Below are 53,260 nucleotides of genomic sequence, written 5' to 3'. Positions count from 1 at the left end.
GAAGGCGTGACATCTGTCCTTCGCTCAGCCAGTAAAGATTGCTCATCGTTCAGTCTCCTCAAGCGAAACTGAATCAGCTCTTCATTCTCAAATCAATGGGTCCTGAGCCTAGGCACAGCACTAGGTGCAGATCTTGGCAGTGCGTTTGATGGCGCCGGCGAACATCATACAATTATTGCGCGGTTGAGTTCCGAAACAGTTGGACAGGCCTGTGTGGAGCAAATTGCTGGCGGTAAGGTGCTACATATAGGTGGTGTTTATCTCAGTCATACAGCGGAAGAACATATCACCACTGCGGGCAAAATCCTGACGATGCTAAGCGGTGAAGCCACCAATATTGAATCCAAGAAAGTTGAAATCTTTGCTGATGCGGCGATCCGTCTTTCAACACCAGGCGGTTATATTGAACTGAGTAAGAGCGGAATAATCCTGCATGGTCTAAAAATTGATATTCAGGGCAATAAGGTCGATTTTCAGCAGGGTGGAGGCGGTGAAGGTACCAGGAAGCCTTTGCCAGAGAGTTAGTTAGTAATATTACTAAACGCTATCAGAAGGGGAGAAATTGTGGCCGGAATGCCCATTGCTCTATTGGGGCATAATCATATCTGCCCCCGTGTCGAAATCGTTGGTGGTGTATCAGTCCCCCATATAGGCGGACCAATCATCAGTACACAGCAGGTTTTCGTTACTGTTTACGGTGTGCCGGTTACCACCATTTCAGATAAAACTATTTGTACAGGAATGGGACAGCCAGATGAAATTAGGACCGGATCATCAATTGCTAGTATTCAAGGAAAAAAAATAGCCCGTATTGGCGATCAGTGCAAGCATGGCGGTATTATCGTGCAAGGTATTCCGTGGATTATAGTTTCATAAATTCAATATTTATTGCCAAACCGGATCTTCAACTCAGCTTTGTTGCAAAATTTCACGTCTGCTTGGTTATTATCGTTCTGTTGGCTCAATTGAGCATAGGTGAATGGGCATGACAATCAATTTTAAAGCGGCTCAACGTCCTAGAAGTATTATCTTCTATGCTGTTTTCTTTTACGTTCGCTATCCCCGTTCCTATCGTGATCTGCAGGAAATTACGGCTGAACATGGGGTAGACGTTGGCCATGCAACATTGAACCGGTCGGTTGCTCGTTATGCGGCACAGATCGCCGCGCACGAAAAGAAGCGTCAGCGCCCAATGCTTGGCTCATGGCGGTTTGACGAGACCTATATCCAGATCAAAGGCAAATGGTCTTATCTATACCGGGCTGTTGATCGTGATGGTCAAACGTTAGATGTCATGCTCACTGAATGCCGCGATCTTGGCGCTGCTCGGCGTTTTTTTAAGAAAGCGATAACAAGCAATGGCATTCCGCACAAGATTGTCATTGATAAAAGCGGAGGCAATCTGGCCGGAGCGCAAGCTTTAAATGCGATCTTGATAATCGCGGGTCACATCACGATGATTGAGATCCTGCAGGTCAAATATCACAACAATCGTCCTGAACAGGGCCATCATCTTATCAAGTGGATTACAAAAAACACTTTAGCTTTCAAAGCACTTCACAGTACATCTGCAACAATTGCGGGCATCGAAGTGGCTCATATGATCCGCAAGAAGCACTTCGCAAATAACAATCGCTCGCCATTAGAACTCTTTACGGCGCTCGCTGCATAATACCGTTCCAGCATAAGGGCGCGTTTAATAGATTCTAAAAAATTTATTATAATATATTCGTAGATGGAAATCAATTAAATATATAGGTTTTAATATGTTAAATTTAAAATCAACGTATAGCGCTATGCAATCCTTGGCTACATGTAATAATTATGAAAAATGCTTCATAGCAGATACTATAAGTTTGGTAAATTTATTAGATAGGCAATCGCTACGTGTTATACAAAATTTGAGAGTTAATGAAAGGGACGTGCTTTCCAAGATAGAAGATATATTCAAAAAAACAAAAAATAAAGATTTCGGATTTAAAGATTTAGATTATTACAATAAAAAGCATGTAGCTCGACTTAATAAAATTAACGAAGACTACACATATTATAATACTTCTTATGGTGATATATTATTTAAAAATCTTGATACTAGACAGCGGTATGCGAGCAATACATTTTCATTTAGCAATGCATTTAGTTTAAGTTTCGGATTCATAGCTACGTTAGTTGGTATTTTATTTCCTGATATCGATGGAATTAGCGAGAGGACAAAAAATGGAGTTAAGATTTGCATTTGTTTATTAGCATTTTGCTTTTCTGCACTCGGTTATTTCTATGGTTGGTATGCGAATTCTAGTAGATTATCATACAACGATCTCGCAAGACATATAAAAATATTAATCGATATTGTTGATAAAAGAGTTAAACTAATTGATGATATATGTTGTATTCAAGCTGCTCTGAATGATAACGAAACAATGATTAATTATGTGGAATCAAAAGCGGTAAAACATTCAGATTATCAGAAAGTGGCTGTTTTTTTCAAAGAAATCAAACACCTCATAAATTACGAAAGAATAAAACTCCCAGAACAGTTGAATTCTAAATTTTGCGACAGGTGCCGCACTCTTTATTCAGACCTTCAAATACCTTGGTATACAGCGAAGGAAATTGATTCAGTGTATGAATTATACACGAATAAACAATTGCGCAGATACGAGACCTTGCGTACCCCTCGGGAGGATTTGTCGCAAGATCTTCGCGTCTGGAGAGGTATTTCACGTCGGCGGTATAATTGAGTGAGATGAATGGCAATGGCGACTGGGTTGAAAGCTATTGCCATCTCTTGCTACCTCAAGCCATGGTCCGTAATGACAGGCATGTAAGATAAAAATGTAAAAGTTTGCGACAGAGCCAGCAACTTCGTATCCATCGTCGAAATCACAGCTGTTTCAGCTTAATCAAACCCGCCCGCACGGCCTAAATGTGAATTAACCCCGTATATCGAAAATAACTATTTTCTATTGTTCTATAGTTTTTGGGTTTCTGAAATGGTTTGTGCCGCATTTTGAATCAGAGGCCCAAAATTATCGCTGAAACTTTCTGCAGTCCATTCCTGCAAACTGCCGGCAACGTGAATCGCGCCAATCGGCATGGATGAAGAGTCCAGTATCGGTGCACCTATGGCGACTTCGTGACTCAATAATTGCCCGCACAAGACCGAATGACCGCGCTCGCGTGTGGCACGAACCTCGTGCATGACACCGTCCAGATTACAAATAGTATGGGGCGTGAAAGGCGTCAGATCAGAGCGCGCGACAATGTCTGCAATCGCCGCATCCGGCAGACGGGCCAGGATGGCGATACCGCCTGCCGTACAATAGGTCGGGACCGCATGTCCGACGATCGTGGCACTGAAAATCTCATGCTTCGACGGCATCCGAAGCGCATAGACAACGCGCACATCATCGAAAAGAGAAAGATCGACACGCTCGCTGACACGGCGTCGCAATTCCAGCATGACGGGATTCGCGCGCTGAAGCATTGGGTTCAGTCGCAGCAGATCATGCGTCATATCCAGAACGCGTAATCCCGGCAGATAGCCACGATCTTCAGGGGCGCGTGCCAGCATATCAAGTTTTAAAAGCGAATGAATGATGCGTTGCGCAGCACTTCTGTCTATTCCTGCAGCAGTTGCAACTTGGCTAAGCGACAAGGGATGGCGCGCCGTTTGAAACGCCGACATGACTGCAACGGTTCTTGCTACAGATCGCAAGAATAGGGGATCATCCTTGAAAGCCTCCGCTTCGTCGGGATCAAAGGTAGATATACCGCGCAGGTCTCGAAATGTGTTCATAAGAAAAAGCTATAATCCTGATTCAGTGATTGACAAGCGTCAAAGTTGGTCCCTATCATAAAAATCAATATAGATGTATCGCTGATAGATACACGTCATAGCCCGAGGGGGCAATCAATAAAATGGGAGTACGCTCGTGTCAAAACGCGTGGCTGTAGCTGGCTTTCTGCATGAAACGAACACTTTTGCTGCCACTCCAGCAACATTGGCAGCGTTCGTTCAAGGTGGCGGATATATCCCGCTTTCGCGCGGTGATGCGATTTTCAACAATGCGCAGAACGTCAATCTTGGTATCGCCGGGGCGCTGAAATTTGCGCAGGAAGCGGGCTGGGAAATTGTCCCGATCCTGTGGGCCGGTGCTATCCCTTCAGCGCCTGTCACCAAAGACGCTTATGAAACAATCGTCTCCGAGATTGTCGAAGGCTTAAAGGATTGCGGTCCGCTTGATGGTATCTTTATCGACCTGCATGGTGCCATGGTTGCCGAGCACATCAATGATGGGGAAGGTGAACTTCTGGAGCGGGTGCGTGCGGTGGGGCGCAAAGAGCCGCTATCAGTCGCGCTCGATTTGCATGGCAATATCACAAAGCGCATGTTCGACCATGCAGATGTCATGGTTGGATTTCGCACCTATCCGCATATCGATATGGCTGAAACCGGTTATCGCGCGGCAGAAGCGTTGCAGGCACTAATGGACAAGCCTGATGGCTGGCATAAGGCAATGCGACAGGGTGAATATCTCATCCCGATTGCGTGGCAGTGCACAGATGAACAGCCCGCCAAGGACCTTTACGGCATGACCATTGAGCTACCGGACAACGTGCTGACGGCGTCGCTTTTCATGGGATTTCCGGCGGCTGATTTTGCAGAATGCGGTCCATCCGTTTTTGCTTATGGCTGGGACCATAAGGCGATGGAAGCCTGTGCAGATAATATACTTGCGGCACTTTCCGCGGCCGAGCCAGCCTTTGCAGGTACAGCCTATCAGCCTGAAGAAGGCGTTGCGAAAGCGATCGAGCTTTCCCACGATGCAAGTCGTCCGATCATTATTGCTGATACGCAGGATAATCCCGGCGCTGGCGGCAGTTCCGACACCACCGGAATGCTGCGTGCGCTTGTCGCCAGCGGTGCGCAGCGCGCTGCGATTGGCTGTATTCATGATCCTGAAGCAGCAAAAATTGCCCATCAGGCAGGCGAGGGGGCGGAAGTTGAAATTGCCCTTGGTGGCAAATCCGGCATTGCAGGCGATGAGCCATATAAAGCGACATTCACTGTTGAAAAACTGTCGGATGGTAAGGCGCATGCGACAGGCCCTTACTATGGTGGCACGTGGCTTGATATGGGACCATCCGCCTGTTTGCGGCTCGGCGGAACCCGTGTCGTGGTAACAACCAATCTCGCTCAGATGGCAGATCGCGCGCTTTATCGCATGGTCGGCATTGAGCCGGAGCAGGAAGCTATTCTTGTCAATAAAAGTTCGGTGCATTTCAGAGCCGACTTTGCGCCCATCGCTGAAAAGCTTCTTGTCTGCACCGCTCCCGGCGCAATGCCGCTCAGCCCAGCACAATTGACATGGAAGAACTTGCGTTCAGGCATTCGGCTTGAGCCGCTGGGAGACACATTCAAATAAAACAATAAAAACAACCTTCAGAGGAACCAAGTATATGACGTTTTTCAAACCACCACAGACTGGGCCTATCCTCCGCAAACTCAAATATGGCATTGCCGCTTCGCTGATCGCGCTCAGTGCTGGCCATGCCGCAGCAGAAACAACACTGACTGCCGTTATGCACTCGGATCTGCGCATGCTCGATCCGGTCATCACGACAGCGCATATCACCCGCGATCATGCCTATATGATCTATGATGTGCTGATTGCCGTTGATGAAAATTTCAAGCCGCAGCCGCAGATGGCGGAATGGACTGTTTCCGATGATGGCAAAACCTATACATTCACGTTGCGCGATGGTCTGAAATTCCATGATGGCGCGCCGGTAACGGCTACTGATGTTGTCGCTTCGCTTGAACGCTGGGCCAAGCGCGACACTGGTGGGCAGCTGATCATGGATATTACGGATTCGCTGAAAGCAAACGACGACAAAACGATTGTCTGGACACTCAAGGAGCCTTTTGCGCCGTTCCTCGATACGATTGCCAAACAGTCGGCTCTTCCGCCATTCATCATGCCCGCACGCATAGCTGCCACGCCTGCCGACACGGCTATTACCGAACATATAGGGTCAGGTCCCTTCAAGTTTGTACCCGCCGAATTTCAGCCCGGTGTCGGCGTGACCTACATCAAGAATGAAGATTATGTGCCACGCAGTGAACCTGCGAGCTGGATGGCAGGCGGCAAGGTCGTTAATGTGGACAAGGTTCGCTGGGTCACAATGACGGATGCGCAGACCGCTGCCAATGCCCTGACAAGCGGAGAAATCGACTACATTGAACAGGTTCCAGTCGATCTGGTACCGCTGTTCGAGGGTGACGACACGGTTGTTTTGGAGCAGCGCGATCCGCTAGGCTACCAAACCATGGGTCGGTTTAACTTTAAACATCCGCCATTCAACAATCCGGATATTCGCCGTGCGGCGTTCCTGGCCATGTCGCAGGAGCCGGTATTGGCAGCTTTGATGGCTGATCCGAATTACTATAAAGTATGTGGCGCAATTTTTGGTTGTGGCACTCCAAATGCCACCGATGTCGGCTCCGAAACTATTGTTGCACAGGGCAATATCGAAGAAGCAAAGGCTTTGCTGAAAAAGGCCGGTTATGACGGAACGCCTGTTGTATTGATGCAGCCAACCGATGTTTCCAGCCTTTCGCCACAGCCCGTTGTTGCAGCCCAGCAGCTGCGTGCGGCTGGGTTCACCGTCGATATGCAGCCGATGGACTGGCAGACACTGGTTGGTCGGCGCGCATCGAAAGATGAGCCTGCGAAGGGGGGCTGGAATATGTTCTTCACCAACTGGCAGATTCCGGAAATATCAACGCCATTGAATTCCGTCATGCTGAACGGCCGTGGTGAAAAGGGATGGTTTGGCTGGCCGGAAGATGAGAAGATTGAAGCGCTGAAAAAGGAATATATCGCAGCCAAAACACCTGAAGAGCAGAAAGCTGCCGTTGAGAAGATTCAGGCCCAGACGCTTGAAAATGTACTCTACATTCCCCTTGGTGAATATAACCCGCCACAGGCCCGCAGAAGCAATGTGGTTGATATGCTTGGCTCACCCGTTCCAGTCTTCTGGAACGTGAAAAAGACCGAGGAATAATCCGCCCGCAGCTATCGCTTTAACGCGATGGCTCCCAGTTCAACGTGGGACCGGCGCTCTGTCGGTTCCACCTCAAGCGGGACGCGCATATGGCTGTCTATCTGTTAAAACGTATCTTCGCACTCGTACCGGTATTGTTGCTGGTATCAGTGTTTGTATTCCTCCTCCTGAGACTGACACCGGGTGATCCAGCTGCAATTCTGGCCGGCGATGCCGCCACCACTGAACAGCTTGAACGCATCCGCGAAGCGATGGGCCTTAATGAACCGATCCTCACGCAGTATTTCACCTGGATGGGAAACATTCTGCAGGGCGATTTCGGCGTGTCACTGATTTCCGGTGTTCCGGTTATCGATATGGTCTCCCAACGTATCGGACCAACCATCTCCATCGCAATTCTGACCATCATCATCGCGGTGCTTGTTGCGATACCGATGGGTGTGATCGCTGCATGGCGGCATCGTTCATGGGCGGACTATCTTGTCATGAGTTTCTCGGTGCTCGGCTTTTCCGTTCCGGTGTTTCTGGTTGGCTATGTGCTTTTGCTGATTTTCTCGGTCAATCTGGGTTGGCTTCCGGTGCAGGGCTTCAAGCCGATTTCATCAGGCCTTGGTGGATTTCTTGAGCGCGCAATCTTGCCTGCTCTGACGCTCGCTTCGATCTACATCGCGCTGATTGCCCGCATGACCCGTGCGGCAATGCTGGATGTGCTTGGCGAAGATTATATTCGTACCGCACGCGCCAAAGGCGTGAGTGATCGTCGCCTTCTCTTCGTTCATGCGCTGAAAAATGCGGCTGTGCCGGTCGTGACAATCGTTGGTACCGGCTTTGCACTGCTGATTTCGGGCGTAGTTGTGACAGAAAGCATTTTCAACATTCCGGGCATCGGGCGTCTGACGGTCGATGCCGTACTCGCGCGTGATTACCCTGTCATTCAGGCAATGATCCTGCTCACAAGTGCGCTCTATGTCTTCGTCAATCTTCTGATCGACCTTTCCTATACACTGTTCGACCCAAGGATCCGCTATTGATGCGCTCAGAACCGACATCGGCAGGTATGCACTGGATGCTACGCCTGTTCTCGCTGCCGCGCGTTACACGCGTTGGTATCGGGCCACTGATTGCCGCCATTCTTCTCGCTGCAATCATTCTTCTTACCCTTATTTCCCCATGGATCGCACCACACGATCCACTCACCATGAACCCGATGATGCGGCTTAAGCCACCATCGGATGACTATTTGCTTGGCACCGATAATTATGGTCGTGACCTCTTTTCGCGCATGATCCTCGGTGGGCGTATTTCGTTGTTGATCGGACTTCTGGCAGCTGCAGCTTCTATTGGTGTGGGTGTCATGATCGGTCTGATTGCAGGCTTTTTCCGCACTGCGGATGCTATCATCATGCGCATGATGGATGCGCTGATGGCAATGCCATCAATCCTGATTGCAATCGCACTTGTAGCACTCAATGGCCCCTCTATCGGTTCGGTCATTCTGGCAATTACCATTCCGGAAATTCCCCGCGTTGTGCGTCTGGTCCGCTCGGTCATTCTGACCGCGCGTGAAGAACCTTATGTTGAAGCAGCGCTGGCACTTGGCTCAAGCACGCCCAAGATTTTATTCCGGCATCTGCTGCCCAACACGATGGCACCGCTGATTGTGCAGGGCACTTATATTATTGCCTCCGCAATCCTCACCGAAGCAATCCTCTCGTTTCTCGGTGCCGGTATCAGCACGGAAATCCCGACCTGGGGCAATATCATGGCAGAAGGTCGCCAATTCTTCCGTATCAAGCCATCAATCGTGCTTTGGCCGGGCCTGTTGCTAACACTCTGCGTTTTGTCGATCAATCTATTGGGTGACGCAGCACGCGACACACTCGACCCACGACTGAAAAAGCGGGAGGGCTGATATGGAACTGCGCAATCGTGATTTCACAAATAAACCTGTCGTTCTCAACGTCGAAAATCTTGTTGTGGCGCTTCCGGGCGGCACACCCGTTCTGCGGGGCGTAAGCTTTGATATTCGCAAGGGTGAGACCGTCTGTCTTGTGGGCGAATCCGGGTCTGGCAAATCAGTGACGTCGCTCACCGCCATGGGCCTTTTGCCGAAAGATGCGCTTCTGGTCAAAGAAGGAGCAATCAGGCTTGATGGTACTGATCTGCTTAAGCTTTCGGCTGCGGACATGAAAAAGATGCGTGCAACACGTATCTCCATGATTTTTCAGGAACCGATGACTGCACTCAACCCTGTTATGCGGGTGGGTGAACAGATCACGGAAGTTCTGGATGTTCATACCAGTCTTTCGTCAGAGGCCAAGCGTGCCAAAGTCATCAACATCATGGAGCAGGTGCATCTGCCGGATGTGGAGCGGATTTATCAGAGCTATCCGCACCAGCTTTCAGGCGGCCAGCGTCAGCGCATCATGATTGCCATGGCGCTCATTCTGGAGCCCGTGGTTCTGATTGCTGACGAGCCAACGACGGCACTCGATGTGACCACGCAGAAGCAAATCCTGTCGCTGATTGCAGAATTGCAAGAAAAGCATGGCACGGCTGTTCTGTTTATCACCCATGATATGGGTGTGGTCGCCGAAATTGCTGATCGTGTTTGCGTTATGCGCAGTGGCGAAATCGTCGAGCGTGGCACAATCCGTGATGTTCTGACATCACCACAGCAGCAATATACCAAAGACCTGCTTGGCTCAGTGCCAAGCCTTACCCCTAGATTGGCGCGCGAACCACAGGGACGGGAAGCTGTCATCCGTGTTCACGACCTTGGTATGACCTATAAAAGCGGCGGGTTGTTCAGCACCAAACCGGGCGTTAAAGCCTCCTATGATGTGAATTTTGAACTCAAACCCGGAAGAACACTCGGCATCGTGGGTGAATCCGGTTCCGGTAAAACCACTGTTGCCCGCTCTATCATGCGTCTGATCGAGCCGACGGAAGGCGAAATCGTCGTGGACGGGCGCGATATTGCCCATCTGGGAAAACGTGAAATGAAGCCGTTCCGCAAGAAGCTTCAGGTCGTGTTTCAGGACCCGTTCCGCTCATTGAACCCGCGTTGGACAATTGAGCAAAGCCTGACGGAAGGGCCGGTCAATTATGGTGTTCCCTATGAAGAGGCGGTCGCTGAAGCAAAGCGTCTTTTGAAGATCGTTTCGCTGCCGGAAGATTCACTCAAGCGCTACCCGCATCAGTTTTCCGGTGGCCAGCGACAGCGTATTGCCATTGCGCGTGCGGTAGCTCTTCGCCCGGATATTCTGGTGGCCGACGAGGCTGTGTCTGCCCTCGACGTTTCGGTACAGGCTCAGGTTCTTGAACTTCTGGCCGAATTGCAGCGCGATACCGGCATTGCGATCATTTTCATCACCCACGATCTGCGCGTGGCAGCGCAGATTTGCGACGAGGTGCTGGTGATGAAGCGTGGACAGGTGGTCGAGCAGGGCAATGCTTCCGATGTGCTTGGCAAACCTTCGCATGAATATACGCGATCATTGATTGAAGCGGCTCCCGGTCGCTTCTGGGATTTTGCGGCGGGACGCCCCGCCGCCTGATTATCTTCAGTGTTTCAGACAGGAATGAAATTATGCCCATCATACCGTTTATTGAGGAGAAAGCCGGCGAGATGCGCGCGGTTTTCGAAGATTTGCATCGTCACCCGGAAATTGGTTTTGAGGAACAGCACGCTTCCGGCGTTGTAGCAGGACTTTTGGAAAAATGGGGCTTTGACGAGGTTCATACCGGCATCGCCAAAACCGGTGTTGTCGGCATCCTGAAAGGCCGCAATGCAGGCAATCGCCGCGTAGGCCTGCGTGCAGATATGGATGCGCTGCCGATTGATGAAATTTCTGGCGTGTCTTACACATCGCAAAATCCAGGCCGAATGCATGCCTGTGGGCATGACGGACACACAACCATGCTGCTTGGTGCAGCCCAATATCTTGCAGAAACGCGCAACTTCGAAGGCACAGCCGTTTTTGTGTTTCAACCTGCTGAAGAAGGGCTTGGTGGCGCGCGCGGCATGATTGCCGAAGGCCTATTTGACCGCTTTCCCTGCGATGAAATCTACGGAATGCACAATCAGCCGATGGGCACACTCGGCAAAGCGGTTATCCGCAAGGGTGCGGCCATGGCAGGTGCAAGCTTCTTCGATATTAAGCTGACCGGCAAGGGAAGCCATGCAGCGCAGCCACACAATGCCCGCGATGTGCTGGTGATTGGTGCGGATCTGGTCGGACAGTTGCAGACCATTGTATCGCGCAACATTCCGGCAACCGATGCCTGCGTGGTTTCCTGCACGCAGTTTCATACTGGCAGTGCTTATAATATTGTGCCTGAAGTGGCGACAATCACCGGCACCATCCGCTATTTCGAGCCGCGGGTCTGCGATCTCGCAGAAAGCCGTATCCGTGAAATCTGTGCCGGTGTGGCAGCGGGTTATGGCATCACGGTCGATGTTGATCTTCGCAACGTCTTTGATGTGCTGCGCAACGACCATGAGCTGTCGGATGCCTATATGGCGGCAGCACGCGATGTGCTGGGTGAAGACAATGTGAGTGACGATTGTCCGGCCTTTATGGGCAGCGAGGATTTTGCCGACATGCTCGCGCGTGTTCCGGGTGCCTACATCAATGTCATGCATGGCGGCAAGGCTGCGCTGCATAATCCTGCTTTTGTGCTTGAGCCTGAAACGCTGCCGATTGGCGCGTCGATCTATGCCCGGATTGTTGAAACCCGCCTGCCAGTAAACAAGGACTTAGCAGCATGAGCACGCATGAATTTCCATTTAACCTCGACGATATGATCGCACGGCTGCGCCCTTGGATTGAAACGGAAAGCCCGACTTTTGATGCGAGCGCCGTCAACCGCATGGTCGAGGTTGCAGCCTATGATTTCGCAGCGGCAGGGGCCACAATTGAATTCATTCCGGGCCGCATGGGTTTCGGCGGATCTCTGCGCGCCCGTTTCCCGCATAAGGATCAGGGCAAGCCGGGCATTCTGGTTTCAGGCCATCTTGATACGGTGCATCCGCTCGGTGTGATCAACGTCAATCCCTATCGCCGCGAGGATGGTAAACTTTACGGCCCCGGCATTCAGGATATGAAGGGCGGCAACTTCGTAGCCCTTGAAGCCATGCGTGAGATCGCACGGAGTGGGCTTGCAACAAAGCTGCCCGTTACGTTCCTGCTGACACCGGATGAAGAAGTCGGCACGCCTTCGACGCGCGATTTGATTGAGCAGGAAGCGCTCAAAAACAAATATGTGCTGGTGCCGGAACCAGCACTGCGTGATGGTGGCGCGGTCGTTGGCCGTTATGCAATCGCGCGTTTCAATCTTGAGACTGTCGGCAAGCCAAGCCATGCAGGCTGGGCTCTCAAAGAAGGCCGGTCGGCAATCCGTCGTATGGCAGAAAAAATTATTGAGATCGAAGCGCTGACGACGGATGATTGCACCTTCTCGGTTGGTGTTATTCAGGCGGGCCAGTGGGTCAATTGCGTCTCATCAAGCTGCAATGCGGAAGCACTGAGCATGGCCAAAACGCAAAAAGATCTGGAAGACGGCGTTGCGCGCATCATGGCGCTTGGCGGAGAAAAAGACGGGGTTGAATTGATCGTCACCCGTGGCGTCACGCGTCCGGTTTGGGAGCCGGGGCAGGCGCAGGATATGAAGCTTTTCAATTTTGCCAATGATATTGCAAAAGAAATCGGTTTCACCATGACCGCTCAGAGTTCTGGTGGCGGCTCGGATGGTAATTTTACTGGCGCGCTCGGTGTTCCAACGATCGACTCCATCGGTGTGCGCGGCGAGGGTCTGCATACGCTGGGCGAGCATATTTTCGAAGACAGTCTGATTGAACGTGCCCGCCTTCATGCGGGTCTGTTTCTTGGGCTTTCATAAATAGAACAGGTGCGGCCATGGCCGAAGATACAGGATTAACAGCAGCCCACGTTGCGGGCCTGCTCAATGATGTCACGATCAATGTCGACCAATGGGGTGTCGCTCATATCAGGGCGGAAAACCTGCATGATCTGTTTTTCGCGCAGGGCTTCAATGCCGCGCGTGATCGGCTGTGGCAGATCGATATTGCGCGCAAGCGCGGGCTTGGTCTGCTGGCGCGTGATTTTGGTCCCGGTTATCTTGAACAGGACAGGGCCGCACGTCTGCTGCTTTATCGCGGCGATATGGCACCGGAATGGAAGGCTTACGGGCCGGATTCGGAGCAAATATGTTCGGCCTTTGCCGAAGGAGTCAACGCTTATATCGATGCCTGCGAAGCGGACGAACAAATGCTTCCGCCAGAATTTACTCTGCTCGGGCATAAGCCTGATCATTGGCGTGCTGAAGATGTGGTTCGCGTGCGCACCCATTCACTGACACGCAATGCATCATCGGAGCTTTTGCGCTCGAAAGTCATGGCCAAGGCGGGCATTGAACTGGGCGCAAAGCTTGATCAGTTACGCAAGGAGTTGTCGCATGGCGTGGTGCCAAAGCCGGTTGAAGGCTTTGACCCCAACATCATGACAGACAGAGTTTTGCGTGATTTCCAGCTTGCTGTCAGCCCTGCCACCTTCTCCAAAGAACGATTGGCTGCAACCCTTGATGAAGCCAGCCTCTGGACGATTGTTTCGGCGTCCGGCGACATCGCGCGCGCCTCTTTTGAAGAGGGTTCCAATAATTGGGCAATCGCAGCTGAAAAGACCACGACCGGGCGACCGATACTGGCACTCGATCCCCACCGAACCCATGGTTTGCCATCGATCCGCTACGTCGTTCATCTCACTATGCCGGGCCTTGATGTGATCGGCGCAGGCGAGCCAATGGTTCCCGGAATTTCCATGGGTCATAACGGCACCGCTGCCTTTGGCCTCACCATCTTTGGAGCCGATCAGGAAGATATCTACGTTTATCAGACAGATGAAAACGACCCTGACCAATATGTCTATCAGGGTGGTTGGGAAAAGGTCACGACTATCACCGAAAACATCCCCGTCAAAGGCTATCCTGACCAGATCGTGGAACTCAAATTCACGCGGCATGGTCCTGTGCTTTATGAGGATAAAGCCAACAACCGTGCCTTTGGCCTGCGCACCGTCTGGATGGATGCGGGCATGGCGCCTTACATGGCCAGCCTGTCGGTCATGCGTGCTAAAACCTATGCCGAATATGCCAGCGCGCTCGATGGCTGGGGATGCCCATCGGTCAATCACATCTATGCAGATACAACCAACGCAATCGCATGGAAGCCTTCAGGCGCCACACCTGTTCGTGAGAACTGGGACGGGCTTTTACCTGTTCCCGGGGATGGACGCTATGAGTGGAAGGGCTATCTGGCGCCGCAGTCTGGCCCGGTTGAAGTTAACCCGCAACGCGGCTTTATCGCGACCGCCAATGCCATGAATGTGCCTGATGTGTGGACCGCCAACAATCCGGCCATTGGTTTTGAATGGCTGGATAGCAGCCGCCATGACACCTTGCATTGGGAGCTATCCCGCGATGCACCAATATCGCTGGAAGACTGCGCGCGCCTGCAAGCGTCAACCTTTTCGCCCATTGCCGCGCGGGTCTTGAAACGTCTCAAGGCGCTCTTCCAGAACAACGATGATCAAACGTGGCTGCTTCTTCGTGATTGGGATGCGAACCTGTCGGTAATATCTGCACCCGCGGCACTTTTTGAGGTGTGGTTTAGTAAATACCTTGGTCCACTTATCGCAAAAGCTGAGGGGGCTGCTCCGGAAGTTATACCGTTGCTCATGCCTTTTGACGCGCCGAGCATCGTCGCTTGGCTGGAAAATGCTAATCCAACGAATGAACACATGATCATCATACAACAAAGTCTCGCAGATGCTTGGGCTGAATGCGTTTCTTTGATGGGAGCAGATGCTACGCAATGGGCATGGGGCGACATTCACAAGCTTGAACTGCGCCATCCTTTACAAACATTGACCGACAAAGACTGGTCACTGAAGCCGATTCCGCTGGGAGGGAGCAGTTCAACGCTCAATTATGCTACTTACCGCTTACACGACTTCTCGGTTGTCGCTGGCCCATCCGTCCGGATGATCATTGATGTGGGTGAATGGGATAACAGTTTGTTTGTGAACAATCCCGGACAGTCGGGAACGCCTGGATCGCGACAGTATCAAGACCTAGTGGAAAACTGGCGTTTAGGACTGATGGTGCCGTTGTTGTATTCGAAAGAAGCAGTCGATAAGGTAACCACCGAACAGATAATTTTATTGTCTTATCAAGAATAACCTTTTGTTAAGTCTGGTCATGAGGCCGAGAGGTATTGCCAAGTGGTTTGACCTTGGGGTTTCCGGTATCGAAGGGACATGCAAGTACCGAGTTCTTTTCCCCCGGTTGAAGGGTTTTTAATTTCTGCGTGAAATTCTTGCTGATGCAGTGTGGGCCTATCACCGGTTTGCGTTGAACACAGCCGATATGGAAGACCTACTTGCCGATCGCGGTGTGATTGCCGGCCGGGAAACAGTCCGTCTTAGGATCAATCTCTTTGGCCGCCATCGTGCAAATTGTCTTCGCAAAGACCGGCCAAGGCCGCATGGCAAGTGGCATCTGAATGAGGTCGTCATGACGATACGCCGCCAGAAGTTCTGGTTCAAACATGCAGCAATATGAAAGCCGCTAAGTGCTTCTTCTCAAGGCTGGTCAGGCAATTTGGTCAGCCCGCGTTCTTGTGACAGATAAGCTTGGCAGCGCTATGTTAAGCCGATGCAGGTTATCGCTCCCGACGCTCATTATCGCGCTCATAAGGGCTTGAACAACAGAATTGAATACTCATACCGTCCTCGCCGACACGATCTCACTGCCACCTCATATCGCCATGCAAGGGGCAGATGCTTTCTGCTTATGGACACATTGCATAGCAGAAATGACGGCTTGAAAACCCACTGCGAAAATCACTCAAAGCGTTACGTAGATAACTTGGCAATGCCATCAGCACATCACTCTGCCTATGCGCCTGCTATTAAAGCGCCTGCAACGCAATCTTTATAAATGTTAGTGCTGGTTGACTTATATAAAGAATCACGCAAAAAGTATCTAAATAGAGTGTGAGGGCGTAGCGGGAGTTCGGGATGTTAAGACTTCGGGAGGAGGCTCTTCGCAGGCTAGCGGTGAAACCGGAGTTTGATGTTCTCATTATTGGTGGAGGCGTAAACGGTGTGGCTGTTCAGCGCGAACTCGCACTCAATGGCGTTTCTGCTTTGCTTGTCGATCAGGGTGATTTTTGTAAAGGCGCAACAGGCGCCTCGTCGCGCATGGCGCATGGCGGTTTGCGTTATCTTGAAAATAGAGAGTTTAAGCTCGTTGCAGAGTCTGCGCGCGAACGTAATTTGCTTTTGAAGTATGCACCACACTTCACAAAGCCACTGGAAATAGTCGTTCCTCTTTCCGGATATATTCGTGGTTTGGCGGGTTCGATCCTGCGTTTTCTTGGCTTCAAAGCGGCAAATGGTCCTCTTAGTGCAGCAAGCTTGAAAGGCGCGCTTTTTCTTTACGAGTTCCTTGGTCGTATTGAAAAAGTGCTGCCGGATCATCGTGTGAGTTTGTCGCGTCGTGGTTTTCCGAAATCAATAGCCGCTCGTTACAAAGTGATCATCAGTTATTTCGATGCCCGAATCCGTAATCCGGAGGCACTTGTTCTGGAGATGATCGCCGATGCTATGCAGGCGCATGCGAACACGGTTTGCCTTAACCATGTCGATTGGCACTATGACATTGATGGTAGCGTGGTTTTAAGCGATCCGATTACCGGACAAACTGCATCAATCAAACCACGCATAATTGTCAATGCGACTGGTGCCTGGGTCGATGTGGTCAATGATCTGCTGCATTTGAAAACGCAATATATTAGACCCGTTAAGGGAGCCCATGTTCTGCTCCGTCATGATGAACTTCATCAGCGTATGGCGGGACGTGCATTCTATTTTGATGATGGAACAGGGCGGATGGTTATTTGCTACCCGCTCGATAAGACCATTCTTCTGGGTACAACTGAAATTCAGATCAAGAGTCCAGATGATAGTTCTGTTGCACCATCAGAAGTCAGCTACCTTCTTCAGGCTTTGTCTGATCTTTTTGACGATATTGACATCACAAACGACCATGTTGTCGCTTTGACGAGCGGAATTCGGCCGTTGCAAGCTGGAGGTTCTGGCAGTGCCAATCAGGCAAATCGCGATCACCGTATTGCCTGTGATGAGTTGAACGCCGGCACGCTGCTTTTATCGCTGATCGGTGGGAAATGGACAACATTCCGTGCGTTTGGGGAGCAGGCTGCAAATCTCATTCTGGAACGTCTTCGTGTCAGCCGAACCGTTGCAACACGGGATCGGGTATATCTCGGTGCTGTCGGATTAACCGGGGATGAAACCGCAACAAACAAGCTTGCGGCATGTATCGCGGATAAGTTTGGGTTGCCCGAAAAACGCGCCGCAGATCTGGTTTCCCGATACGGGGCGATCGCAAGTTCTGTTGCCGATTTTTGCAGCGAGGACGTGGATGAAAAACTGGCCGGTGTTCCCGATTATAGCAAGCGTGAGCTCCGTTGGCTGGTCGAGTTTAGAGCGGCATTGTTTCTCGACGATATTCTGCTTCGACGCACGCAACTCGTTCTTGAGGGGCGTTGCAATCGAAATGTGGTGCGGGAAATCGGGCACGCGCTCGCGCATATAAGAGGTTTGGATCAGCAATGGGCGGAGGAGGAAATAGCCCGCTGCCTGGCAATGCCGACAATTATTCCGCGTTAGTCGCGCGAACCAATAAAGGGAGGTGTGACGATGGGAGACCTGTTTCTCGCTATCGATGCTGGAGGAACAGCTGTAAAGGCAGCCGTTTTCGATGCAAGAGGCAAGCTTGTCGCTCTTCGTGAAGTCATTGTCACGACCGTATATCGTGACAATGGCTGGGTAGAACGTGAACCTACGCGTTTTTGGGAAAATACCGCGCAGGCAATCCGTGAGCTGACATCAACGGTTGTTTCACCTGAGCGGATTGCCGCGATAACCTGCACTGGCTTTGGGAACGGCATCTTCCTTGTCGATGAAAATGGTCGTGGAACGCGGAACGGGATTGTTTCCGTTGATCATCGTGCTCAGCCGATTGTCGATGCATTTCTAGAAGACGGCACCGCAGCCTTCATGGAAACCGCTACCGGGCATCGTATATGGGGTGGACAAACAATCATGCAACTGGTCTGGCTCGCTCGCAATGAGCCTGATGTCGTTAAAACGACGCGTTGGGCGCTGGCGTGTAAAGATTATGTCCGCATGCAGCTGACAGGTATTGCCGCATCTGACCCGACCGATGCCAGCGGCGGGGGGCTGCTTGATCTCGCACGAAATGATTATAACGAAGAGTATTTCAGTACGCTTGGGATTTCGGCATTTTTCGGTCGTATGCCACCGCTCGTGGATAATTCGGGTATTGCCGGACATGTAACGACACAAGCTGCGGCGCAAACCGGACTGCTTCCTGGAACACCAGTTGTCGCAGGTATGATGGATGTCAGTTCATGCGTTATCGGGTCGGGTGTTATCGGCAGCGATGTTTTGACTATGATTGCTGGAACATGGTCTATCAATGCTGTTGAAACGCAAGGTTTGATCAATAACGTGCCGCCCATTCTCAATATGTTGCACAGAGACCGGACTTGTCGCTTGATTGCGGAAGGCAGCCCAACATCTGCTGGTAATTTGAATTGGTATCTCTCACGGGCTGCGGGCGGCCAAATAACGATCGATACTGCGAATGCACTGGTCGCTGCGAGCACAGTGGTCGGGCGCCGCTGCCATTTTATGCCTTTCCTGAATGGACCGGCACCGCGCCAGGGCGCCTATATTGGCCTTGGTAGCTCTGATGATCAGGGGTCAATGCTGCGTGCCTTGTTTGAAGGGGTCGCATTCCAACATCGCCGTCATGGCGAGAGCATTTTGCGATATGTTGCCCCCCAGAAGCCTGCTGCAATCCGGTTAGCTGGGGGGGCTTCCAAAAGCGAAATCTGGGCACAGATTTTTGCAGATATTTGCGGCTTGGATGTTGAAGTTTCCGAAGGGGAAGAGATTGGGGCATTAGGGGCAGCCGTTTGTGCTGCCGTTGCGACCGGCTTTTATTCAGACATTGCAGAAGCCACAAAATCCATGTGCCGCATCACGCGAACAGCGTCACCAAACCCTGCACTGCGTGAATTTTACGAGAACCGCTATGGCCAGTTTCTGACGCTGGATCAAAAACTTGCGGGTCTCTTTGCCTGATTTTTGACGTCACTAAGAGTTCTTTGGAGGAGGAATGAGAATGAAACTGAAAATGATTTTGCTGAGTTCCGTCTACCTGCTGTCCGGTGCGGGGCTGGCAAATGCCAATGACGATGCCTGCGTCGGAAAGGTGCCCACGCTTAATGTGATTGGTCAGGGTATGCCATCTGTCACTGAACTCGACAAATATGTTGGCGAGTTCAACGATAAATGGAAGACGACGGTTAAAATCAACCTGCTGGGCGAAAATGAGCGACGCGCCAAGGCGCGTCTGGATGCCTCAACTGGCGCAGGTGCATATCAGGTACTTTATGTGGACGAGGCCAATACGCCTGAATATGCCAGTGCAGGCTGGCTATACCCACTCGCAGAGGTCTTGCCTGAAGAATATGACATTGCGGATTTCCGCGTGGATCTCGCCAATGTCGCAAGCTATGAGGGCAAACAATATTTCGCCCCGCTTGTCGGTGGCGGCGACATTCTGATCTATCGCAAGGATGTGCTGGAAAAGGCGGGATTGTCCGTACCCAAGACGCTCGACGAACTCGTTGCGGGTGTGAAGGCGGTCAACGATCCCGCAAATAAACTTTATGGATGGGCGGCTCGCGGGCAGCGAGGATCAGGCATGAATGTCTGGCGCTGGACGCCGTTTTTCCGCGGACTTGGCGGCCAGTGGCTTGATGGCGATCAGCCTGCGTTTAACTCTGAAATCGGCGTTAAGGCAACCGAACTTTATATGGACCTTCTGAAGTCCGCCCCTCCGGGGGTTGGCACATTCAGCTGGTCTGATGCTGTTGAAGCCTTCCGTGGCGGTCAGGTTGTATATTTGATCGAATCCGATGTCTTCGGTCCGTGGATGGAAGTTCCTGATAAATCTGTCGTTGCCGGTAAGGTGGGTTATGCTCCTCCGCCAGAGCCTTTGGGATCGGCTGGCTGGGCACATGGCTTCGCCGTTTCCGCAGTTGGTGCGAAAGATGAATGCACCAGAAAGGTCGCGGCAGATTTTGTCGGCTGGGCGACCTCGAAAGATATGGAAGCCCGCCGACTATCCGACGGCATTGCTTCTGACTTAGGTCGGCAATCGAGCCTGAAAAGCGAAGCTTTCAGCAAAGCAGTTCCCAAGGAGTATATCGATGCTCTCTTTGCGACGGGCTCGCGTACACAATTGCTCATCATGGCAAGTCCGGCTTGGCCAGAGATCGGCGATAATCTGGGTCTTGCGCTTGAGGAGCTGTTTACTGGCACCAAAACAGATGTGCAGGCGACACTGGATGAAGCAGCCTTCACCGCCGAAGACGCACTTCGCCGCGTTAAATAAACAGAGGTCAGACCGGGTGTCTTAAATGGCACCCGGATACGCTTTCAAATTCATGAGCAACGGAATGCATAAACAAAGATTCGTATTCTGGACGCTTGCGCCTGCGTTCAGCATTCTGGGAATTCTAGCCTTCGTTTCGATCGCGGGAGCCATCTATTTTTCGGTGATGGATCGATCATTGCGTTATGCCGATTACGACTTCGTTGGGCTTTATAATTACCAACGTCTTCTTGCCGATCGACGATTCCTAAACGCGCTTAAGATCTCGGCCATATGGGAAGTGGTGACTGTTACAGGTACGCTGATAATAGCGATGTTGCTATCTGTGTTGATCTTCGAAAATGTAAAGTCATTGCGAACCCGCAATCTGATTTGCATCGCATTTCTTGCACCGGTCTTGTTGCCAAGAGTCGCCGCAGCATTCATCTGGCGGTTTCTCTATTCTCCGTCACTTGGCCTGATTAATTATTTTGCGGATACTCTGGGGCTGGGCCCGATAGAGTTTCTCGCCAATCCGTCGTTGGCACTAATTTCTGTGGCTGTTGTCGATATTTGGCAATGGGGGTTGTTCTTCACAGTCATTATGCTGAAGCTTCTCGAAACCTTGCCAAAGGACCCGATTGAAGCGGCGCAGCTTGATAATGCCAAGACGTGGGAAATTCATGCTTATGTGACGCTACCGATGCTGAAAGCGCCAATCATAAGCCTCGCTTTGGTAAAGGCAGTTGAATCACTGCGTTCCTTTGATCTCATTTACGTCATGACCGGCGGTGGGCCGGGTACAGCGACTGAGACTCTCGACCTTTACGCGTATCAAGCGGGTATTAATCTTGGTGGACGTGTTTCCTATGCCTCTGCAATGTCTATTCTTTTGCTGGTGATCACAACGGTTGTCTTTACACTTATCTGGAGAGGTATCCGCAAATGGTCGGTTTGATCCAGCGCGTCGTTGCGCGTACCGTTTTGGCGCTCATCATCCTGATCGCTCTCATACCCATTTTATGGACAGTTCTTGGTTCCTTTAAGCAGCTTAAAGATATTGTCACACCTGTACCGAAGCTGTTTTTCAGTCCGACTCTAGAAAACTTTGGAGTTATCCTTCAAAACCCTTCTATCCGAGACGGGCTTCTTAATTCGGTTGTAGTGGTTGGCGCCTCGGTCATCCTCGGTGCGCTCTTTGGCGTACCTGCGGCTTATACGCTGGCGCGTCATGTGAGACGCAAGAAAGACGACCTGCAATTCTTTGTCTTGTCACTGCGTTTCATGCCGCCTGTCGCAATAGCGATACCTTTCATCGTGCTGTATCTGGATTCTGGTCTTTATGACACGCTGACAGGGTTGATCCTCGTCTACCTTATATCGACGATTTCGACAGTCATCTGGCTGTCGGTACCAGCATTTGAGCGTGTACCAAAAGAGATTGAAGAAGCTGCTGCCATGGAAGGTTGCTCGCAAACTGAAATCTTTTTGAAGTTTGCTTTGCCGGTAGCCGCACCATCGCTTTTTGGCGGGCTGGTCTTCACATTTGTTCTCATCTGGAATGAGTTTCTTCTCGCACTGACGCTTGCGGCGGAGAACTCAACACTGCCGGTCGTTGCCGCTTCGATTACGTCGCTCGGTAAGGAAGTTCCATGGGGTGTGATCAACGCCTCGACCGTTATTCTCGTGTTGCCACCGTTGATTTTCATCGGGCTGTTGATGGGCTTCATCAATCGTATGGTTTCTACGGGTCGCAAATAGGATACCCATTATGGCAAATATCAAATGCACCCAAATTCGTAAGTCTTACGGAAACACCACCGTGATTTCTGATCTCAATCTTGACGTTGACGATCATGAGTTCGTTGTCTTTCTGGGGCCTTCCGGCTGTGGTAAATCGACAATGCTGCGTATGATCGCCGGGCTTGAGGAAATTTCCGACGGAACTGTGACCATTGGCGGGAGGGATGTGACGCATTTGCCTCCGGGCGAGCGCGGTGTTGCGATGGTGTTCCAATCCTATGCACTTTATCCGCATATGTCCGTTTTCGAAAACATTGCTTTCGGCCTAAGACGGCAGAAAGTGCCCAATGATGAGATCCAACGCCGTGTAAAGCAGGTCTCTGATGTGCTTGGGCTGGCGCAGTTGCTGGATCGAAAGCCTAAAAACCTTTCGGGTGGCCAACAACAACGTGTTGCAATGGCGCGCGCCATGATTAAAACGCCAAAGCTGTTCCTTTTTGATGAGCCGCTTTCAAACCTTGATGCAAAACTGCGTGAAAAGCTGCGGACGGAAATTCGTCGTATGCATCTTGAATTGAAAACAACAACAATTTTCGTCACGCACGATCAGCTCGAAGCCATGACCATTGCTGATCGTATCGTGCTGATGCGCGCTGGTGCTATCGAACAGCAAGGAACGCCTTCTGAAATTTTTGATAGCCCTGCCACACGTTTTGTTGCTGATTTTATCGGCTCACCAGCGATGAATTTCCGAGATTGCTCAGTGCATATAACGGGCGGGACAGCGGAACTTGTTTCAGGATCAATTCGCCTGAAAGTGCCGGTCAATTCATATAGCGGTCTTGTGAATGGGCTTCAGGTCGAAGTTGGATTGCGTCCATCGAAAATGGACATCGCAGCTTCCGGAGACACGAATGTCATGACTGGCAGCGTTGTGCTGGTTGAAAATATGGGGAGTGAGGGACAGGTGATCGTAGACATGGATGGGCAGGAAATGTCGTTCCTTACGAAATCTTTCCGATCACTTGAAAGTGGGCAGACGGTCCATTTCTCAATTGACGCGCAGAGCATCCATCTTTTCTCCAAAGATGATGGACGTTCTCTTCTGCGTAAAGCTAGCTAATATTTCTGTACACGAATGGGTAATAGACAATGACTACAACACGTTATGACCAGAAGATCGAACGTATTCGGGCGGGCCACTATACCAAGGGCGATTTTCTGATCGCTGACGCGAAGGATGCTGATCTGTCAGGCGGAATTCTCACTGCCGGGGTGAAACGTGATGAGACGGGCAGAGCGATAGGAAATCGGTCCCGTGCTGAATTTCTGGCTGAGATTGAAGCATTGATCGAACAGGATGTTGTAGACATTATGCTCGCATCGACATCCAACATTGAGTATCTCCAGAATAAGAATGCGTTCAAAGGCACAGGTGTCGTCCCAGCCTTCAGAGCAAACGATACCACGGATGTATGGGGTGTCATACGCGGCGGTGCTTATCGATCTGCGCTATCTAAACCCTATAGCGGAACAGATCTTTCTAAAGCGCAGGCTGATCTTTGCCTTTACTCGATGACATTCAACAATGATGCAGACGCGGATATGGCAACGCTTGAAGCCTATCGCGATTTTAGGCCGCGCGCGCGTGCCGCTGGCAAACGGCATTTTCTGGAAGTGTTCAACCCAAACATCGCGACCGGGTTCACGGCTGCTGAAACCGGCATGTTTGTGAATGATTGTATCGTTCGTGCACTTGCGAGCCTTACAATTGATGAGCGCCCTGAGTTTCTCAAAGTAGCGTATAATGGTGCAGCCGCTCTGGAAGAGCTGGCTGGTCACGATTCATCGGTCGTTGTTGGGGTTCTCGGTGGCGGGGCTGGAACGCATCGTGATACATTTGAGCTTGTCTGGCAGGCCGAAAAGTATGGTGCACGTCTGGCCTTGTTTGGTCGTAAGATCAACCTGGCAGAACACCAGCCAACCTTCATTCGATGGATGCGATGCGTTGCTGACGGCAATGCGAAGCCGGAAGAAGCAATTCGTGGCTATCATGCGGATATCGCGAAGCTTGGACTTGTGACGGATCGCTCACTTGACGATGATATTCAGATGACGGAAGAGGTTCTTTTTCACGCGGCCGAAAAATAAAGTCAGAAAAATCAATGTATAAATCGCAACATCCGTCCAGCAAAATTATCGCCGAAGTTGCATGGATGTATTATGTGAAAAACCTCAATCAGAGAGAAATTGCTGATATTCTCTCCCTGTCGAGGCCGACGGTGATTAGCTATCTCAAGATAGCAAAAGAACGCAATATCGTTTGTATCCAGGTGGCGCCGGAACATTATCAGTTAAACGACACTGCGGATAAGCTATCGCGGCAATACGATCTAAAAAGCGTGCATGTCGTGCCGGATGAAGGCCTCGAGGGGGAGATGCTGTCCCGCCGCGTCTGTGAAGTAGCGGCGCAGTATCTGCCATTTTTCCTGAAAAAAGGAGACAGTCTTGGTGTGTCTTGGGGGCAGACGATTTCGTTTGTCTCGGAGTATGTACCGCATTGGCCGATTGAAAATCTGACCGTGCGCCAGTTGATTGGATCGATTGCCAATCCGCTTTTGAACACTTCCGAAAGCTGCACCACCGAAATAGCGCGCCGGCTTGAAGCCTATTGTGTCAATTTGAATGCACCAGCAGTCTGTTCCAGTGCATCATTGGCTGCTGCTTTGAAAGCGGAACCTATCATCAAGGAGCAGCTTGATGCTCTGCAAAGCTGTAATAAATCCATTTTCTCGCTTAGCCCCTGTACGCCAGATACGCATGTCGTACAGTTTAAGATTGCCAGTGTCGAGGACATCGAAATCTATCGCGGGAAGGGGGCTATTGGTATCATTGCCGGCCGTTTTATCGATGCTGAAGGGCAACCTATCCTTGGTGATCTGGATGAGCGGATTATTGGCGCTGATCATGCGCTGTTGAAGAAGATGGAAGGCCTATTGGTCGTAAGCGGAGGCTTTAAGCTTGATGCAACATTGGCTGCTCTTCGAGGTGGCTTCGCAGACCATTTGGTCATTGATCAGAAAACTGCGCGTGAGCTTTGTATATAAATATAAATTTCTTACAGAGGCCTTGAGGTAAGCCGTTTGCACGACTAATTAGCCATGGTTTCGGTTCCGCGTATTTGACAAAATCTTACAGTCATTTGTTCGTGACTGACATTCAATGTGTTTGAGTCGGGCCCAAACGCCGAGATAAACGCACCTATTCTTTCCGCTGATATTGTGCGCGGGATGTTTTCTTCACGCGCACAGTGCTTACTCAATATTTCTTCTATTGATAATTCGGCGTAAGATGATTTGAAATAGCCGGGACTTGGTGTTCATGCCTGGCTTAATGAAAGCCAGTTTGCGATAGGGTCTGACGGTCTCTTCCGAGATTCCAAGCTTGACCATAATTTGGCGCGCATCACTGCCATTCAAATCAAGTAAAAGAACTTCCTGTTCGCGGTTTGAGAGCGCACCACCTTACAAGCCATGAAGTGCGCTTTGTAATATATTATCGTCACTGGTGTGGCTGAGCTGATGATGTTGCCAAAAGCGGTTATAGAGCGCACTGAATGATTGGTTCAGTCCTTTAAGGGTTGAGAGCGCGTGCGCCTGTAAAGCATTATAACCAGAACGGTAAAGGGCGAACTGCATTGTTTGCAGCGGCAACAATTTTACAGCAATTGCAAGTTCTGAACTGTGTTTCGGAAAACCGCGTCATAACAGCATCATAGACTGAATTACGTTCGGCCACAGGTGAAGGTTATGCTGCCAGAGTTTGCATCACAGCCAATGAATAGTGGTTCGTTTGGCGATGTTATGATGGCGCAATTTATATTTAGCAATTTATTAGAGTTGTTGTTTTGAATAATTAATTCAAACTAAAACACAGAATACTGATTCTATTAAGTAAATTTTCGGCGGTGATATTATGAATATATTATATTCATAAATATTGCTTCGATTAGATTGGAAAATTTGAAATACAGTTTCTAATCATAATTCGTATTCATAAGTTTGGCGTTGCTCAGCGTTATTTCAGAGTATCTGTAAAATCCAATAATTATTCGCAGAAAAACTTAAGTTAAGCGGATTTCGTTCGCTTATTCTTTATTGGCAGCGCGTTTTTAAAGCACGCTGACATGCAGATTGCTGCGCAAATAAATCTTGGCTGAAAGACGTGTGACCGCCTCACGGTCCCGCAAGGGAGAACTACTACGTCAAAGTATTAAAATACAATTGAAAGGATATAATATGTCTACCAAGTTAATCGCCATCGGACTCTCGTCAATTATAGCAACGGCGGCTTTCATGCCATCAGCCAATGCTGGCTCAGTATCTGGAAAATTATCAGTTAGAGCCAACATTACATCAAGTTGCGTACTGTCAAATGGCAGCAATCCTGTAATGGATTTTGGAAATCTGAGTGATCTTAACCCCACCGACACAAAGCAGGCAGTACCAGCAGATAAAGGGATCAAGCTTACCTGCAACAAAGATCTACCTTACTCAATTGGCCTTAATGGTGGGCAACACAGTGCAGTCCCCATCGGCGGTTTGCCGAGGATGGCGAATGGCGACAATTATATAAGTTATTTTCTCTTTCAGGATGATAAATACAAACTATTGTGGGGCAACGACCACGATAAAAGACTATTCGCAACAGGCAACGGTCAAGAACAAAAATATCCTATATATGGAATAATACCTAAGCAAAAAACACCTAAATATGGTTTATATACAGATGAACAAGTAATTGATGTAGAATTCTAAAATTCATCCCGGAGATATACTATGACTAGAAAATCTTTAATTCTGGCTGCTGTCTCCGGGTTGGTTTGCGTGAGCAGCGTTCAGGCGGCATCTTTACAAGTGTCGCCTGTTGGCCTCGACATCACCGCACCAACTCGTAATGCATCCGTCACCCTCAGCAACAAGAGCAGTGAGCCAGCCGATGTTCAGATACGCGTTTTTAAATGGACACAAATTGGGGGCGAAGATCATCTGACACCGGCAACCGACGTCATCGTCAGCCCACCGGCTGCAAAGGTTCAGCCAAACACAGCCTATACTATTCGTGTTGCACAACTTAAAGCACCAAGTAAAGACCGCGAGGAAAGCTATCGACTGTGGATTGATGAACTACCCCACATTAACGTGCGCCGTCGCGGTGGGTCTATTACTTTTACAAGCCGTTATTCCATACCCGTTTTCTTTTCTGATCCGTCCGCAAGCACAGATTTGCAATGGAAAGTAAAACGCCAAGGCAAGAAACTGGTTGTTGAAGCTACCAATAAAGGCACACGTCATGCCAAAATAGCCAATTTGACTGCGGCAACAACAGGCGCACGCGTCAGTTTTGGTACAGGCTTGAACGGTTATGTCCTGCCGGGCAGCACGGTGCACTGGACCGCCAATGCAGGCTCTATTCAGGCCGGCAGCAATGTCAAAATTACGGCAACAGGAGATGATTATGCTGTCGATCAAGCAGCCACGGTCTCCGGGCGTTAAGATAACCCTTGTAGTTTGGTGCCTGCTTATGGCAGGCACCGGACTAACGGTAAGTGCACAAGAAATCAAACCTCCAGACAACCAGGCACAAACACTCATGCTGGGTGTTGTCATCAACGATCAGCCAACGGATGCATTTGCTACCTTTCGGCGCCTTCCAAATGGTCGGTTTGCTGCCACGTCCGGCGACTTGCAGTCGGCGGGCCTCAAATCAGAAGCTGTCAAACCCGGGCCCGATGGCTTAATTAATCTGGATACACTACCCGGTGTTACATGGCGCTATGATGAGTCAAAGCAGCTCATTATCTTTACTGCACCTGATAGCGCTCGCATTCCCAACAAGATTGAATTGGAATCGCCCGGAAAGCCGATTGATTTTTCCAAAATTCAATCCAATCTGGGTTTTGTCCTTAATTATACGCTCTATGGCTCGGCCGATTGGGGGAACGGCTCCCGGAAAGCTTTCAGTGGTAGTTTTGACGCGCGGATTTTAACACCCTTTGGAGTTACATCGACTTCTGCTCTCGGCAAGTTTGATCCATTGGTTGATAAAACGCTGGATTTCCGTAGCGGCTTCACCCGTCTCGAAAGTTCTTGGCGTTATACCGACCCCAAAAGAGCATTGGTCTATCAGGTCGGAGACTCCGTTTCCGGCAGCCTTCCCTGGACGTCATCCTGGCGCTTTGGCGGCATCCAGTTTAAACGTAATTTTGCCATCCGCCCCGACCTGATCACATCTCCAGTACCCAACCTATCTGGGTCTGCCTCCCTGCCTTCGACGCTTGATCTCTACCTTAACAATAATAAGGTTTATTCGGGCGATGTGCCTGCAGGCCCTTTTGACTTTAGCGGAATGCCGTTCCTGACAGGCGGCGGGAATATCAATCTCGTCATGCGTGATGCATTGGGGCGCGAAGTCCGTACTGAACACGCTTATTATTATGGCCCAAACATGTTGGGCAAAGGCGTCTTTGACTTTTCAACCGAACTCGGGTTTCCACGCTTTGGTTTTGGTGAAAAATCGTTTGAATATGATCAAAACATAGCGGGTTCAGCGAGTGTGGCCTACGGTCTGACGAATTGGCTAACCGTGAATGCACACTTTGAAGCTACAAAAGGACTCATCAATGGGGGGAGTGGCTTTGTAACCAGTCTGGGGGCCTTCGGATCGCTCAGCGCGTCATATGCAGCCAGTCGTTTAAATGATGCTCATCAAACTGAAATCGGAAGCAGAGCCTCAGTTAACTATCAGGTCGGATATAAAGGCATTTCTTTTTATATAGGAACCAGTCACAGCTTTGGTCAATACGCTGATATTGGTCTTGTAGCGGATCGTCGCCATGGTAATATAACGCCGGTTTCAGCGCGTGCACGAAGTATTGACACTATCGGTGTTTCGCTTCCGCTCGTTTTTGATCCCTCTTTTATTAATATCAATTTTTCGCGCGTGCGCGGCGCAGGCAAAGAAGACGATGCCAGCCTTTTAGACCTATCCTGGTCACGTAATTTCTTCAAGAAAATCTCGTTTTTTGCCACAGGCTATACTGATTTATATAAGAAAACTAACTATGGAATCTTTGCCGGGTTGAGCGTCTCCCTTGGCGACAATATGGCTGCTTCTATCAACGCAGACAATGATGGGATCTCTACCAGCTTAACAAAATCCGCCCGTTTTGGCGAGGACCCGGTCTCATGGTCACTGCGAGATCGCGAGAGGTTCAGGGGAGAGAGCAGTCGTTCAGCAACCGTCAACTACCACGCTCCGGTAGGCCAATTTTCTGGATCGGTTGACCAGTCTGGCGGTATAGGGCGTGTGACCGCTACAGTTGATGGGGCATTGGTGATTGCCGGACAAAGCGTGTTCTTTGTTAATCAGACAAATGATGCTTTCGCAATCGTCAAAGGTGGAGGGCCTGACACAAAGGTTTCGCTCAATGGTCGTTATGTTGCCAACACCAATTCTCGCGGACGAGCCTTCGTGCCCGATTTGCAATCCTATCAAGACAACACCGTCACACTCGATCCAACCAACTTACCTGCCGATCTTCAGCCGGATAACACAACCGTAAACATTGTGCCTGCGGATCGCTCTGGCGTTGTCGTGGATTTTGGAACCAAAAGGTTGAACGCTGCAACGGTCGTTCTCATAAATGCAGAAGGAAAGCCTTTACCTGCGGGAGCCGAAGTTCTGCGTGAAGGCTCTGATCAGCCGTTCATCATGGGGTATGATGGACGTGTATGGCTAACCGATCTGGCTGATCACAATAATCTCACTGTCACGCTGCCAGAAGGGCTCGGTGCCTGTCACGCAAGCTTTAATTACAAACCTGTGAATGGCACCATTGCTGAGATCAATGGGGTCGTATGTCAATCGAACGGAGTATAATCATGCCCAGATCAATATCACGGCTTCGCGTCCGATGTTTAGCTATTTCCAGGCCCGGCCAGATTGCATCATCGGCGCATCTGGTAGCCAAATTCATTCTGGTATTACTCCTGCTGCACCCCTCCTGGGCTGTAGCAAGCGGAGGAACTTGCAGTCTTAAAAATCTAAGCTCCTTCGGCAACACCGTGATTGATATTGTTGCCAACAACGCAACCTATACGACCAGCCAGGTAGAATATACGTGCAACTCGCCTCTTAAATTCAATAATATAAAATTTTGCACTTACATAAGACCTGTCGACAATAACTCAGATAATAATACAAGTAACATATTTTATCAGAGGCTTGGCCAAAAAAACCAACTTGCTTGGCAGTTGAAACTGGCGAATGATCAAAACATACCACTCTCCAAATATGGTGGAGTGGGCGTGACAGCAGGTTGGAACCACTCAGTCAACCGGTTGTTAGCCAACCAAAGTACTATTGCTTCACAAAAACTTATACTGTCCTACCTTGGCCGACAACAACAGGGTCGTGTCGGTTCAGGTACCTATATCGGAACATACCAGTTGGTGACGCAATATAAATTCAATCATGGAATTTCATCCACATGTGGCTCCGCTATAGCCGATCCTGACGGAACAATCATAACTAATTTCAATGTAAGCACTACAGTGGAGAAGAAATGCCAGTTGGAGAATTTCCAAGATGTAGATTTTGGTAATCTGCGCGGCACGGACCTGGCATATAATGGCAACCACGTTGCAGCAGCCTACGGCAATATCGGTATTCGCTGCACATATCAAACACCTTACAAAATCAGTTTGAATGCCGGTAACAACTCAGAAAACGGTACCCCGCGCATGAAAAATGATAAAAATTTTCTTCCGTATAGATTGCTTCAAGAGGGCTGTAAAACTGCTTGGGATGATAAAAATTTTCTGGCCGGCAATGGCAATACAGTCAACGCTATCAATAATCACCAAGTCTGTACACAAATAGTTACATCACTCACAACCGCTCCAGCCATTGGAAATTATACCGATACAGTCATCGTAACCGCTACTTTTTGAAGAACTGTATGAATATTCAGGCTCAGCAATTGTTCGATTGTAACCAATGAGAATTAATCGGCTGACGAGGTTACAATGAGGAATTTATATATAGCAATTTATTAGAGTTGATATTTTGAATAAATAATACAAACTAAAAATAGTACACTGATTCTAATATATAAATACGAAGCGACTTTATAATAAATATATACAATTATTAATTTATTATCGCTGAGATTAGAAAATATAAACTACAATTTCTAATCATACCTCGTATTTGTAAGTTTGGCGTTGTTCGCGTTAATTCAGAGTAGTTATTACTTCCAGCGTGTTTTCGCAGAAATTCTTAAATTTTAGCGAATTTGATTCGCCTATTCTTTATTGGCGGCGCGTTCTTAAAGCGCGCTGACATGCAGATTGCTGCGTAAATAAATCTCGGCTGAAAAACGTGTGATCGCCTCACGGTCCCGCAAGGGAGAACTGCCAAGTCTAAATATTAAAATACAACTGAAAGGATATGATATGTCTACCAAGTTAATGGCCTTCGGCCTTTCGTCAATTATAGCAACGGCGGCTTTCATGCCATCAGCCAATGCTGGGTCAGTATCTGGAAAATTATCAGTTAGAGCCAACATTACATCAAGTTGCGTACTGTCAAATGGCAACAATCCTGTAATGGATTTTGGAAATCTGAGTGATCTTAACGCCGCCGACACAAAGCAGGTAGTGCCAGCAGATAAAGGGATCAAGCTTACATGCAATAAAGATCTACCTTACACAATTGGCCTTAATGGAGGTAAGTACAGTCGAGGTTCATCCCTAGATATACCGAGGATGACAAATGGCGACAATTATATAACTTACCAAGTTTATAAAGATGCCGGATATACAAAACCTTGGCGACTAGACACGGAAGGTGTTGTGTCAGCTGTAGGAACCGGTAAAGAACAAGAATATGCCCTATTTGGGAAAATATTTAAGCAAACCACACCTAAATATGGCTTATATACCGATGAGCAGGTAATTCAAGTAGTGTTTTAATATTTCCGGAGATATGCTTCGACGGTATATTATTTAAAAGTTGTGGCTGTCTCCAGTTTGGTTTGCGCGAGTAGCGTTCAGGCGGCATCTTTACAGGTGTCGCCTGTTGGTCTTTGCCCTCACCGCATCAGGCTTTGTCACAAACTTTGGTTAGATAAAATGCGGCCAGATATTCGGGGGCTATTATGCTGATAGCGCCGCAAGGAGTTGGAACGGCGAACAATTGTCATTTGTGAATTCATTCTTGCGGATCGAATACGCCACTTCAATGCCAGCGATTGTCGCTGAAGCGGAATGAAACGCTTTGAAGTCCAACATGTGTTTGGCAATCGGCTTGATGAAACGATGGTCCTTCTCAAGACTATTGTTGAGATATTTGCCCTGCAGGATTTTCATCATTTTGCCTGTGTCCCGTGATTTTCAGGATCATATTTATAGCTTTCGCCAGCCAGATTGGCTCCGCTTTTATCAATGACAAACTTCTCAGGAACCCATCGCTTGCGATGGCTTTCTTAAAGAAACGCCGTTCGCATTGATTGCATGCCAGAGAAAGAACCTCTGGCCGCGTATTGTGATGACGACCTCATCCAGATACCACTTTTCATGCGGCCTTGGCCGGTTCTTGCGAATGCAATTGGCAAAATGGCGGTCGTCTTTAATCGTAATAGCGACTTCATCCAGATGCCAACTATCATCAAGACACGGTGTGCAGCGACGGATTTTACAGGCATAATCTCGCCCGAACTTCTCTGCCCATTTGCGCACCGTTTTGTGGGCAATCATGATCCAGCGATAGGCCAGCATGTCTTCAACCATGCGAAAGCTTGGTACAAAACGGAAATGCGGCCCCAGCGATGAATCTCGGCTGGAAAATGGTGGGGGTAGACTCTGGGCCATTTGCAGCGAAAGTGCGAGGTGGCTTTGCGTGGGATCATGCGTAAAAACAAAAAGATAGAACATTTAATAATTCAACTTAATTCAGTAATGCTCTAAGTTGAATTTCTGTGCAAAGCATTGCTGTGCGGTGTGGAGAAGCGAGCGCAATCGCGTTCATATTGTCAGATCGCCGCTTTAACGCTTTGCATCTGCGCGTTCCTTGACGACTTCCAACATCCTTCGCCCTTGGCGCTCTTGCGGGTTCATATCATGCGCATCTTCACCGCCTCCCTTGCAACTGAAACCAACACATTTTCTCCCGTTCCAACGGATATGGATGCCTTCAAAGCGGCATTTTATGCAGGGCCTGGTGAGCACCCGGATACGCCCACGTTGTGTTCTTCGGTTGTGCCGGTTTTGCGCCGACGCGCTGCGGCGCATGGGCTTAGCGTGATTGAAGGAACATCCTGCTGGGCTGAGCCTGCCGGTCTTATCCAGCGCAAAACCTATGAGACGTTACGGGATACAATTCTAAAAGAGCTGAGAGCGGCATTACCGGTGAATGCCGTGGTTCTGGGGTTGCATGGAGCAATGGTTGCGCAGGGTTACGATGACCCGGAAGGCGATTTTCTTGCGCATATCCGCGCGATTGTGGGGCCAGATGTTCTTGTTACAGCCGAGTTTGATCCACACAGCCATTTGTCTGCCAAGCGTGTTGCCAATCTTGATCTGATGGCGGCCTTTCTTGAGTTCCCCCATACGGATTTTGAGGAGCGCGGTGAGCATGTGGTTGATTTGACGCTTCGCGCTTTGCGTGGCGAGATAAAGCCTGTTATTTCGACCTTTGATTGCCGCATGATTACGCTTTATCCGACAAACCGCGAGCCGATGCGCTCTTTTGTGGACCGGATAAACCGCATGCAGGGCAAAGACGATATTTTGTCGATCTCCGTTATTCACGGCTTCATGGCGGGCGATGTGCCGGATATGGGAACCCGCATTGTTGTCGTAAGCGATAATGAAAAAGCGAAAGGCGATGCGCTGGCGCAAAGGCTTGGCCATGAGCTTTATCGTATGCGTAAATTGACGGCGATGCCGATGTTTGACACCGATGCCGGGCTTGATCATGTGGCAGCAGTGCGCAAATCCAATGCGTCTTTGCCTGTTGTCATTTCTGATATATGGGACAACCCCGGTGGTGGTGTTGCCGGTGATGCCACTTTCATCCTGCGTCATATGCTGCAACGCGGAATGGATAATTTTGCCGTGGCAACGATCTGGGACCCGGTCGCAGTGTCGTTTTGTCATGCGGCAGGCGAGGGCGCTGAACTTGAGCTTCGTATTGGCGGAAAATCGTCATGGCATGGCGGAGAGCCGCTTGATCTGCGCGTCACAATTCAGAAAGTGATGGATGCCGGATGGCAAAGCTTCCGCAAGAGCCGGGTCAATCTCGGTCGGGTGGCGGTGATCAGACCGGTTGGAACGACGATCGATATTATCCTGATTACCAGCCGCTCACAGACCTATGAGCCGAATATCTTTTCCAATCTCGATATTGATTTTGCAGCCAAGGATTATCTGCTGGTTAAATCGACCAACCATTTTCAGGCTGGCTTTCAGCCGATAGCGTCAGAAATCGTTTATATAGCGGCGCCAACATCTTACCCGACCGATGCAGCCGTTACCCAATATAGAAAGGCGAGTATGGAGCTTTGGCCACGCATCGCCGATCCATTGGGGCTGGATTAGAGCGCATCCCGAAAAGTGTGAAACGGTTGTAGGGCAAGACACGCTCTAAATTAGCGGAGGCTTATTCGATGATGGCAAGCGCAGCACCAAGGCTTACGCTCTTGCCTGCTTCGGCACAAAGGCTGATCTTGCCTGAGCGCGGTGCTGCAATGCGTGTTTCCATCTTCATGGCTTCGATAATCGCAATGATTTCGCCCTCAGCCACCGTTGCACCATCTTCGACCAGCCATTGCTGAAATGTGCCGGGAATGGGGGCTGTAACGGCTCCCTCTGCGGCCTGTGGCACAGTTGATGCCGGTTTTTGGGGTGTGTTTAGCCCGGAAAATAACGCCGCCGGCAAACCGATGTCATGGCGCTTGCCGTCAATTTCGATGAAGCTGCGCACCAGGCCACCATCGACGGGATCAATCCTTGCCGATGGTTCAACACCCCGGAACTCAGTCTCGATCCAGTTGGTGAAGACGTTGAATCCATCTTCGCCGGTAAAGTCTTTTTCTTCGACAACCGCACGATGGAATGGAAGCACGGAAGCCACACCCTCAATTTTAAACTCGGCCAGCGCACGTCGCGCACGGATCAGTGCTTGCTTGCGTGTTGCCCCTGTGACGATCAGCTTGGCCATCATGGAGTCGTACAGGCCCGGTATTTCCGATCCGCTCTCGACGCCGGTGTCAAGGCGCACACCCGGACCCGAAGGCGCGCGGAAACGGGTGATCATGCCCGGCGTTGGCAGGAAGCCGCGGCCGGGATCTTCTGCATTGATGCGGAATTCAAAGGCGTGGCCGCGTGGTGTCGGCGTTTCGGTCACCGACAGCTTCTCGCCATCCGCAATCCGCAACTGCTCGATCACGATATCGACGCCGGTGGTTTCTTCGGTGATTGGATGTTCGACCTGAAGGCGGGTGTTGACCTCCAGAAACGAGATCGTGCCATTCTGCGAAAGCAGAAACTCGACAGTGCCAGCCCCGGTATAGCCCGCGGCTGCACAGATTGCGCGCGCGGATTCATGAATACGGTTGCGCTGGTCCTGCGTGATAAAGGGTGCAGGTGCTTCTTCAACGAGCTTCTGATTGCGGCGTTGCAGTGAACAGTCCCGCGTACCCAGAACCACGGTGTTGCCATGCGTGTCGGCGATCACCTGCGCTTCGATATGGCGAGGTTTTTCAAGAAACTGTTCTGCATAGCATTCGCCACGTCCAAAGGCCTCAATGGCTTCCCGCACCGCGGAATCGAAAAGCTCCCCGACTTCGTTCAGATGATAGGCAACTTTCATGCCGCGACCGCCACCACCAAAGGCCGCCTTGATCGCAAGCGGTAAGCCCGCCTCGCGTGCAAAAGCCACCGCTTCTGCAGCAGATGCCAAGGGACCGGCTGACCCCTTGACGAGGGGGGCACCAACTTTTTCGGCAATGCGCCGTGCTTCAACCTTGTCGCCCAGTGAAGTGATGACTTCTGGCGACGGACCTACCCAGATGAGGCCAGCATCAAGGACGGCTTTGGCAAATTCGGCACGCTCCGACAAGAAACCATAGCCGGGATGCACTGCATCGGCACCGGCGCGTTTTGCAATGTCGAGTATTTTTGCAATATTGAGATAAGTATCCGCCGGGCGGCCTGCACCAAGGCCATAGGCCTCATCTGCAAGCTCTGCATGCAGTGAATTTGCATCGGCATCGGAATAGATTGCAACAGATGCCACACCATAATCGCGGGCTGCGCGGATGATGCGGATGGCAATTTCGCCACGATTGGCGATAAGCAGCTTTTTCATCAGACTATGATTTCCTGCGGCTCGAAAGCAGAGATCGGGTTAAAACGGATACGGGCGCCGATGGGTATCTGGCTCGCCAGATCGAGATGATGGCTGGCCACAACACCAATCACCGGGTAGCCGCCTGTCAAAGGATGATCGGCCAGAAAAAGCACGGGTTGCCCGTTTGGTGGCACCTGAATTGCCCCAAGGGCTGTGCCTTCGGATGGTAATTCATCGTGGTTGGCGCGTTCGATTGTTGCCGATCCGAACAGGCGCATACCAACGCGGCTTGATTGCGGCGTGACATCCCATTCCTGGGCTGTGAGGGTTGCAAGCCCTTGCGCCGTAAACCAATCGGTGCGGGGGCCAAGTACAATATCCAGTGTAACAACTTCACCTGCGCGGGGCAGGCGGCGCTGGTCGTGGCCAATATCACTGACTGCAAGTGCGGGGCCATTGGCGGGCACCAATATGTCGCCAACCGCAATGGGCTCCGGGCCAATTTTGGCAAGTGTATCGCGGGCTTTTGACCCGAGAACGTCGTCAACAGCAAATCCCCCGCGCAGTCCGAGATAGCTCAGCATGCCTTCGGGCGGGACGCCAAGGATCAGCTCGTCGCCAGCATTGAGTGCGATGGGGCTTGAAAACGTCGCGGTGAGTCTTGTTTGCTTGGCTGTACGGATGGTTAGCGGGCAGGGCGCGCCGGTTACAGCCACAGTGACCGCACGGTCAGCCTTGAAGGCAAAGCCGCCGAAGCTAATCTCAAGAACCGCAGCATCACGCAGATTTCCAAGACAGCGATTGACTTCAAGCATCGCTCTGCGATCAAGCGCACCCGATTGAGAGACGCCCTGACTTGCAAGACCCAAACGGCCCAAATCCTGAAACAGTGCCGGGCGGTCAGCCTGCGTGACAAGCAGGCCGTCTGCGGGTTTGCGAGAATTGTCCAGCTTGGTTGCGGGCTTTGAAACAGGAGTGGTTTCACTCTTGGCCATATCGCGAAAGCGCACGCGATCGCCGGGTGCAAGCAGGGCTGCACGTTTGCGGGTCGTGTCCCACATGGCAAGCGGTGTTGTGCCAAGCAATTGCCAGCCGCCGGGACTGTCGGATGGATAAATGCCGCCGAATTTGCCAGCAAGCGCCACCGATCCTGCCGGAATTTTTACACGCGGGCTTTGACGCCGTGGGACATCAAAGCTGGGGTCGTCGCAGGTCATATAGGCAAAGCCGGGTGCGAAGCCGGTAAAGGCAACCGTATAGGTTGCTTGCGTATGACGGCAAATGAGTTCTTCGACGGAGCAGCCAAGGAAAGCCGCGACATCATCAAGATCTTCACCATTGTAGCAAACAGGGATTTCGAAAAATGCACCACTGCGCGACCTGCGAACCGACAGATCAAGCTTCGCAATCTGCTTGGTCAGTTTTGCGCGATCCGTCATAAAGGGGTCAAAGTGCACCATAATGGTGCGCGCGCCGGGAATGACTTCGCAAATGCCTTTAAGCTCAGCTGCGAGCAGCGCATCAAGCAATGTCAGGCTTATGCCAAGATCGTCAAGCTCGACCAGAAAACTGTCGCTGCCGGAAGGCAGAAAGCGCAGGCGTTCACTCATGATGCAGTATGAACGAAAGGCTTGAGTTCTACGCCGCGTGCCTCAAGTGTGCTGCGCAATGTGCGGGCGATTTGAACGGCTGTCGGATTGTCGCCATGAATGCAGATCGACTGCGCATCAAGCGCGATGTCGGTTCCATCAATGGCGGTCACGCGCTGTTCATTGATCATGCGCAGCATTCGCTCTGCAATGACGTCAGGATCATGAATAACCGAACCTTCAAGGCGGCGATTAACGAGACTGCCATCAACATTATAAGCACGGTCTGCAAAAGCCTCGCAAACGACGCGCAGTCCCGCTTCGCGCGCCTGATCCACAATCGGTGCCGTTGCAAGCGCCATGAGCACCAGATCAGGGTCGATTGCCTTAATGCCTGCGATAACGTCTGCTGCTTGTCGTTTGTCATGCGCAATGGTATTATAAAGCGCGCCATGGGGCTTTACATAAGTGACTTTTGTTCCGGCAGCTTGCGCCAGCCCTTGCAAGGCACCAATCTGGTAGATCGTATCGGCAATGAGTTCGCTGCTTGACGGGTCCATATTGCGACGGCCAAAGCCGACCAGATCGCGATAGCCGATATGCGCGCCAACACGCACACCCCGTCGCGCCGCTTCACGCAATACGCTGAGAATTCCGGCAGGATCACCAGCATGAAAGCCGCAGGCAATATTGGCACTCGTCACAATTGCCAGCATCGACGTGTCGTCCCCCATCGGCCATGGCCCGAAGCCTTCTCCGAGGTCGCTGTTGAGATCGATAAATGCCATGTCTCTTCCCGGTTGAATAATCATTCTTTACGGATTATTGTTGAATAACCTATTATTTATTGTTCAACAATATGTAATTCGTATACTCGCTGGAAATTCACGGGGAATAACGCGGCGCAGGCCGCAGAGCGGTTTAAAGCATGTCGCGGAAAAATGGGAACCGGTTTTTCAACAACGACATGCGTAACAACAAGAACATAGAGCGAGCGTATTGGGTACGATTAAGCGCGACACGCTCTGGAGTGAGAAAGTCTGAAGGATATTCATGACGAACGCAATGCCTTCGCTTGATGATGACCAGCCATTGGCGACCCAAACCGCCGCTAAAATCCGCGAAATGTTGATTACAGGCGAATTATTGCCCGGAACCAAGCTTTCTGAACAACAGATTTCAGCGCAGTTTGGCATATCCCGCAACACGTTGCGTGAGGTTTTTCGCCTTCTGACCAGCCAGAGTTTGCTGACCTATATTCCCAATCGCGGTGTTTTTGTTGCAACGCCTGACGAGGCGACGGTCGTTGATATTTATCGTGTTCGGCGTGTTATTCAGAAAGGCGCCGTTCAAATCGCCGTTCCCGCTCACCCGGCTTTAGAGCGTATGAACGCGCTGCTGGAGCAGGCGGTTCTGGCCCAGGGAAAAGGCGACTGGCGGCAGGTTGGTACCATCAATATGGAGTTTCACCGTGCCATGGTGGAGCTTTGCGACAGCACCCGGCTGAGCGCCTGTTTTGATCTCGTTCTTGCGGAATTACGGCTGGTTTTTGCCCAGCTTGAAGATAACGCGCATCTTCATGAATCGTATATTGCGTTGAATGCAGAGCTTTTGGGTTCGCTTCAGGCCGGCAATAACGAGATCGCCGCGCAACAGCTTGATCGCTATCTTCTCAGCTCAGAGCGCTCCGTTCTCGCCGCACTTCAACGTAAAAAGCGAAGCTAGAGCATTTTCAGCAAAAGTGCGAAGCGGCTTTGCGTGGAATAATGCGTGAAAACAAATAGATAGAGCGGTTCCGTTTCAATGGGAGCCGCTTTTACTCAACGCTTCACTGAATTACTCTGCATTATCAATGCGTCCCAACGGCCTGACCATAGACGCGGATGACATTGCGCACCGCTTCGACCATGAGCGCATGGGGCGTGGCTTCGACCTTGCCGGATGCAACAGCCGGATAAAGCGTGCCAAGATACTGGCTGATCAGCGTTTCCGGGATTTTGCGGCCTTCAAGACGCGTTAGAAGCGCATTGACAGCTGCCACGGCTTCCGGGTGTGGCCAGTAATAGCGAATGCGGTCGCTATAGGAGAAATGGCGCTGAAGACGCAGCTCTTCCGCATCGCCATGATAATATTTCTCCCAGTTCTTCGGCTCGTTGAGAAGAAGCTTCTCAAGCTTGCCGCGAACGGTCTCTTCTTCCGGTAGCTTGTCTAAGAAAGCTGCAATCTGATCAAGGCCATAGAGCGCTTCACGCAGTGCGAAGGTCAGGCCCGGTCCGACTTTGAGAATGGCAAAACCATCATGAACCAGATCGGAGAGCGCCTCAACCGGCTGATAGTCGGTCGAATGGGCTTCAAAGACAAATTGTGGTGTTTCGTTGAGAACGCTGCTGAGAGCAGTCGCCTTGTCGCTGTCGTAATAGACAACGTTTTCATTGCCGAATTCCACGCCCGGCTGCACGACAACGCCAATGGCACGCGAGAATGCATCTTCTAAACCAAGCGCTGCAAAAGCCTTGCGATGAATGGCGATGGTTTCAAGAGCTGCATCTGGCTTGGTCAGTTCCAGATCTTCGATTTCTTCCATCGCGCCGCCGGGAATTGGAACTTCCGTGCCGACGATATAGACAGGCAGATCAAAGCCGGATTCGGCAGCTGCTTTTTCTGCAACCTTGGCAAGACGGGCCGCGCGTTCTGCGGTCACGGCATCAGGCAAGGCAACGGGTTCACCGGCACAGCCCATGGAGGTGTCGAGGTGGATTTTGGTGAAGCCCGCACGCACAAAGCCATCCATCATCACTTCGGATTTTGCCATCGCTTCTTCAGCAGTGAGATGCTTCCACGGATTTGGGCCGAGGTGATCGCCGCCTAAAATAAGCCGCTTGGTGTTAAAGCCAAGACGCGCTGCGATGTCTTCGACAAAACGGCGGAAATCAGCCGGTGTCATGCCGGTATAGCCGCCATCCTGATTGACCTGATTACAGGTCGCTTCGATCAGAACATCGGTGTTGGTGGCAATGCCTTCAAGAAGGGCTGCTTCAATGACCAGCGGATGGGCCGAGCAGATCGAGGTGATGCCTCCGCGCGCGCCGCTCGCATAACGGGCGGGAAGTTGGCTCAAGGTCTGCGTACTGCTCATAACAGGACTCCGTGGGTATAAGATAAATTTCAGAGAGAAATTCGTTTCAGATTGCCGTCCAAAGCGAGAAGCTCTGGCAGTGGCGTGCCTGCGCCAAGGTTCGGGGCAGCTTTGCCCATCACATCGGCAGGCACAACACAGGCCGCGCGAATGGCTTCTTCAAGCGGCACGCCGACATGCTGAACGAGATTGGCAAGGCAGCCGACCATATCGATATGGGCACCAGCTAATGAACCGGCTGCATTAACAAGCGCACCATCTCGCACTTCAATCCGCTCGCCATAAAGCTCGAAATGATCCGGCCCGCCAATGGTGGACATGGCGTCAGATACAAGGAACATGCGGTCGCGCTTTGGCCGTGCGCGCCATGCAATACCGACCATTTCCCATGTCACATGATGCCCATCAACAATGATGCCGACAAAAGCATCGCTGCCGATTGCAGTGCCGACCACACCCGGCTCACGCGATGTCATGGGCGGCATGGCGTTGTAAAGATGGGTGAAGCAGCTGATGCCAGATTCAAGTCCGGCGCGTGCCTGTTCCGTCGTGCTATTGGTGTGACCGGCGGAAACCACCACGCCCATATCAGCGATCTCGCGGATCGTGTCACCCGACACCATTTCCGGTGCAAGCGTGAGCATCACAGGCACATCGGCCTTGCGCAGAATTTTGAGCGCTTCAAGCGTGGATGCATCCATCGGGCGAATGAATTCAACGCGATGGGTGCCTTTGCGGGCACGATTGAGATGCGGGCCTTCAATATGCAGACCGAAGAAGCCATCCATGTTCTTGCACTCGACTGCTGCATGGGCGGCCTCGATCATGCGTTCCGGCTCACAGGTAATCAGTGTTGGCAGAACCCAGCCCGTGCCAAGTTTGCGCAGTGTCGAGACGATATGCGCGATGCCTTTGGCGCTGGTGTCGGAGTTGAGCATGACGCCGCCTGCACCATTGACCTGAAGGTCGATACAGGCTGGCATCAGCACATGCGGCGTGAGATCGGACGTCTCGTCCGATTTGCGCGGACGAAGGCGCGTGATACCAGAAGTGCCGATCTCGGCCACGAGACCAGTCTGAAGCCGCCTGTTCAGAAACACATAATCGGGGGCGACGAGACGAGTCATTGGCTTTCTCCTGATTTATTTAAGGCGTATAGGGCAACGCCGCGTGCGCCCGAACTATCGCCGAAACGTGCAGTTCTGATGGCGGGAATACGCGTGGGGCCAAGCTTGCGCTTTTCAAATGCTTTTGAAACGCGCTCAGTGACGCCATCTATATTGGACAGGCCGCCGCCCAACACAAAACAATCCGGATCGACAACAAGCTGCATGGTCAGAAGCGATTCCGCCATCAGGTCAGCCCAGTCATCGAGCACCTTTTCTGCGTTCGCATCGCCATTGGACGCGCGCAATGTCAGTTCCTGATTGGAGATGGTCTCATTGAGCTTAATTTGGGAAATAGCAGCAAGGCCCGTGCCGGAAACATAGCGTTCCATACAACCTGTCTTGCCGCAGCCGCAAGGGATCAGCGGAAGGCTCTGCTCGCTTAAGATTCGCGCAGGCATACCCGTATGACCAATTTCCAGTGCAAGACCATTATAGCGCGGCGGAATCTCGCCGTTGATGACAACACCAGCGCCCATGCCGGTGCCGACAATCAGGCCAATCATTGCTTCGCTTCCTTCGGCTGCACCGCCATGCGCTTCCGAATAGGCGAAAGCCATGCAGTCGTTCATCAGCGGAAAGCTGCGCCCGAAACGTTTCTGAAGCGCTGCGCCCACATCGCGACCAGTAATCGGAATATTGGATGCAAAGCCGTGGCCGGTGGCCGGATCAATCCAGCCGGGCAGGCTGATGCCGACGGGCAAGTTTGGACTGCCCGCCGTTTCGGTCAGCCATTCAATCTGCGCGGACAAGCCATCGATGAAAGCATCGAAGTCGCTGACAGGCGTTGGAATGCGCCGTGTCAGAACTGTTTCCATATTCGCGTCGAACAGGCGACCCTCAATTTTAGTGCCGCCGAGATCAATAGCGCCGCAGATCATGCTGACCTCGTTTTTCATGCTGTAAACGGGTAGATCTTAACGCCGGAAACAACGCGTGTCAGGTTGCCCTGATCAACAAACGGGTTGTCGATGTTAAGATTAAGTTCAGCCGACCAGCGGGCAGACCAGATCTGCGCCAGAAGCACATAAAGCACGGCATCCCAGCGGCTGTCGCCAGTCAGATCAAGCGCAAGATCACAACCTTCGCCGCCAACAGTGGTCACGGTTGCGGAAGGGAACTGCTGCGCAATCTCAACGGCAATGTCGCGATCATAACGCGCGGTGTGCTGATCCGGGTGAATGAAAACCACAACGCGGGTATTGCCGACAACAGAAGCCTTTGGTCCGTGACGGAAGCCAAGCGTGCTGTCCCAGTTGGTCATAACCTGACCAGCAGTCAGTTCCAGAACCTTGAGTGCGCTTTCGCGTGAAACGCCGGTCAGTGCACCGGAGCCCAGGAAAATCGCGCGTTCTGGATGTGGGGCAGGGGTTGCATCAAGCTGTGCAATTGCTTTTGCGCCCGCGGCGGAGAGTGCTTCAAGTTTCGCAGCCACATCAACCGTGCCGTCAATGCAGGCGAGCGCCGATAGGAGCATCGTCGTATAGCTCGACGTCATGGCAAAGGCGCGGTCGTGCGTTGCTTCCGGCAGAACGATCACGCGCTGGTCGCCCGGACCTTTCGCTTTGCGAACGGCCAGTGCGCTTTCGCTATTGCAAGTAATGTTGAGGCGGTGCGCCTTTGGGAAATGCGCGTCCAGCAGGTCGAGCGTTGCAATCGTTTCCGAGCTGTTGCCGCTGCGGCCAAATTGCACAACGAGCAGTTCGCTATCATCGCAAAGCGTTTCAGACGGATTGGAAACAATGTCGGTTGTTGCAATTGCTTCGAGCGAAATCGCGCCAGTCTTGGCTGATGCCAGTGCCTGACCGATAAAGGCCGAGGTGCCGGCGCCGCTGAAAACGATATGCTTGATACCCTTGGCGGCGATCCATGCGCGGATTTCAGCCGACTGTTTGGCAAGCGGAGCAGCCCATGCCTGCCAGATACCCGGCTGTGCGTGAATTTCCTGCCAGGTATGGCTCGTTTCCAGTTTAGTCATGAATACCGTCCTCTTGAGTACTGATGACACGCACGCCGCGCTCGCCGATGCGGTTGGCTATGTCGTGATTTGGCTCAAGATCGGTTACGATGGCTGTGATCCGATCCATTGCGCAGATACGATGCAGCCGTGGTTTGCTGAATTTGTTTTTATCGGCCAGCACGATGATGCGGCCCGAGGCTTCAATCATCGCACGGTTTTCGTGGGCTTCGTCTTCCAGGAAAGTGCTCACACCGGTTTCCGGATCGATACTGTCCGCCCCCATCACAAAGGTGTCGAAGCGCATTTCAGAAAGGGCAGTTTCAACCAGTCGTCCGGAGACGGACATGGTCTCACGGCGTATGCTGCCGCCGGTCAGCATCACCTGATGCTGTTTGTGACGCAGCACACTTTGTGCGACGTCGAGACTGCGGGTCATGACGATGAGCGGTGCGAGATTGCCAAGGTGAGCGGCCAGACGCTCGGCGCTTGAGCCGTTATCAAACAGCACCGAAGTATCGCCTTCGAGCAAATGAACCGCCTTGCGTCCAATGGCATCCTTGGCGTCGAAATTGACGGCACGGCGGTCAACCGGATTGGCTTCCACGCCTGTGGGAACGAGACCGGGGCGCTGGGCAAGTGACAAGGCAAGATCAATGCGGAAATCGGCAAGCCCTGCATAGCCAAAGCGCTGGCAGAAGCGGATGAGCGTCGGCTCTGACGTGCCAAGTTGATTGCACAATTCGCGTGCCGTGGAGCGAATGAAACCTACCGGATCATTTTCGATCAACAGGCATATGCCGCGCAGCTTCGGAGTAAGCTCCGGCACTGCCGCTTGCACAGTCTGATAGAGGTCTTCTGTCGGCTGCAACTCCGGCCCTTTCCTTGTGTCGTAGTTGTCTAGTTAAAAGAAAACTTTACTTCAACACAAATTTCTAATGCCTTCTGTTTATTTCAACACAAGTTACTTTTGCTTTTCCTTCACAATCAGGAAGGCGGCTGTCTGCCGTCGGCAATGGCATCAAGCGCTGCACGCAATTCGGCTACTTTTGCGGATGTGGTTCTTGTTGCGCCGGGCACAGCAAAGCCAAAATTCAGTAAGGTTTCGTCCGTGTTGATTGCGGCGCTGCAAGATGCATGAATTTCGGCGAGATCAGGCAGGGCAGCGGCGATGGCTGCAACTGTTCCTATATTCACGCCAGAACCCGGCATGATGGTTATTTTGTCTTTGGCAGCACGCTGCATTTTAGCAAGGCGTTCAAGACCGGATGTGGCTTTCAAAGCACCGCCTGAACTCAAAATCCGGTTGATTCCAAGCTCAGCCGCCATTTGCACCGCTTCCGCTGTGTCAGGGGTAAGGTCAATTGAGCGATGCAGAGCAATTTCAAGACCATCGGCTGCATTCACCAGCCTTTTCAGGGCTGGCCTATCAAGCTTGCCATCGGGCAGATTGGCACCAATCACCACGCCTGCGAGGCCAAGTGCGCGCGTTGCTGCAATCTCGGCTTCCATGATCTGCAATTCATCTTCCGACCACACGAAACTGCCGGCGCGGGGCCGTATCATTACCATGATCGGAATTGGCGCTTTGGCTGCAAGCTGCATCAGGCCAATGGAAGGCGTCAGTCCGCCGATTGCGAGTGCTGAACAAAGTTCAATCCGGTCTGCACCGCCTTTGATTGCGGCATCAAGACCTTCGGCATCATCAACGCATACTTCCAGTATTATCCGGTTCAAGGCATCCCCCCTCAGCTTTTGTTGTACTCTACCTTCGCCAGTATTGCGACACTCGCCAATCCCGCCATAGCCCCCATAATGGAGACGGTTCCATAGCCAGCAACGCTTGTGCCAATTGCAAAAAGCGCTGTGCCGATCCCCCCGATTGCTGATGCTGCGTAAATCTTCCATCGTGTGGTGAGGAATGCAAGCCAGACCAGATAGATTGCATAAAGAACCGACGCGACAAAGAAGATGCTGATCTGGCTTTTGCTGCGCCCGATACGCGCCCAGAGCAACATAAGCACCGCTTCAAGGCCGGCAACGAAGCCCATGACCATGCCGACATCTTCAACGGAGCCGCCGCCGCGCCCGGTAATGATCAGCGTGCAGCCATTTGTCGTTGAACGCCTCGGACAGCAGACGATTGTTTACAGCGTGCCGGAAGGCATGAGCGAAACCTTCTACATCATTACGCCGGGCACGGCACCTGTTAGCAGCGATGCAGCAAGCAAAATTGGTATCGACGCGCAATTCTGCCATCTGTTTGACCAGAACGGTATTGCCTTAATGCGCCAGGGTGATTTTTCCGATCTGCCTGCGAATTAAACGATCTGAAAATAGATGAGAACGGGGTGGCTGTGACCATAACAGCCGCTTTTTCTTTACGGTCTTTTTGGCTTTCACGCTTCAAAATGTCTGAAGTTTATTTATTCTGCCAACGGTTACCGACCTTTAACTTCGTCAACGACATAGCGAGTGAATAAGAATGACGTTTTCTGTGCTCTCCCCGGATGATCTTGGCCCCACCATTTGCGCTGGCGAAATACTGGTCGAGATCGTTGCAACAACCGTGGGCGACGGCTTTTTCGAAGCACAGCCACTGATTGGTCCTTATCCAAGTGGCGCTCCGGCAATTTTCATTTCGCAATGCGCGCGTATGGGCAATCAGTCCGCTATGGTTGGATGTGTGGGAGACGACGATTTTGGACGTGTGAATATCACGCGTCTTGAGAATGATGGAGTCGATGTTGCGGGCATATCCATTGATAAGGATTTTCCGACCGGTAGTGCTTTTGTGCGCTATCGATCTGATGGGTCGCGCGATTTTGTTTTCAATATTGTACAGTCTGCTGCGTCTCGCTTTGGCTGGACCGCCAATGTTGAAAAGCTTGCGCACCGTGCCGGGCATCTGCACGTCATGGGATCGGCACTGTCGATGCCTGCGGCGCGCGGAGTAATCGAACAAGCGGTTACCATCATCAAGGCGCGGGGCGGGACGCTCTCTGTTGATCCCAATCTGCGTAAGGAAATTAAACAGGATGCAGATACGGCGCAGTTTTTTGCACGGTTGATTTCCATGACGGATCTGTTGCTGCCATCTGGCGAAGAGCTTGAGCTTGCGGCAGGGATTGAAGGCGAGGCCAACGCAATCGGGCATCTGTTCAAGCTGGGCGTGAAAGAGATCGTACTCAAGCGCGGTGGCGAGGGTGCAAGTTATTTTGCAGCCGACGGCACACAGCTTCATCAGAGCGCGTTTATCGTTGATGAAATCGATCCCACCGGCGCCGGTGATTGCTTTGGCGGCGCTTATGTTGCTTGCCGCAGGCTGGGTCTGTCGCCCGATGTTGCGCTTAACTACGCCTGTGCCGCCGGTGCGCGTAATGTTACGCGACGGGGGCCGATGGAGGGGGCGGGAACACGCGCAGAACTCGATGCTTTCATGGTTGCAACCAAGCGCAGAACGTGACGGGCACTTGCCCAACACTTTTGTACGAACGTTGCCGATGAGGATTATGCTTTAAGGAATAGGGACCAGATTTTTTCTTTGTTCATTTTTTAACGCGCTTCCAAGCGACGCTTAAACGCTGTTTTAAGCATATTTATCGGTGCATAGCCTGCGAATGAGGAATGATTATCCAAATACGACGTCAATTGGTCAATTGTCGTCGAATTTGGTTTTTTTCTTGCGCTTTGGATGCTAAGTCGCTCTCGCGATCAATGTCGACAACCTTATATGGCGAATTCATCAGCATAGCCGAAGCCTGGAAGCCCCCAACATGACTGCACGTCTTTCATTCGCGCGTGAGCGTATCAATGTTCTTCTTCTCGAAGGTATCAACCAGTCTGCTGTCGATTATTTCAAATCGTCAGGCTACACCAATGTCGTTCATTTGCCAAAAGCACTGGACAAGGCTGATCTGATTGAAGCAATTTCGTCCGCACATATCGTGGGTATTCGCTCGCGCACGCAGCTCACCGATGAAGTGTTTGCAGCAGCGCAGCGTCTGATTGCCGTCGGATGTTTTTCGGTAGGCACCAATCAGGTTGATCTGAAAGCAGCGCGTAAGCGCGGTGTCCCGGTTTTCAATGCGCCTTTCTCGAATACACGCTCCGTTGCCGAGTTGGTGATTGGCGAAATCATCATGCTTATGCGGCGCATTTTCCCGCGCTCCACTTCTGCGCATAGCGGCGGCTGGGACAAGAGTGCCACGGGCAGCCGCGAAGTGCGTGGCAAGACGCTGGGCATTGTTGGCTATGGCAATATCGGTTCCCAGGTTGGCAATCTGGCTGAAAGCCTCGGTATGACGGTCCGCTACTTCGACATGACCGACAAACTGCAATATGGCAACGTGATCCCGACCGAAACACTTGATGAGCTGCTTGAAATTTCGGACGTGATCAGCCTGCATGTGCCATCGAACAAGTCGACGGCCAAGATGATCACCGAAGCCAAGCTGCGCAAGATGAAGAAGGGGGCTTTCCTCATCAACAATGCGCGTGGTTCTGTAGTCGATCTGGAAGCACTCGCCAAGGTTCTCAAGGAAGGTCACCTCGCAGGGGCTGCGATTGACGTTTTCCCGGTTGAGCCAGCATCCAACAAGGATCCGTTCGTTTCGCCGTTGCAGGGGCTGGAGAATGTCATTCTCACACCGCATATCGGTGGCTCCACCGAAGAGGCGCAGGAGCGTATCGGCATGGAAGTCAGCCGCAAGCTGGTGGAATATTCCGATGTGGGTTCGACGCTCGGTGCGGTCAATTTCCCACAGGTGCAATTGCCTGCACGTCCAAACGGCACGCGTTTCATGCATGTGCATGAAAACCGTCCGGGCATTCTCAACAGTTTGGTCAATATCTTCTCATCGCATAATATCAACATTATCAGCCAGTTTTTGCAGACCGATGGCGAGGTTGGTTATGTCGTGATTGAGGGGGATGCAATGGAAGATCATGCTGACGAGGTTCTTCAGGCTATGCGCGAGATTCCGGGCACAATACGCACTCGTCTGCTTTACTAGTGGTTTAGTCCCCAAGCGTGATAGTTTATTATTGTCCGCTACGCAGCGGAAAGCACTATAGGCAGTTTCTTTACGGCAGCGGCAAGATTAAGCATCTCTGTCGCTCGCCCCGTATCAAGCTGTTGCCGTGACGCCGCTAACCTTAATGAGACATCGCCTTACATTGGACCAGTGAATAAGCTGAAACGTGAAACGGCTCCAGAAAATTCACCGGAGCGCCAGCAAATATTCCCATGTGAGTCAAACGCGGAGCCAGCCAGTTTGCCAGCAATATGGCATCCAGCCCATCGCCGTTCTTGTTGGCAAAGCCATCTTCAAGGGTCAGAAATGCAAAAGCATCATCAAACGGCGTTGTGAGGTCTGCCCAGAATTGTCTTGCTGGCTTATCGGCATTTTGGGAGGCGGTGGCAACATTGATACCCACGCCAAAGAGCAGAGCATTGGATTGCGTCATGGTTTTATTCCGATCATCAATGAATGAGTTGGATCGTTAACCAGCACGAGAAGCGCTGAGTTTTGAGCGCGCGGCATCAGAAGCCGGAATAAGCTGCGCAAAATCGCGCAAAATTTGCGCATAATCCTCGGCGTAAAATTCGTAAGGCAGTTCCAGGCGAAACTCGGAAACAAGCGGCAATACCGGATCTTTGCGAAGCGTTTCCAGAATTTCCTCTGTCGTACCGACAATATCCGGCAAGAAAAGTGTACGGCGCGAGCCATGGGCAAAACCCGTCCGCCGATCGCGCTCGGCGACAAACTCTTTATATCGGCGGCGCGTATCCGGATTTGCACTGTCGGTGGGCAGGATCACGCGGCCAAGAGCAACACGCGGTGCACGTTCATGCCGCCATTCCTGGCGGAAGCGTTTAATCAATGCTTGTTGTGCGGTTAAAAAATCATCCGTGTTTTCACCCGTGATGATATTGCCGGTCAGCAGGTTAAAGCCTGCTTGTCCGGCCCATCGTGCAGAATTTTGCGAACCACCCCCATACCACAAACGATCAGTCAGACCTTCAGCGAAAGGTCTCAAACGCGGAATTTGGGCGCCTGCGGCATTGCCTGCTTCCGTCTGTTCGGAAAGCGGCTCGGAGCGAAGAGCGCGCGCAAATTTTTCTGCGCGGGAGTGGCTGTAATCCGCGATTGGAACCGCATCAACAAAATCCTCAATCAAATGTGCAAAGGGGGGTGCACCGACCGAAACACCAACATTCAGCCTGCCGTGTGACAGCAAGTCCACGGTCGCCAGATCCTCTGCCAGACGAAACGGATTTTCATAGCCAAGCTGAATGACCGCCGTACCGAGACCGATGCGCTTCGTGCGCTGTGTTGCTGCGGCTAGAAAGGTAGCCGCAGAAGATATGCCGCGCTCCAGATGGCGCTGGCGCACCCAGCCGCTGTCATAGCCAAGTCGCTCGCCATGCTCGAAAAGCTGAAGCGTATCTTCAAGTCCTTGCGCGGGATTGTCTTCGTGATGACTGCCGGGAATGAGAAAGGCAAAATGTTCGATATGTGAAAGAGGCATAGTTCTGTTTCCTTTTTAAGTAGCGGTTTCGCGATAGCTTTGAAGCCTCGCCAGAATTTTTGCTTCCTGCGCGGCTTTGCGCTCCTGCACACGCAATGTTGCCTCCTCGAAAGATGAGGATGGCGCGTATATCGGTGTCGATGTTCCTTGGCCCAGCTTGGCACCGATGTGTTTTTCAAAAGGCAGCGAGCGGTAATGCCGGGGATCAACTGAAGGATCAAAAAGCGGGCGATAGCCGAGAGAAATATAAAGAGCGTTGGCTTCCGGTTGCCGAAAACCAGTCGAAAGATAGGCGCGGGTGTAACCTAATTTTCCGGCAGCCTCTTCAAGTGCCAGAACGATGCGGCGTGCCAGCCCCTGCCTGCGCAGGTGTGATGCAGTCCAGATGCGCTTTAGCTCCACGGTCTCATCGTCATGGCTCATAAAAGCACCACCAGCGATGGTTTCACCATCTCGCTGCAAGAGCAAAAAGCCACCCAACGGCGGCGAGAATACCTCGACCGGATAGCGCAGGATTTCTGTTCGCGCGCCGCCGGGACGATCGAGATTTGCATAACGGCTCTCATACTCATGAACGAGACCATCAATGAGCGGCTGCGCAGCAGGATCGAAAAGCGATGATTGGGTAATAACATCTATCATAATAACCCTCGTAAGAAATAAATAATTCTTCATATGTGTTTATAAGAAATAAAACACCAAAAATGAAAAAGCATATTTTCCGTAAAATGCATCGTTATTTTATGATTTGCATGGCATGAACGTTTAATGATGAAATAAATATTAGAAGAACATTGCTATATTAAAAAATACCAAGAAAATATAGGCTATATCTTCATTAAAATTACCAACGAGGATAAAATGCCTTATGCGCTTAGCTTTCTTGACAAAAGCCCTCTTCATGATGGCGAAGAAGCCAGAACGGCGATTAGCCGTACGATAAAGCTTGCAAAGAAAGCAGAAGCGGCAGGATTTCGTCGCTTTTGGGTCGCGGAGCATCACAATTCGCCAGCACTTGCCAGTTCTTCGCCGGAAGTGCTGATCAGCTTTTTGCTTGCTCATACCCAGCATATCCGAATTGGTTCCGGCGGCGTCATGTTGCAGCACTATAGTGCTTATAAAGTAGCCGAAAACTTCAATCTCCTCGCCTCTCTTGCTCCAGGACGTGTTGATTTGGGTGTCGGCAAAGCGCCAGACGGCTTGCCACTCTCAACACGCGCGTTGCAGGGCGCTTATGACCCTGAACGCAAGCCGTCCTTCACACAACAACTGACTGAGCTTGACGCATATCTTCGCCATTGCGTCAAAAACGCTGATGACGAAAATCATCTCGCCGCCTATCCGGTTCCACCTCAGAAGCCGGTCCCTTTCCTGCTCGGCGCGAGCGTGGAAAGTGCGCGGCTTGCCGCGCGGCTTAATTGGGATTTCGTTTATGCCGGCCACATTCAGGGCGATCCGGCAGCGATCAAAGACGCACTTGATGCTTATCAAGCAATTGCAAAGCGCCCTGCCGTTTTGGCTATCAGTGTGATCGTTGCCGAAAGTGAAGCGGAAGCAGAGGAGCTAGCCGTTGACACGCGCCGCTTCCGTGTCGGCGCCGAAGGTTCACAGCCGGTCAATGTCGGCAGCTGTGAGCAGGCGCTTGAATATTTAAGGCAGGCGGGCGCCACGCAATACACGATTGAAGAACGCGCGCCCCATCTCGTCCGTGGCACGGCTCTTCACGTTCACGCAGAGCTTAAACGTCTGCATCAAGCATTGGGTATTGCTGAATTTATCATCGACTGTCCCGTTTCTGAAGGTCGTCACCGGTTCAAAACAATCGAACTGCTCGCCGATGCCCGTCCGGCCATCGCCGCGTAACGTCCTCCGCAATTCTTCCAACACTGGGTATTCAACGTGATAACAAGACGAATTTTCCTCGCAGGCGCAAGCGCCATTGCTTTGTCACTCGCCGCAGGATTACGGCGTAGACTCATAAACTGATGCACCAGATGCGGACAGCGATGAGTTTGACAGCAGCCAGGAAATTGGCCGGGTTTTTGTCGTAACGTGTTGCAATGCCGCGATAGTG

General features: G+C 51.3%; 45 protein-coding genes and 4 pseudogenes. 32 read left to right on the top strand and 17 right to left on the bottom strand.

The window, feature by feature from the left end:
- Nucleotides 1-213: 213 nt before the first annotated feature.
- The 4 genes from ABE530_RS17000 to ABE530_RS16985 all read left to right on the top strand — a co-directional run bounded on the left by ABE530_RS17000 (nucleotide 214) and on the right by ABE530_RS16985 (nucleotide 2,741).
- Nucleotides 214-525: a hypothetical protein gene (locus tag ABE530_RS17000; RefSeq protein ID WP_499695313.1), complete on the top strand. Its 312-nt coding sequence runs from the start codon at nucleotides 214-216 to the stop codon at nucleotides 523-525.
- Between the two features lie 48 nt (nucleotides 526-573).
- Nucleotides 574-876 (top strand): PAAR domain-containing protein, encoded by a 303-nt coding sequence (locus ABE530_RS16995; protein WP_499695316.1) that lies wholly within the window; start codon nucleotides 574-576, stop codon nucleotides 874-876.
- 109 nt (nucleotides 877-985) lie between these two features.
- Nucleotides 986-1,672 carry an IS6 family transposase gene (locus ABE530_RS16990; protein WP_499695315.1) on the top strand — a complete coding sequence of 229 codons (687 nt, stop codon included), beginning with the start codon at nucleotides 986-988 and terminating at the stop codon, nucleotides 1,670-1,672.
- A 250-nt stretch (nucleotides 1,673-1,922) separates the two neighbouring features.
- Complete coding sequence (locus ABE530_RS16985) at nucleotides 1,923-2,741, top strand: hypothetical protein (RefSeq protein WP_499695312.1); 819 nt, start codon at nucleotides 1,923-1,925, stop codon at nucleotides 2,739-2,741.
- A 230-nt stretch (nucleotides 2,742-2,971) separates the two neighbouring features.
- On the opposite strand, the gene ABE530_RS16980 is transcribed toward ABE530_RS16985, so the two are convergent.
- A complete protein-coding gene (locus tag ABE530_RS16980) occupies nucleotides 2,972-3,799 on the bottom strand; it encodes an IclR family transcriptional regulator (RefSeq protein WP_499695311.1) in 828 nt (275 codons plus the stop codon).
- Nucleotides 3,800-3,935: 136 nt separating this feature from the next.
- Between ABE530_RS16980 and ABE530_RS16975 the strand changes: the two genes are divergently transcribed.
- The 17 genes and pseudogenes from ABE530_RS16975 (at nucleotide 3,936) to ABE530_RS16895 (ending at nucleotide 25,496) form a co-directional block, all read left to right on the top strand.
- On the top strand, nucleotides 3,936-5,429 hold the full coding sequence (locus ABE530_RS16975) for a M81 family metallopeptidase (protein WP_499695310.1): 1,494 nt from the start codon (nucleotides 3,936-3,938) through the stop codon (nucleotides 5,427-5,429).
- Nucleotides 5,430-5,463: 34 nt separating this feature from the next.
- Entirely contained in the window at nucleotides 5,464-7,071 is a 1,608-nt protein-coding gene (locus ABE530_RS16970) for an ABC transporter substrate-binding protein (RefSeq protein ID WP_499695309.1), read from the top strand.
- Between the two features lie 89 nt (nucleotides 7,072-7,160).
- A complete protein-coding gene (locus ABE530_RS16965) occupies nucleotides 7,161-8,102 on the top strand; it encodes an ABC transporter permease (RefSeq protein ID WP_499695308.1) in 942 nt (313 codons plus the stop codon).
- A gap of 35 nt (nucleotides 8,103-8,137) precedes the next feature.
- The gene (locus ABE530_RS16960) at nucleotides 8,138-8,983 is read left to right on the top strand and encodes an ABC transporter permease (protein ID WP_499695314.1); all 846 of its coding nucleotides are present in this window, start codon (nucleotides 8,138-8,140) and stop codon (nucleotides 8,981-8,983) included.
- Between the two features lies 1 nt (nucleotide 8,984).
- Nucleotides 8,985-10,631, top strand: a complete 1,647-nt coding sequence (locus ABE530_RS16955) for an ABC transporter ATP-binding protein (RefSeq protein ID WP_499695307.1) — start codon at nucleotides 8,985-8,987, stop codon at nucleotides 10,629-10,631.
- A 32-nt stretch (nucleotides 10,632-10,663) separates the two neighbouring features.
- Nucleotides 10,664-11,845 carry a M20 aminoacylase family protein gene (locus ABE530_RS16950; RefSeq protein ID WP_499695306.1) on the top strand — a complete coding sequence of 394 codons (1,182 nt, stop codon included), beginning with the start codon at nucleotides 10,664-10,666 and terminating at the stop codon, nucleotides 11,843-11,845.
- A complete protein-coding gene (locus ABE530_RS16945; RefSeq protein WP_499695305.1) occupies nucleotides 11,842-12,975 on the top strand; it encodes a M20/M25/M40 family metallo-hydrolase in 1,134 nt (377 codons plus the stop codon). Before ABE530_RS16950 ends, ABE530_RS16945 begins: the two co-directional genes overlap by 4 nt.
- A gap of 17 nt (nucleotides 12,976-12,992) precedes the next feature.
- Nucleotides 12,993-15,332 (top strand): penicillin acylase family protein, encoded by a 2,340-nt coding sequence (locus ABE530_RS16940; RefSeq protein WP_499695304.1) that lies wholly within the window; start codon nucleotides 12,993-12,995, stop codon nucleotides 15,330-15,332.
- A gap of 78 nt (nucleotides 15,333-15,410) precedes the next feature.
- Nucleotides 15,411-15,979, top strand: a pseudogene (locus tag ABE530_RS16935) (DDE-type integrase/transposase/recombinase).
- A gap of 193 nt (nucleotides 15,980-16,172) precedes the next feature.
- On the top strand, nucleotides 16,173-17,846 hold the full coding sequence (locus ABE530_RS16930; protein ID WP_499695303.1) for a glycerol-3-phosphate dehydrogenase/oxidase: 1,674 nt from the start codon (nucleotides 16,173-16,175) through the stop codon (nucleotides 17,844-17,846).
- A 30-nt stretch (nucleotides 17,847-17,876) separates the two neighbouring features.
- Nucleotides 17,877-19,349: an FGGY-family carbohydrate kinase gene (locus ABE530_RS16925; protein ID WP_499695302.1), complete on the top strand. Its 1,473-nt coding sequence runs from the start codon at nucleotides 17,877-17,879 to the stop codon at nucleotides 19,347-19,349.
- A 40-nt stretch (nucleotides 19,350-19,389) separates the two neighbouring features.
- Nucleotides 19,390-20,667: an ABC transporter substrate-binding protein gene (locus tag ABE530_RS16920; RefSeq protein WP_499695301.1), complete on the top strand. Its 1,278-nt coding sequence runs from the start codon at nucleotides 19,390-19,392 to the stop codon at nucleotides 20,665-20,667.
- A gap of 64 nt (nucleotides 20,668-20,731) precedes the next feature.
- On the top strand, nucleotides 20,732-21,604 hold the full coding sequence (locus ABE530_RS16915) for a carbohydrate ABC transporter permease (RefSeq protein ID WP_499695300.1): 873 nt from the start codon (nucleotides 20,732-20,734) through the stop codon (nucleotides 21,602-21,604).
- A complete protein-coding gene (locus ABE530_RS16910; RefSeq protein WP_499695299.1) occupies nucleotides 21,592-22,407 on the top strand; it encodes a carbohydrate ABC transporter permease in 816 nt (271 codons plus the stop codon). Before ABE530_RS16915 ends, ABE530_RS16910 begins: the two co-directional genes overlap by 13 nt.
- A 10-nt stretch (nucleotides 22,408-22,417) precedes the next feature.
- A complete protein-coding gene (locus tag ABE530_RS16905) occupies nucleotides 22,418-23,512 on the top strand; it encodes an ABC transporter ATP-binding protein (protein ID WP_499695298.1) in 1,095 nt (364 codons plus the stop codon).
- Between the two features lie 29 nt (nucleotides 23,513-23,541).
- Nucleotides 23,542-24,540, top strand: coding sequence for a hypothetical protein (locus ABE530_RS16900; protein WP_499695297.1), 999 nt, complete (start codon nucleotides 23,542-23,544; stop codon nucleotides 24,538-24,540).
- A gap of 14 nt (nucleotides 24,541-24,554) precedes the next feature.
- On the top strand, nucleotides 24,555-25,496 hold the full coding sequence (locus tag ABE530_RS16895; RefSeq protein ID WP_499695296.1) for a sugar-binding transcriptional regulator: 942 nt from the start codon (nucleotides 24,555-24,557) through the stop codon (nucleotides 25,494-25,496).
- Between the two features lie 207 nt (nucleotides 25,497-25,703).
- Here the strand turns inward: ABE530_RS16895 and ABE530_RS16890 are convergent.
- Nucleotides 25,704-25,895: pseudogene (locus ABE530_RS16890) on the bottom strand (LuxR C-terminal-related transcriptional regulator); the annotation flags it as partial.
- Between the two features lie 792 nt (nucleotides 25,896-26,687).
- On the opposite strand from ABE530_RS16890, the gene ABE530_RS16885 reads away from it, so the two are divergent.
- The 5 genes from ABE530_RS16885 (at nucleotide 26,688) to ABE530_RS16865 (ending at nucleotide 32,426) form a co-directional block, all read left to right on the top strand.
- Entirely contained in the window at nucleotides 26,688-27,206 is a 519-nt protein-coding gene (locus ABE530_RS16885) for a Csu type fimbrial protein (RefSeq protein ID WP_499695295.1), read from the top strand.
- Nucleotides 27,207-27,275: 69 nt separating this feature from the next.
- A complete protein-coding gene (locus tag ABE530_RS16880) occupies nucleotides 27,276-27,944 on the top strand; it encodes a fimbrial biogenesis chaperone (protein ID WP_499695294.1) in 669 nt (222 codons plus the stop codon).
- The gene (locus tag ABE530_RS16875) at nucleotides 27,907-30,330 is read left to right on the top strand and encodes a fimbria/pilus outer membrane usher protein (RefSeq protein WP_499695293.1); all 2,424 of its coding nucleotides are present in this window, start codon (nucleotides 27,907-27,909) and stop codon (nucleotides 30,328-30,330) included. The genes ABE530_RS16880 and ABE530_RS16875 overlap by 38 nt, the downstream gene beginning before the upstream one ends.
- Before the next feature lie 2 nt (nucleotides 30,331-30,332).
- Nucleotides 30,333-31,403, top strand: coding sequence for a Csu type fimbrial protein (locus tag ABE530_RS16870; protein WP_499695292.1), 1,071 nt, complete (start codon nucleotides 30,333-30,335; stop codon nucleotides 31,401-31,403).
- A 504-nt stretch (nucleotides 31,404-31,907) separates the two neighbouring features.
- A complete protein-coding gene (locus ABE530_RS16865) occupies nucleotides 31,908-32,426 on the top strand; it encodes a Csu type fimbrial protein (RefSeq protein WP_499695291.1) in 519 nt (172 codons plus the stop codon).
- Between the two features lie 183 nt (nucleotides 32,427-32,609).
- Here ABE530_RS16865 and ABE530_RS16860 read toward each other — a convergent pair.
- A pseudogene (locus ABE530_RS16860) lies at nucleotides 32,610-33,023 on the bottom strand (DDE-type integrase/transposase/recombinase); the annotation flags it as partial.
- Between the two features lie 549 nt (nucleotides 33,024-33,572).
- Here ABE530_RS16860 and ABE530_RS16855 point away from each other — a divergent pair.
- Nucleotides 33,573-35,051, top strand: coding sequence for a M81 family metallopeptidase (locus ABE530_RS16855; RefSeq protein ID WP_499695290.1), 1,479 nt, complete (start codon nucleotides 33,573-33,575; stop codon nucleotides 35,049-35,051).
- A 61-nt stretch (nucleotides 35,052-35,112) separates the two neighbouring features.
- Here the strand turns inward: ABE530_RS16855 and ABE530_RS16850 are convergent, their stop codons facing one another.
- From ABE530_RS16850 to ABE530_RS16840, 3 genes are read right to left on the bottom strand one after another with little or no spacing between them, the layout of a single operon-like run.
- On the bottom strand, nucleotides 35,113-36,822 hold the full coding sequence (locus ABE530_RS16850) for an acetyl/propionyl/methylcrotonyl-CoA carboxylase subunit alpha (RefSeq protein WP_499695289.1): 1,710 nt from the start codon (nucleotides 36,820-36,822) through the stop codon (nucleotides 35,113-35,115).
- Nucleotides 36,822-38,414, bottom strand: coding sequence for a 5-oxoprolinase subunit B/C family protein (locus ABE530_RS16845; RefSeq protein ID WP_499695288.1), 1,593 nt, complete (start codon nucleotides 38,412-38,414; stop codon nucleotides 36,822-36,824). Before ABE530_RS16845 ends, ABE530_RS16850 begins: the two co-directional genes overlap by 1 nt.
- Complete coding sequence (locus tag ABE530_RS16840) at nucleotides 38,411-39,181, bottom strand: LamB/YcsF family protein (RefSeq protein WP_499695287.1); 771 nt, start codon at nucleotides 39,179-39,181, stop codon at nucleotides 38,411-38,413. Before ABE530_RS16840 ends, ABE530_RS16845 begins: the two co-directional genes overlap by 4 nt.
- A 265-nt stretch (nucleotides 39,182-39,446) precedes the next feature.
- Here ABE530_RS16840 and ABE530_RS16835 point away from each other — a divergent pair, with 265 nt between their 5' ends.
- Nucleotides 39,447-40,118 (top strand): GntR family transcriptional regulator, encoded by a 672-nt coding sequence (locus tag ABE530_RS16835; RefSeq protein ID WP_265985936.1) that lies wholly within the window; start codon nucleotides 39,447-39,449, stop codon nucleotides 40,116-40,118.
- A gap of 124 nt (nucleotides 40,119-40,242) precedes the next feature.
- Here the strand turns inward: ABE530_RS16835 and ABE530_RS16830 are convergent, their stop codons facing one another.
- From ABE530_RS16830 to ABE530_RS16800, 7 genes are all read right to left on the bottom strand, one after another.
- Complete coding sequence (locus ABE530_RS16830; RefSeq protein WP_499695286.1) at nucleotides 40,243-41,529, bottom strand: D-tagatose-bisphosphate aldolase, class II, non-catalytic subunit; 1,287 nt, start codon at nucleotides 41,527-41,529, stop codon at nucleotides 40,243-40,245.
- Between the two features lie 29 nt (nucleotides 41,530-41,558).
- Entirely contained in the window at nucleotides 41,559-42,656 is a 1,098-nt protein-coding gene (gene nagA / locus ABE530_RS16825; RefSeq protein WP_499695285.1) for an N-acetylglucosamine-6-phosphate deacetylase, read from the bottom strand.
- Nucleotides 42,653-43,576, bottom strand: a complete 924-nt coding sequence (locus ABE530_RS16820) for an ROK family protein (protein ID WP_499695284.1) — start codon at nucleotides 43,574-43,576, stop codon at nucleotides 42,653-42,655. Before ABE530_RS16820 ends, nagA begins: the two co-directional genes overlap by 4 nt.
- Before the next feature lie 14 nt (nucleotides 43,577-43,590).
- Complete coding sequence (locus tag ABE530_RS16815) at nucleotides 43,591-44,673, bottom strand: SIS domain-containing protein (RefSeq protein WP_499695283.1); 1,083 nt, start codon at nucleotides 44,671-44,673, stop codon at nucleotides 43,591-43,593.
- Nucleotides 44,666-45,523: a DeoR/GlpR family DNA-binding transcription regulator gene (locus tag ABE530_RS16810; protein WP_499695282.1), complete on the bottom strand. Its 858-nt coding sequence runs from the start codon at nucleotides 45,521-45,523 to the stop codon at nucleotides 44,666-44,668. Before ABE530_RS16810 ends, ABE530_RS16815 begins: the two co-directional genes overlap by 8 nt.
- A 116-nt stretch (nucleotides 45,524-45,639) precedes the next feature.
- A complete protein-coding gene (locus tag ABE530_RS16805) occupies nucleotides 45,640-46,389 on the bottom strand; it encodes a copper homeostasis protein CutC (RefSeq protein ID WP_499695281.1) in 750 nt (249 codons plus the stop codon).
- A gap of 11 nt (nucleotides 46,390-46,400) precedes the next feature.
- A complete protein-coding gene (locus ABE530_RS16800; protein WP_499695280.1) occupies nucleotides 46,401-46,709 on the bottom strand; it encodes a hypothetical protein in 309 nt (102 codons plus the stop codon).
- Between ABE530_RS16800 and ABE530_RS16795 the strand changes: the two genes are divergently transcribed.
- From ABE530_RS16795 to serA, 3 genes are all read left to right on the top strand, one after another.
- Nucleotides 46,702-46,977, top strand: coding sequence for a hypothetical protein (locus ABE530_RS16795; RefSeq protein WP_499695279.1), 276 nt, complete (start codon nucleotides 46,702-46,704; stop codon nucleotides 46,975-46,977). The two genes, ABE530_RS16800 and ABE530_RS16795, sit on opposite strands and share 8 nt — an antisense overlap.
- Nucleotides 46,978-47,137: 160 nt before the next feature.
- Nucleotides 47,138-48,118 (top strand): tagatose kinase, encoded by a 981-nt coding sequence (locus tag ABE530_RS16790; protein ID WP_499695278.1) that lies wholly within the window; start codon nucleotides 47,138-47,140, stop codon nucleotides 48,116-48,118.
- A 310-nt stretch (nucleotides 48,119-48,428) separates the two neighbouring features.
- The gene (serA, locus tag ABE530_RS16785) at nucleotides 48,429-49,667 is read left to right on the top strand and encodes a phosphoglycerate dehydrogenase (RefSeq protein WP_265985926.1); all 1,239 of its coding nucleotides are present in this window, start codon (nucleotides 48,429-48,431) and stop codon (nucleotides 49,665-49,667) included.
- A 142-nt stretch (nucleotides 49,668-49,809) separates the two neighbouring features.
- Here the strand turns inward: serA and ABE530_RS16780 are convergent, their stop codons facing one another.
- From ABE530_RS16780 to ABE530_RS16770, 3 genes are read right to left on the bottom strand one after another with little or no spacing between them, the layout of a single operon-like run.
- Nucleotides 49,810-50,121 (bottom strand): hypothetical protein, encoded by a 312-nt coding sequence (locus ABE530_RS16780; protein ID WP_499695277.1) that lies wholly within the window; start codon nucleotides 50,119-50,121, stop codon nucleotides 49,810-49,812.
- Nucleotides 50,122-50,157: 36 nt separating this feature from the next.
- On the bottom strand, nucleotides 50,158-51,186 hold the full coding sequence (locus ABE530_RS16775) for an LLM class flavin-dependent oxidoreductase (protein WP_499695276.1): 1,029 nt from the start codon (nucleotides 51,184-51,186) through the stop codon (nucleotides 50,158-50,160).
- Nucleotides 51,187-51,201: 15 nt separating this feature from the next.
- Entirely contained in the window at nucleotides 51,202-51,828 is a 627-nt protein-coding gene (locus ABE530_RS16770; protein WP_499695275.1) for a GNAT family N-acetyltransferase, read from the bottom strand.
- Between the two features lie 219 nt (nucleotides 51,829-52,047).
- Here ABE530_RS16770 and ABE530_RS16765 point away from each other — a divergent pair, with 219 nt between their 5' ends.
- Entirely contained in the window at nucleotides 52,048-53,049 is a 1,002-nt protein-coding gene (locus ABE530_RS16765; RefSeq protein ID WP_499695274.1) for an MsnO8 family LLM class oxidoreductase, read from the top strand.
- A 112-nt stretch (nucleotides 53,050-53,161) separates the two neighbouring features.
- Here ABE530_RS16765 and ABE530_RS16760 read toward each other — a convergent pair.
- Nucleotides 53,162-53,260 (bottom strand): annotated as a pseudogene (locus ABE530_RS16760) (IS5/IS1182 family transposase); the annotation flags it as partial.

The sequence above is a fragment of the Brucella sp. TWI559 genome (genome assembly GCF_039674265.1).
Lineage (GTDB): Bacteria > Pseudomonadota > Alphaproteobacteria > Rhizobiales > Rhizobiaceae > Brucella > Brucella chromiisoli.
Note: the sequence above shows the minus strand (reverse complement) of the source record. Positions and strands in the feature narration are given on the sequence as shown.

Bases quoted from the DNA above. Each gene is read 5' to 3' on its own strand.
- ABE530_RS16995 (WP_499695316.1), top strand. From the start codon at position 574: ATGCCCATTGCTCTATTGGGGCATAATCATATCTGCCCCCGTGTCGAA.
- ABE530_RS16990 (WP_499695315.1), top strand. From the start codon at position 986: ATGACAATCAATTTTAAAGCGGCTCAACGTCCTAGAAGTATTATCTTC.
- ABE530_RS16980 (WP_499695311.1), bottom strand. From the start codon at position 3,799: ATGAACACATTTCGAGACCTGCGCGGTATATCTACCTTTGATCCCGAC.
- ABE530_RS16970 (WP_499695309.1), top strand. From the start codon at position 5,464: ATGACGTTTTTCAAACCACCACAGACTGGGCCTATCCTCCGCAAACTC.
- ABE530_RS16965 (WP_499695308.1), top strand. From the start codon at position 7,161: ATGGCTGTCTATCTGTTAAAACGTATCTTCGCACTCGTACCGGTATTG.
- ABE530_RS16960 (WP_499695314.1), top strand. From the start codon at position 8,138: ATGCTACGCCTGTTCTCGCTGCCGCGCGTTACACGCGTTGGTATCGGG.
- ABE530_RS16955 (WP_499695307.1), top strand. From the start codon at position 8,985: ATGGAACTGCGCAATCGTGATTTCACAAATAAACCTGTCGTTCTCAAC.
- ABE530_RS16950 (WP_499695306.1), top strand. From the start codon at position 10,664: ATGCCCATCATACCGTTTATTGAGGAGAAAGCCGGCGAGATGCGCGCG.
- ABE530_RS16945 (WP_499695305.1), top strand. From the start codon at position 11,842: ATGAGCACGCATGAATTTCCATTTAACCTCGACGATATGATCGCACGG.
- ABE530_RS16940 (WP_499695304.1), top strand. From the start codon at position 12,993: ATGGCCGAAGATACAGGATTAACAGCAGCCCACGTTGCGGGCCTGCTC.
- ABE530_RS16930 (WP_499695303.1), top strand. From the start codon at position 16,173: ATGTTAAGACTTCGGGAGGAGGCTCTTCGCAGGCTAGCGGTGAAACCG.
- ABE530_RS16925 (WP_499695302.1), top strand. From the start codon at position 17,877: ATGGGAGACCTGTTTCTCGCTATCGATGCTGGAGGAACAGCTGTAAAG.
- ABE530_RS16920 (WP_499695301.1), top strand. From the start codon at position 19,390: ATGAAACTGAAAATGATTTTGCTGAGTTCCGTCTACCTGCTGTCCGGT.
- ABE530_RS16915 (WP_499695300.1), top strand. From the start codon at position 20,732: ATGCATAAACAAAGATTCGTATTCTGGACGCTTGCGCCTGCGTTCAGC.
- ABE530_RS16910 (WP_499695299.1), top strand. From the start codon at position 21,592: ATGGTCGGTTTGATCCAGCGCGTCGTTGCGCGTACCGTTTTGGCGCTC.
- ABE530_RS16905 (WP_499695298.1), top strand. From the start codon at position 22,418: ATGGCAAATATCAAATGCACCCAAATTCGTAAGTCTTACGGAAACACC.
- ABE530_RS16900 (WP_499695297.1), top strand. From the start codon at position 23,542: ATGACTACAACACGTTATGACCAGAAGATCGAACGTATTCGGGCGGGC.
- ABE530_RS16895 (WP_499695296.1), top strand. From the start codon at position 24,555: ATGTATAAATCGCAACATCCGTCCAGCAAAATTATCGCCGAAGTTGCA.
- ABE530_RS16885 (WP_499695295.1), top strand. From the start codon at position 26,688: ATGTCTACCAAGTTAATCGCCATCGGACTCTCGTCAATTATAGCAACG.
- ABE530_RS16875 (WP_499695293.1), top strand. From the start codon at position 27,907: ATGCTGTCGATCAAGCAGCCACGGTCTCCGGGCGTTAAGATAACCCTT.
- ABE530_RS16870 (WP_499695292.1), top strand. From the start codon at position 30,333: ATGCCCAGATCAATATCACGGCTTCGCGTCCGATGTTTAGCTATTTCC.
- ABE530_RS16865 (WP_499695291.1), top strand. From the start codon at position 31,908: ATGTCTACCAAGTTAATGGCCTTCGGCCTTTCGTCAATTATAGCAACG.
- ABE530_RS16855 (WP_499695290.1), top strand. From the start codon at position 33,573: ATGCGCATCTTCACCGCCTCCCTTGCAACTGAAACCAACACATTTTCT.
- ABE530_RS16850 (WP_499695289.1), bottom strand. From the start codon at position 36,822: ATGAAAAAGCTGCTTATCGCCAATCGTGGCGAAATTGCCATCCGCATC.
- ABE530_RS16845 (WP_499695288.1), bottom strand. From the start codon at position 38,414: ATGAGTGAACGCCTGCGCTTTCTGCCTTCCGGCAGCGACAGTTTTCTG.
- ABE530_RS16840 (WP_499695287.1), bottom strand. From the start codon at position 39,181: ATGGCATTTATCGATCTCAACAGCGACCTCGGAGAAGGCTTCGGGCCA.
- ABE530_RS16835 (WP_265985936.1), top strand. From the start codon at position 39,447: ATGACGAACGCAATGCCTTCGCTTGATGATGACCAGCCATTGGCGACC.
- ABE530_RS16830 (WP_499695286.1), bottom strand. From the start codon at position 41,529: ATGAGCAGTACGCAGACCTTGAGCCAACTTCCCGCCCGTTATGCGAGC.
- nagA (WP_499695285.1), bottom strand. From the start codon at position 42,656: ATGACTCGTCTCGTCGCCCCCGATTATGTGTTTCTGAACAGGCGGCTT.
- ABE530_RS16820 (WP_499695284.1), bottom strand. From the start codon at position 43,576: ATGATCTGCGGCGCTATTGATCTCGGCGGCACTAAAATTGAGGGTCGC.
- ABE530_RS16815 (WP_499695283.1), bottom strand. From the start codon at position 44,673: ATGACTAAACTGGAAACGAGCCATACCTGGCAGGAAATTCACGCACAG.
- ABE530_RS16795 (WP_499695279.1), top strand. From the start codon at position 46,702: ATGACCATGCCGACATCTTCAACGGAGCCGCCGCCGCGCCCGGTAATG.
- ABE530_RS16800 (WP_499695280.1), bottom strand. From the start codon at position 46,709: ATGGTCATGGGCTTCGTTGCCGGCCTTGAAGCGGTGCTTATGTTGCTC.
- ABE530_RS16790 (WP_499695278.1), top strand. From the start codon at position 47,138: ATGACGTTTTCTGTGCTCTCCCCGGATGATCTTGGCCCCACCATTTGC.
- serA (WP_265985926.1), top strand. From the start codon at position 48,429: ATGACTGCACGTCTTTCATTCGCGCGTGAGCGTATCAATGTTCTTCTT.
- ABE530_RS16780 (WP_499695277.1), bottom strand. From the start codon at position 50,121: ATGACGCAATCCAATGCTCTGCTCTTTGGCGTGGGTATCAATGTTGCC.
- ABE530_RS16775 (WP_499695276.1), bottom strand. From the start codon at position 51,186: ATGCCTCTTTCACATATCGAACATTTTGCCTTTCTCATTCCCGGCAGT.
- ABE530_RS16770 (WP_499695275.1), bottom strand. From the start codon at position 51,828: ATGATAGATGTTATTACCCAATCATCGCTTTTCGATCCTGCTGCGCAG.
- ABE530_RS16765 (WP_499695274.1), top strand. From the start codon at position 52,048: ATGCCTTATGCGCTTAGCTTTCTTGACAAAAGCCCTCTTCATGATGGC.